Origin of the sequence: Chitinophaga oryziterrae (genome assembly GCF_009758125.1) — a bacterium.
Taxonomy (GTDB): domain Bacteria; phylum Bacteroidota; class Bacteroidia; order Chitinophagales; family Chitinophagaceae; genus Chitinophaga; species Chitinophaga oryziterrae.
The window spans coordinates 230,687-288,357 of sequence record NZ_WRXO01000011.1 but is presented as its reverse complement, the minus strand read 5'-3'; the positions used below and the strand labels follow the sequence as shown (position 1 = coordinate 288,357).

General features: G+C 43.6%; 42 protein-coding genes (2 of these 42 running past the window's edge). 32 read left to right on the top strand and 10 right to left on the bottom strand.

From position 1 onward, the window contains the following. The 5 genes from GO495_RS28410 to GO495_RS28390 all read left to right on the top strand — a co-directional run. Window positions 1-589: the end of a glycoside hydrolase family 3 C-terminal domain-containing protein gene (locus GO495_RS28410; RefSeq protein ID WP_157303336.1), read on the top strand. 1,595 nt of this gene lie to the left of the window's left edge; only the last 589 of its 2,184 coding nucleotides appear in the window; its start codon lies beyond the left edge, outside the window; the stop codon is at window positions 587-589. 40 nt (window positions 590-629) lie between these two features. Then, a complete protein-coding gene (locus GO495_RS28405; protein ID WP_157303335.1) occupies window positions 630-2,717 on the top strand; it encodes a beta-galactosidase in 2,088 nt (695 codons plus the stop codon). A 27-nt stretch (window positions 2,718-2,744) separates the two neighbouring features. After that, window positions 2,745-4,337 (top strand): GH39 family glycosyl hydrolase, encoded by a 1,593-nt coding sequence (locus tag GO495_RS28400; protein ID WP_157303334.1) that lies wholly within the window; start codon window positions 2,745-2,747, stop codon window positions 4,335-4,337. A 96-nt stretch (window positions 4,338-4,433) separates the two neighbouring features. Then, a complete protein-coding gene (locus GO495_RS28395) occupies window positions 4,434-6,737 on the top strand; it encodes an RICIN domain-containing protein (RefSeq protein WP_157303333.1) in 2,304 nt (767 codons plus the stop codon). Between the two features lie 20 nt (window positions 6,738-6,757). Continuing rightward, window positions 6,758-8,848: a discoidin domain-containing protein gene (locus tag GO495_RS28390; protein WP_205691338.1), complete on the top strand. Its 2,091-nt coding sequence runs from the start codon at window positions 6,758-6,760 to the stop codon at window positions 8,846-8,848. 20 nt (window positions 8,849-8,868) lie between these two features. Here GO495_RS28390 and GO495_RS28385 read toward each other — a convergent pair whose 3' ends face one another. Then, window positions 8,869-9,756 carry a helix-turn-helix domain-containing protein gene (locus GO495_RS28385; RefSeq protein WP_157303332.1) on the bottom strand — a complete coding sequence of 296 codons (888 nt, stop codon included), beginning with the start codon at window positions 9,754-9,756 and terminating at the stop codon, window positions 8,869-8,871. 249 nt (window positions 9,757-10,005) lie between these two features. Here GO495_RS28385 and GO495_RS28380 point away from each other — a divergent pair, with 249 nt between their 5' ends. Further along, window positions 10,006-11,172 carry a glycoside hydrolase family 130 protein gene (locus GO495_RS28380; RefSeq protein WP_157303331.1) on the top strand — a complete coding sequence of 389 codons (1,167 nt, stop codon included), beginning with the start codon at window positions 10,006-10,008 and terminating at the stop codon, window positions 11,170-11,172. A 66-nt stretch (window positions 11,173-11,238) separates the two neighbouring features. Here the strand turns inward: GO495_RS28380 and GO495_RS28375 are convergent, their stop codons facing one another. Together GO495_RS28375 and GO495_RS28370 are read right to left on the bottom strand one after the other, a co-directional pair. After that, on the bottom strand, window positions 11,239-12,027 hold the full coding sequence (locus tag GO495_RS28375; protein WP_157303330.1) for a polysaccharide deacetylase family protein: 789 nt from the start codon (window positions 12,025-12,027) through the stop codon (window positions 11,239-11,241). A 73-nt stretch (window positions 12,028-12,100) separates the two neighbouring features. Next, entirely contained in the window at window positions 12,101-13,465 is a 1,365-nt protein-coding gene (locus GO495_RS28370; protein WP_157303329.1) for a hypothetical protein, read from the bottom strand. A gap of 308 nt (window positions 13,466-13,773) precedes the next feature. On the opposite strand from GO495_RS28370, the gene GO495_RS28365 reads away from it, so the two are divergent. Both GO495_RS28365 and gap read left to right on the top strand, forming a co-directional pair. After that, window positions 13,774-14,778 carry a GlxA family transcriptional regulator gene (locus tag GO495_RS28365; RefSeq protein WP_157303328.1) on the top strand — a complete coding sequence of 335 codons (1,005 nt, stop codon included), beginning with the start codon at window positions 13,774-13,776 and terminating at the stop codon, window positions 14,776-14,778. Between the two features lie 10 nt (window positions 14,779-14,788). Beyond that, window positions 14,789-15,793 carry a type I glyceraldehyde-3-phosphate dehydrogenase gene (gene gap, locus GO495_RS28360; RefSeq protein ID WP_157303327.1) on the top strand — a complete coding sequence of 335 codons (1,005 nt, stop codon included), beginning with the start codon at window positions 14,789-14,791 and terminating at the stop codon, window positions 15,791-15,793. Window positions 15,794-15,831: 38 nt separating this feature from the next. Here gap and GO495_RS28355 read toward each other — a convergent pair whose 3' ends face one another. Next, complete coding sequence (locus GO495_RS28355) at window positions 15,832-16,422, bottom strand: TetR/AcrR family transcriptional regulator (RefSeq protein ID WP_157303326.1); 591 nt, start codon at window positions 16,420-16,422, stop codon at window positions 15,832-15,834. 24 nt (window positions 16,423-16,446) lie between these two features. After that, window positions 16,447-17,064 (bottom strand): TetR/AcrR family transcriptional regulator, encoded by a 618-nt coding sequence (locus GO495_RS28350; protein ID WP_157303325.1) that lies wholly within the window; start codon window positions 17,062-17,064, stop codon window positions 16,447-16,449. A 299-nt stretch (window positions 17,065-17,363) separates the two neighbouring features. Here GO495_RS28350 and GO495_RS28345 point away from each other — a divergent pair, with 299 nt between their 5' ends. The 5 genes from GO495_RS28345 (at window position 17,364) to GO495_RS28325 (ending at window position 25,072) form a co-directional block, all read left to right on the top strand. Further along, entirely contained in the window at window positions 17,364-18,491 is a 1,128-nt protein-coding gene (locus GO495_RS28345; protein WP_157303324.1) for an efflux RND transporter periplasmic adaptor subunit, read from the top strand. Between the two features lie 2 nt (window positions 18,492-18,493). Further along, window positions 18,494-21,637, top strand: a complete 3,144-nt coding sequence (locus GO495_RS28340; protein ID WP_157303323.1) for an efflux RND transporter permease subunit — start codon at window positions 18,494-18,496, stop codon at window positions 21,635-21,637. After that, window positions 21,634-23,031, top strand: a complete 1,398-nt coding sequence (locus tag GO495_RS28335) for an efflux transporter outer membrane subunit (protein WP_157303322.1) — start codon at window positions 21,634-21,636, stop codon at window positions 23,029-23,031. The genes GO495_RS28340 and GO495_RS28335 overlap by 4 nt, the downstream gene beginning before the upstream one ends. A gap of 27 nt (window positions 23,032-23,058) precedes the next feature. Further along, window positions 23,059-23,805: an SDR family oxidoreductase gene (locus tag GO495_RS28330; protein WP_157303321.1), complete on the top strand. Its 747-nt coding sequence runs from the start codon at window positions 23,059-23,061 to the stop codon at window positions 23,803-23,805. Between the two features lie 526 nt (window positions 23,806-24,331). Then, window positions 24,332-25,072 carry a peptidase associated/transthyretin-like domain-containing protein gene (locus GO495_RS28325; protein ID WP_157303320.1) on the top strand — a complete coding sequence of 247 codons (741 nt, stop codon included), beginning with the start codon at window positions 24,332-24,334 and terminating at the stop codon, window positions 25,070-25,072. A 254-nt stretch (window positions 25,073-25,326) separates the two neighbouring features. On the opposite strand, the gene GO495_RS28320 is transcribed toward GO495_RS28325, so the two are convergent. After that, window positions 25,327-27,372 carry a glycoside hydrolase family 18 protein gene (locus GO495_RS28320; protein WP_157303319.1) on the bottom strand — a complete coding sequence of 682 codons (2,046 nt, stop codon included), beginning with the start codon at window positions 27,370-27,372 and terminating at the stop codon, window positions 25,327-25,329. Between the two features lie 329 nt (window positions 27,373-27,701). On the opposite strand from GO495_RS28320, the gene GO495_RS28315 reads away from it, so the two are divergent. The 17 genes from GO495_RS28315 (at window position 27,702) to GO495_RS28235 (ending at window position 48,937) form a co-directional block, all read left to right on the top strand. Next, window positions 27,702-28,262 carry a Pvc16 family protein gene (locus GO495_RS28315; RefSeq protein ID WP_157303318.1) on the top strand — a complete coding sequence of 187 codons (561 nt, stop codon included), beginning with the start codon at window positions 27,702-27,704 and terminating at the stop codon, window positions 28,260-28,262. A gap of 12 nt (window positions 28,263-28,274) precedes the next feature. Further along, window positions 28,275-29,054: a hypothetical protein gene (locus GO495_RS28310; protein WP_157303317.1), complete on the top strand. Its 780-nt coding sequence runs from the start codon at window positions 28,275-28,277 to the stop codon at window positions 29,052-29,054. Between the two features lie 18 nt (window positions 29,055-29,072). Further along, on the top strand, window positions 29,073-30,575 hold the full coding sequence (locus GO495_RS28305; protein ID WP_157303316.1) for a phage tail sheath family protein: 1,503 nt from the start codon (window positions 29,073-29,075) through the stop codon (window positions 30,573-30,575). A 35-nt stretch (window positions 30,576-30,610) separates the two neighbouring features. Then, window positions 30,611-31,063: a phage tail protein gene (locus GO495_RS28300; RefSeq protein ID WP_157303315.1), complete on the top strand. Its 453-nt coding sequence runs from the start codon at window positions 30,611-30,613 to the stop codon at window positions 31,061-31,063. A gap of 5 nt (window positions 31,064-31,068) precedes the next feature. After that, entirely contained in the window at window positions 31,069-31,521 is a 453-nt protein-coding gene (locus tag GO495_RS28295) for a phage tail protein (protein ID WP_157303314.1), read from the top strand. A 5-nt stretch (window positions 31,522-31,526) separates the two neighbouring features. Beyond that, window positions 31,527-31,694: a DUF5908 family protein gene (locus GO495_RS28290; protein ID WP_157303313.1), complete on the top strand. Its 168-nt coding sequence runs from the start codon at window positions 31,527-31,529 to the stop codon at window positions 31,692-31,694. 3 nt (window positions 31,695-31,697) lie between these two features. Beyond that, a complete protein-coding gene (locus tag GO495_RS28285) occupies window positions 31,698-32,366 on the top strand; it encodes a CIS tube protein (RefSeq protein WP_157303312.1) in 669 nt (222 codons plus the stop codon). Then, complete coding sequence (gene vgrG / locus GO495_RS28280; protein ID WP_157303311.1) at window positions 32,366-34,180, top strand: type VI secretion system tip protein VgrG; 1,815 nt, start codon at window positions 32,366-32,368, stop codon at window positions 34,178-34,180. Before GO495_RS28285 ends, vgrG begins: the two co-directional genes overlap by 1 nt. Before the next feature lie 12 nt (window positions 34,181-34,192). Further along, on the top strand, window positions 34,193-34,495 hold the full coding sequence (locus tag GO495_RS28275; protein WP_157303310.1) for a PAAR domain-containing protein: 303 nt from the start codon (window positions 34,193-34,195) through the stop codon (window positions 34,493-34,495). Window positions 34,496-34,503: 8 nt separating this feature from the next. Continuing rightward, complete coding sequence (locus GO495_RS28270; protein WP_157303309.1) at window positions 34,504-34,947, top strand: GPW/gp25 family protein; 444 nt, start codon at window positions 34,504-34,506, stop codon at window positions 34,945-34,947. Continuing rightward, entirely contained in the window at window positions 34,944-38,678 is a 3,735-nt protein-coding gene (locus GO495_RS28265; RefSeq protein WP_157303308.1) for a hypothetical protein, read from the top strand. The genes GO495_RS28270 and GO495_RS28265 overlap by 4 nt, the downstream gene beginning before the upstream one ends. 6 nt (window positions 38,679-38,684) lie before the next feature. Continuing rightward, entirely contained in the window at window positions 38,685-39,461 is a 777-nt protein-coding gene (locus GO495_RS28260; RefSeq protein ID WP_157303307.1) for an adhesin, read from the top strand. Between the two features lie 2 nt (window positions 39,462-39,463). Beyond that, window positions 39,464-42,148: a hypothetical protein gene (locus tag GO495_RS28255; protein ID WP_157303306.1), complete on the top strand. Its 2,685-nt coding sequence runs from the start codon at window positions 39,464-39,466 to the stop codon at window positions 42,146-42,148. Continuing rightward, window positions 42,145-44,697, top strand: coding sequence for a contractile injection system tape measure protein (locus GO495_RS28250; RefSeq protein ID WP_157303305.1), 2,553 nt, complete (start codon window positions 42,145-42,147; stop codon window positions 44,695-44,697). Before GO495_RS28255 ends, GO495_RS28250 begins: the two co-directional genes overlap by 4 nt. Then, window positions 44,682-46,028, top strand: a complete 1,347-nt coding sequence (locus tag GO495_RS28245) for an ATP-binding protein (protein WP_157303304.1) — start codon at window positions 44,682-44,684, stop codon at window positions 46,026-46,028. Before GO495_RS28250 ends, GO495_RS28245 begins: the two co-directional genes overlap by 16 nt. Window positions 46,029-46,366: 338 nt before the next feature. Then, on the top strand, window positions 46,367-47,020 hold the full coding sequence (locus GO495_RS28240) for a DUF6266 family protein (RefSeq protein ID WP_157303303.1): 654 nt from the start codon (window positions 46,367-46,369) through the stop codon (window positions 47,018-47,020). A gap of 288 nt (window positions 47,021-47,308) precedes the next feature. Next, complete coding sequence (locus GO495_RS28235; protein ID WP_240915357.1) at window positions 47,309-48,937, top strand: L,D-transpeptidase family protein; 1,629 nt, start codon at window positions 47,309-47,311, stop codon at window positions 48,935-48,937. Window positions 48,938-49,000: 63 nt separating this feature from the next. Here GO495_RS28235 and GO495_RS28230 read toward each other — a convergent pair whose 3' ends face one another. The 4 genes from GO495_RS28230 to GO495_RS28215 form a co-directional block, all read right to left on the bottom strand. Continuing rightward, window positions 49,001-49,678, bottom strand: a complete 678-nt coding sequence (locus tag GO495_RS28230; RefSeq protein WP_240915356.1) for a murein L,D-transpeptidase catalytic domain family protein — start codon at window positions 49,676-49,678, stop codon at window positions 49,001-49,003. A gap of 323 nt (window positions 49,679-50,001) precedes the next feature. Next, window positions 50,002-51,048: an agmatine deiminase family protein gene (locus GO495_RS28225; RefSeq protein WP_157303301.1), complete on the bottom strand. Its 1,047-nt coding sequence runs from the start codon at window positions 51,046-51,048 to the stop codon at window positions 50,002-50,004. Next, window positions 51,048-51,923, bottom strand: a complete 876-nt coding sequence (locus GO495_RS28220) for a carbon-nitrogen hydrolase (RefSeq protein WP_157303300.1) — start codon at window positions 51,921-51,923, stop codon at window positions 51,048-51,050. Before GO495_RS28220 ends, GO495_RS28225 begins: the two co-directional genes overlap by 1 nt. Before the next feature lie 52 nt (window positions 51,924-51,975). Continuing rightward, window positions 51,976-53,820, bottom strand: coding sequence for an LA_2272 family surface repeat-containing protein (locus GO495_RS28215; protein ID WP_157303299.1), 1,845 nt, complete (start codon window positions 53,818-53,820; stop codon window positions 51,976-51,978). A 106-nt stretch (window positions 53,821-53,926) separates the two neighbouring features. Between GO495_RS28215 and GO495_RS28210 the strand changes: the two genes are divergently transcribed. Both GO495_RS28210 and GO495_RS28205 read left to right on the top strand, forming a co-directional pair. Further along, a complete protein-coding gene (locus GO495_RS28210) occupies window positions 53,927-54,988 on the top strand; it encodes a DUF5074 domain-containing protein (protein WP_157303298.1) in 1,062 nt (353 codons plus the stop codon). 281 nt (window positions 54,989-55,269) lie between these two features. Next, window positions 55,270-57,671: the 5' portion of a SusC/RagA family TonB-linked outer membrane protein gene (locus GO495_RS28205; protein ID WP_157303297.1), read on the top strand. The gene runs 730 nt beyond the window's last position; 2,402 of the gene's 3,132 nt are visible here — the first part of the coding sequence; its start codon is at window positions 55,270-55,272; its stop codon lies off the right edge, out of view.

The window sequence follows — 57,671 nt, the reverse complement described above, 5'->3', positions numbered from 1 at the left end:
GGAAGGAGGAAATGCTGTAGCAGATCTGTTGAGTGGTAAAATAAATCCCTCCGGCAAACTACCCTTCACATTACCAGTATCGCTTGACCAATCACCTGCACATGCATTAGGCAATTTTCCAGGGAGAAATCTTAGTGTAAATTATGAAGAAGATATTTTGGTAGGATATCGTTGGTTTGATACAAAGAAAATTGTTCCTCAGTTTCCATTTGGTTTTGGTCTTTCCTATACTGATTTTTCGATAAGCAATTTTTATACGGACAAAATTAACTACGGAAAAGGAGAAACTATCCATGCAAAATGCACTGTAAAAAATACGGGGTCTCACTATGGAGCTGAAGTTGTGCAGCTGTATGTCAGCGATCCTGCCTGTTCTGTTTTGCGCCCCGAAAAAGAACTGAAGGGTTTTGAGAAAATTTTTCTGCACCCTGGTGAAGTAAAAACGGTTGACCTGATGGTAAAAATTGCTGATCTGGCATTTTATGACGAAACAAAAAAAGCCTGGAATGTGGAAGCAGGTGACTTTGTATTACACATCGGGAATTCATCACGCAATATTTCAAAATCGGTAAAGATTTCGGTTAAGTGAGATTGTCGCCGGCGCTAAATAAAACACAAATAACCTTCGGATGAAAAGATGTTCAATACTTGTTTTAATTACAATTCTGATCTCAGGATTGAATGCAACCTCGCAGGTGGCCAATCGCTTCTTTCCTGAGAAAAATCTCACTACGACCGGCATCTATTATTATCCCGAGCATTGGAACGAAGACCAATGGGAGCGGGATATAAAAAGAATTGCCGGTATGGGCTATGAGTTCGTACATCTGGCTGAATTTGCCTGGTTTAAAATGGAGCCCCAAGAAGGCAAATTTGAATTTGCCTGGCTCGATAAGGTAGTAGCCCTCTGCACTAAATACAATTTGAAAGTATTGATGTGTACTCCTTCTGCAACCACGCCGGCCTGGATGAGGACGAATTATCCTGAAACTTTTGTAATGGATGGTCATTACATCCGTGGTGAGCACGGCACACGCGGACTCGGGTCTATCGTTAATCCGGCTTATCGCGGATTTGTAGAAAAAGTGGTCACAGAAATGGCCGTACGTTATGGACAGAATAAAAATGTGATTGGCTGGCAACTTGATAATGAACCTGATGCCAAACCTGATTATAGCCCGTCTTCGCAGGAAGCATTCAGACAGTGGTTAAAGAACAAATACGAAAAAATTGAAGCATTGAATGCTGCCTGGGGAACTGCCTTCTGGAGCCAGTGGTACAATGATTTTAGTCAGGTCATTATTCCCAATACCACCCTGGTAGGCTGGTGGGGCAATAACCCTCATGCCTTGCTTGATTTTAAAAGGTACTCGGCGGACACCCAGGCGGAATTCCTCGATTTTCAAGCAGCAATATTACGGCGCCACATTTCGAAGGACCAGTTTGTGACAACCAATTATACAGCAGTGTCCACAGGTGCTGATCCGCGGCGGACAAAACAGCTTGATTTTGCGACTTATACAGCTTACCCGAATGGAGGCAGCAATAATATCGGAGACCTTGGGTTCAGGCTGGGAAATAGCAGCGTTATCCTGTTTGCCGCCGAATATTATAAATCAGTGGGGGGCGTATCCGGCGTAATGGAAATTCAGCCCGGCCCGGTAAACTGGGGTAGTTACAACCCGTTGCTTTTACCAGGTACGGTACGAATGTGGCTATACCACACTTTTGCAGCAGGTGGAAAACTAGCCAGTTCCTACCGGTTCCGTCAGATCAACTATAGTGCTGAGCAATACCATGCCGGGGTTATACAAACAGATGGTATAAGCCCCTCAGCAGGTGGTGAGGAATATATACAATTCATGAAAGAAATAAAGGAACTACGGAAGCTATACAAACCTGGTGCTTCTATGCCTGAAAAATTGGCTGCACGGTCAACGGCAATTCTTTGGAACCTGGAAAATTACTGGACTATTGACCGGCAAAAACAAACCTCGCAGTGGGATACCTGGAATTACCCTATTAAATTCCTGGAAATAGCAAAATCATTTGACGCTCCCGTGGATTTGATCCCGGAAACTGCTGATTTGTCGAAATACAAATTTGTGATTATTCCTGCATACGAAATGGTTGATAGTGCTTTGGTAAAAAAGTGGAGGGAATATGCCGCAAACGGAGGACACCTGATCATTACCTGCCGCACAGCCACCAAAGATCGGATGGGACACTTCTGGGAAGCTGAATGCGCTGCTCCTATATCCGGACTGATAGGTGCGCAGGTGAAAGCAACTGATATGCTTTCAAGTAATGGCAAAGGAGATATCCTTATGGAATCGACCCATTACAGCTGGAACAACTGGGCCGATTTACTGGCGCCTGATAAAAACACGGAAACACTCGCCGTATTTGATAACCAGTTTTACAGTGGAAAAGCAGCGGTAGTGAAACATAAGGTTGGCAAAGGCACTGTTACCTACATCGGCGTGGATACAGATGATGCTAAACTGGAAGCAGATATATTGAAAGAAATTTATACCGGAGCAGGTGCTACCACTGAAAATTATCCCCCTGGCGTATTTGTTTACTGGCGGGATGGTTTTTATGTGGCCGTAAATTATTCTTCGGAGAATTATACCATGAACATGACGGAAACAGCCAACATTATTGTGGGTGAAAAAATATTAAAACCCGGTGCCGTGTTGGTCTGGAGTGAATAATCATAAGAAAAGTAAATATACTTAAAGATGAAAAGAACTTTAATGCTATTGATGCCGCTGCTTTCATCCATCTCAGGAACACTGGTTGCTCAAACGGCAAAACAGAAGATGCCAGCCATCCAGGAACGGGTTATCAATATTGACTTCAACAAAACAGCAGGAAAGCTGAACACGATGTTCAATGAGTGTGTCGGTGCTGGCCGCGCCAACGAAGGACTTCGGGCAGACTGGCAACAGCAGCTTGCATATGTGAAAAAAGAATGCGGTTTCAAATATATCCGTATGCACGGCCTTTTAACAGACGACATGGCTGTATATACGGAGGACAGTAAAGGTAACCCGGTGTATAGCTATATGTACATTGATGTTTTATTCGATTTTTTACATAGTATTGGAGTGAAACCCTTTGTTGAGCTGGGCTTTATGCCTTCCGCACTGGCCAGCGGTCCAAAAACGATCTTCTGGTGGCGCGGCAATGTAACTCCACCAAAGGATTACGAAAAATGGGCTGCATTGATGCGGGACCTTACCCGGCATTTTACAGAACGTTACGGGGCAGATGAAGTAAAAACCTGGTATTTCGAAGTTTGGAACGAACCTAACCTGGACGGTTTCTGGGCAGGCTCGCAGGAAGAATACTTCAAATTGTACAACTATAGTGCTAAGGCTATTAAAAGCGTTAATTCATCTTATCGCGTTGGAGGGCCGGGAACAGCCGGAGCTGCCTGGGAACCTGAAATGATTGCATACTGCGCTAAAAATAATGTGCCTATAGATTTTATAAGCACACATGCCTATGGCGTAAAGCAAGGATATCTCGATGAATTTGGCAACTCAGGTACCGTACTCGATAAAAATCCCATGAGCGTCAGCGGTGATGTGCTTCAATCGCGGAAGGAGATTGCCAGTTCCTCTATGCCAGACCTGGAACTTCATTACACCGAATGGAGCGCCTCCTATACACCGGCAGACCCTATCCACGACAGCTATCACGAAGCTGCATACGTTTTGCAAAAATTAAAGCAGGTGGGCAAGGCTGCCAACTCTATGTCGTATTGGGTTTTTACCGATATTTTCGAAGAGCCAGGACCCCGTTTCACGCCCTTCCACGGAGGCTTTGGCATGCTGAATACGCAGGGCATTAACAAACCGGTATTCTATGCATACCAGTTTATGAACAGGCTGGGAAATATTGAATTGGCAAATAATGATTCCACTTCATGGATCTGCAGGGATTCAACAGGGAATATACAAGCGCTGGCCTGGGATTTTACCAATACCCATCCGGGAGATTCCGTACATAATCAACAATACTATATCCGTGATCTTCCTTCAAAATCGAAAGGAAAATTGAAGGTCAATATTGCAAACGTACCCGATGGTATCTATGCAGTTGAAATCTATAAAGTAGGGTACCATTGTAACGATGCTTATTCCACTTATCTATCCATGGGAAAACCGGCACAACTTACCAGACAGGGCGTCGAACAAATAAAGAAGCAAAACGATGGTTCGCCCGTTACCAGGGAAATTGTTACTGTAAAAGCCGGAGTCCCTTTTACAAAAGAGCTGGAGATTCGTGAGAACGATGTTTTCTTTCTGAATATTATCAAACTGTAATGATATCGGTTATTAAACTGTGCCGTTCCACTTTGATGGCACAGAAAAACCTTTCGGTAAATATTCTATTGCAAACCATTAGTAAAAACAAACCCAATGAGAAGAAAACCCATTTTGCTTTTATTGTGCCAAATTATACTTTTTACGGCCGTTGCACAGAACGTTACTATTTCAATTAATCCAACTCAAAACAAACGGTTGATTTCCCCATACATATATGGCCGGAATGAATCCCTGGACAAGTCTGTACAATTTTACAAGGATGCAGGTTTACATTTCTCCCGTATGAACGGAGGTAATAACGCAACAGGTTATAACTGGCGTAAAAAAATTACAGTCCATCCCGACTGGTATAATAATGTTTATAGTACTGATTGGGATGCATCCGCACAAAACATTGCGGCCAACTATCCTGGCATGCAGGGTATGTTTGCCTTTCAATTATTAGGTAGAGTGGCATCCAATACCAATAACAACTTTGATGACTGGTCTTTCAATCAATCCCAGTATTGGGCTGGGGTGGGTCAAAATTTAGCAGGTGGCGGCGTACCCAATACGCAAGACCCTTCCGGTAAGGCATTGGTTGAAGGCAATATTAATTTGTTTACGCAGTCATGGCCTTCCGACTCTTCTGTGGGAATTCTTAATCATTGGTTTGGAGCTAATGGTTTAGGGTTAAACCAAAATCAATTCTTGTACTGGAATATGGACAATGAAGTAGATATATGGAGTGGCACACATGATTATGCCATGCCAACGCAAATATCTGCCTTTGCCTTTATGGATAATTACATAGCATTAGCGAAGAAAGCGAAAGCTATATATCCTGGCATCAAGCTCTGTGGACCTGTTGCAACCTCAGAATGGCAATGGTACAAGTGGTCAAATGAAAGTATATACGTAAATGGCAGGTATTATTCCTGGATGGAGTATTTTATAAAACGACTTGGAGATGAATATAAGGCAACCGGTATTAAGCTGGTAGACATAGTGGATATTCACAACTATCCCTCGTATAATAGTGATGATGCTGCGGCACTGCAGGGACACCGGATTTATTTTGATACAACATATAATTACCCGGGTTCAAACGGTATTAGAACAATTACCGGCGGATGGGATGCCTCACTTACAAAACAATATATTTTCAAGCGTATCGACGGCTGGTTAAATGAACATTTTGGTACCAATCATGGCATAACATGTGGTGTAAGCGAATGGGGTACCATGTCAAGCAGCAATCCCAGCCTTGAATCTGTTATATATGCTTCGCATCTTGGTACATTTGCAAACAATGGCGTAGAATTCTTTTCTCCGTGGAACTGGTCTATCGGCATGTGGGAAACATTGCACCTCTTTAGCAGGAATGCAAAAAAATATAGTGTTTCAAGTACTTCTTCACTTGATAGTACGGTATCTGCTTACTCCTCAGTAAATGAAAATGCAGACTCTTTAACGGTGATGTTGGTAAACCGTGACATGACTACTTCCCGCACTGTTACCATCAATTTAAGCAATTTCACAGTTGCAAATGGAAATTACCAAACATTGCAGTTGTCATCCTTGCCGGCACAGGAAACTTTCGTATCGCACACACAAAACGCGCTGCAACAAAATACTGTGGCGGTAAATTCAAATTCACTCACCATAACAGTACCGGCTCTTTCCACAACAGCCATTCTGCTGGCTAAAGCCGTAACTAATGTGACTTACGTTACTGTGACTAACCGTGCTACCGGATTGCTGGTAGATGGCATGTACAGGTACTCCGATGGATCTAATGCAGGGCAATGGAGTAACAGTGGCAGTGATGCACAGCAATGGTCTATTGAAACAACTGGTAGTTATGTAAAATTGAAAAACCGCGCTTCTGGTCTATATCTTGATGGCATGGGCAATACGACCAACAGTGCTGTGGCTGGCCAATGGAGTAATAGCAGCAGTTATAACCAGCAATGGCAAGAGGAAACATCCGGAAGCTATGTGAAACTAAAGAACCGCGCTACGGGATTATACTTAGATGGTTTGGGCAATACGACAAACGGTGCTGATGCTGGTCAATGGAGCAGTAGTAGCAGTTATAACCAACAATGGACAATAACGTCTGTTACACAGGCCAGGAAATCTACGGGCACTGATACTACAGAAGGGGCAAGCAACAATCAGGTGGTAGTATATCCGAATCCCTTTTCGTCAACATTCAATGTAACGATTGATAAACCTGCCGAGGTAAGACGTATCATTATATTTGACATCATGGGTAAACAGGTTGAAACTGCTAACCGCACCTCAATTTCAAGCTTAATGTCAATGGGGGCCTCCCTAAAAGCAGGAACGTATATAGTTCGGATAGAAGCCGCAAACTGGTTAAAAACGTTTAAAGTTGTTAAGACAAATTAGATCAAAATAATATCAACAATATGATCATTCGTACAATAAGGTATTTGCTGTGTGGAATCGCTTTCTTCCTGTGTTCAGTTAACATTAACTATGCTCAGACAAAGGCTCCCGGACCATTTGGTCCGGGACCAACGGAAAATCAAATGAGATGGCAGGAAATGAAATACTACGCTTTTCTCCATTACTCTTTAAATACTTATACAGATCAGTCGTGGGGATTTGGCAATGAAGATGTCAGATCATTTAATCCGTCAAAACTGGATTGCCGTCAGTGGGCCCGTATATGCAAAGAAGCGGGGATGAAAGGAATAATACTTACAGTAAAACATCACTGCGGTTTTTGCCTCTGGCCTTCTAAATACACGGAGTATTCTGTAAAAAATGCTCCGTGGAAAAATGGTAATGGAGATGTGGTTCGGGAAATGGCTGATGCCTGTAAAGAATACGGCTTAAAATTAGGCATATACTTGTCGCCCTGGGATAGAAATCACCCGGATTACGGAAAGCCTGAGTATATCACTTATTTCAGGAATCAGCTTACCGAACTGCTCACCAACTACGGACCGATTTTCGAAGTGTGGTTTGATGGAGCTAATGGTGGTTCAGGATATTATGGCGGCGCTAATGAAACCCGCACCATTGACCGCACTACTTACTACGACTGGAAGAATACATATAAGCTGATCCGCAGGCTACAACCTGATTGTGTAATATGGAACGATGGTGGTGATAGGGGAGACCTGCGCTGGGTGGGTACCGAAGGTGGTTTAGTAGGAGAAACGAACTGGAGTTTACTAAACGCCAAAGGAGAGGTTGAATGGAATATGTTGCATTATGGCCTGGAAAACGGGGACTCCTGGGTGCCTGCCGAAGTAAATACATCCATCAGACCAGAATGGTTCTATCATCCACATGAAGATAGTCAGGTAAAAACAGTGCCTCAATTAATGGAAACCTACTATAATTCCATAGGACGCAATGGTACATTACTGCTTAATTTTCCGATTATGCCAAACGGGTTGATCCATCCAAATGATGAAAAAGCAGCCCTTGAATTTGCCAAAGCCGTAAAGGAAGCATTTGCCGTAAATCTTGTCACAAATATGAAGGTGAAAGCCTCCAATGTTCGTGGGAATGACAAACAGTTTGGCCCGGATATGTCCATTGATAATGATAAGGATACCTATTGGGCAACTGATGATAATGTGACTAACGCGTCGCTAACGATAGATCTTGGTAAACCAACCATGTTCAACCGGTTCCTGGTCCAGGAATATATCCGGTTAGGGCAACGCGTGAAAGCCTTCACGGTGGAGGCCCTTGTTGATGGGAACTGGAAACAGCTGGCAAAAGCAACAACAATTGGATATGAGCGAATCCTTCGTTTTCCAGGTGTAAAAGCGACACAGGTCCGTCTTAATATTACCGGTTCGAAAAGTTGCCCTGTAATTTCCAATATCGGAATTTATAATGCACCACAGATCCTCGCTGCTCCTTCCATCGTCAGAAATCAGTCAGGTGAAATAACTATAACTCCGGCAGATATGGAGTCGGTTGTCTATTACACATTAGGCAGCGGGCAGCCTACTTCAAAATCAAAAAAATACACCGGCCCCTTTCAATCGGAAGGAAAATTGGAGATAGGCGCTATTGCCTGGGAACCAGCTACAGGTAAAAGCAGTCCGGTGACACGGGAAAAATTTGATATTTCCCGAAAGGACTGGAAAATTACCGGAATCAATGATGAAAAGGCAAACCTTATCCTGGATGGAAACCCATCTACTGCGTGGCATCAAAACAATGACAAAAAAATGCCTGTTGATCTGGTACTCGATTTGGGAAGTGAGCAAAAACTATGCGGTTTCAAATATCTGCCAGACCAGGGCAAGACCACTGGAGCAATAGCAAAGTATCAATTTTTTGTTTCGCAGGACAATACGGAGTGGAAACAGGTAGATGAAGGAGAATTCCCAAATATAAAAAACAATCCATTATGGCAAACGAGAAGCTTTACACCGGTAAAGGCCCGTTATGTAAGACTTCGCGCTGTACATGAGGTAAATGGTAACCATGATGCCGGATATGCCGAAGTAGATGTGATCACCAAATAAGTTATCTGATGGCACATTAATTATACAAACGTCCTCACACCTGAAGATGATGTATATGCCCGTCTGAATTCTTTCGGCGTACAGTCCTTTTTCTTTTTGAAAATGCGGTTGAAATTAGAGATATTATTGAACCCACATTTATAAGCTATTTCATTAATGCTATGGGTAGTCTCTATCAGCATGCGGGACGCATGCCCCAGCCGTATTTCAATAAGCGTATCCACAAATGTTTTTCCGATCTTCAGTTTGAAGAAGCGGCTGAAAGATACATCTGTCATTGCGGCAATTTTTGCGGCCTCGCTCAGGTTGACACTTTTATCGAAATTATCATTCAGATATTTCATGATCTTCTCGATCCGCCGGCTGTTATAAGATAATGTTTCCGTATTGCGGAAACTGGCATCTGACAATGTGCGCATATTACGGGAAATGGAAAGATCATGTAATATAGACATCAGTTCCAGCACGGAATCAAATCCCTGTTTTTGTGGTAACAGTATCAGCCTGGGCATAACGGCCATAATTGTTTCCTGTGAGAAGAGAATTCCCCGTAAAGAGCGCTCAAGCATACTCCGGATAAAGCTCATCTGATTACGTTGCAGGAATTTATCATCAAACAGGTCGCGGTGAAACTGTATCGTAATTTCTTTCATGATACCACCCTGATGTTTATTGTTGAACCAGCCGTGTTGCAGATTAGGACCAACCAATGCCAGTTCCAGATCTCCAATCTCTTCCATATGGTCCCCTACGATGCGTTTTGCTCCTGTGGCATGCTGAATAAAATTCAGCTCAAACTCTTCGTGGTAATGTAATGGAAAATCAAACACCGTTTTTTCTCTTGCAAAAAGTGTAAAGCAATCATTTGGTGTAAGCGGTGTTATTTCCCTTAACAGCTTTTCTCTCATGAATAAAAGATTTAGGCTTATTACAAGTGCAATATATTCTGTTTTATACAATTAAAGCATAGTAAAAGTGTAATAAAGTATTAACTATAAACATTCCCGCATTTCAAACAAAACCTTGCTATATAATGGCCATAGCGGATATTCAAGGGGTACATTTTAAATTTTACAGAATTAATATATTTAAATGATAATAAAGTATTATTAACAGGTTCCAAATAAGAGCATCTTTGTTATAAATAAATACACGTTATGAATTTTGAAAAGCGACTGCATGCATTACAACAGGCATCAGAAGAGCTGTTAACCAGACCTAACAGAAAAGAGCCACTGGGCAACGGTATTTACGACAGGTATATATACCCTGTACTAACAGCAGCGCATACACCTGTATGCTGGCGGTATGATCTCCGCGAATCCTCCAATCCTCTCCTGATGGAACGGTTTGGCATTAACGGTGTATTCAATGCCGGCGCTATCAAATACAGGGATAAATATATAATGGTAGCCAGGGTAGAAGGGATCGACCGTAAATCATTCTTTGCTGTAGCTGAAAGTGATAATGGTATTGATAATTTCCGTTTCTGGGATTATCCGGTGCAATTACCTGAAACCGCGGAACCCGATACGAATGTCTATGATATGCGCCTGGTACAGCATGAAGATGGCTGGATATACGGTCTTTTCTGTACGGAAAGACGGGACCCCGCCGCCTCCCCGGGAGATCAGTCCGCAGCTGTGGCACAATGTGGCATTGTGCGCACCAGGGATCTGCTCCGCTGGGAACGGTTGCCCGATCTGAAAACACCCTCTCCGCAACAACGGAATGTGGTGTTGCATCCTGAATTTGTACAAGGGAAATATGCTTTCTACACCCGTCCGCAGGATGGCTTTATCAGTACCGGCAATGGTAGTGGTATCGGTTTCGGCCTGGCAGACAACATAGAGAATGCAGTAATTCACGAAGAAATGGTGATCAATCCCAAAGTATATCACACCGTATATGAAGGAAAGAACGGTTTAGGCCCTGCACCGATCAAGACACCCATAGGCTGGTTACATCTGGCTCATGGCGTACGTAATACTGCTGCGGGCCTTCGTTATGTATTGTACATGTTTGTGACCGACCTGAAAGACATTACCAAAGTGATTCACAAACCCACAGGCTATTTCATGGCGCCGCAAGGAGAAGAAAGGGTAGGAGATGTATCCAATGTGCTTTTCAGTAATGGCTGGATTGCTGATGATAACGGTAATGTATTTATCTATTATGCATCATCAGATACCCGTATGCATGTGGCTACTTCTACTATCGCCAGGCTGGTAGATTATGCTGTGAATACCCCGGAAGATGGTTTGCGTTCTGCTGCTTCTGTAAAGACTATCAATAGTATCATTGAAAATAATGTACAGCTTTAAAATAGTCGGTATAGACATTTAATGTACTAAAGGTGCAAATACTTTTTGACGCCCTTTTATTCATTATCAATTCGCCCTGCTGGTGCGGATATATTCTGCCACTTCTACCATCGGGGCAATCCAGATCTCCCGTTCATGGTCTTTCAGGAAATGGAGTAAAAGGCTATGTTCTTTCAGTCCGACATTGAGGACATGCCCTCCGCCCACACCATGGAAAAGAAAGACGAGCAGCGTATGGGTGCTCATGGCTTTTTGTACAAGGGCGATCATTTGCTCCGCGTTCTGGCCATTCATGCCAAAACAGTCAATATTGTCGAGGTTGACCTTTTCAATAGGGTCCAGAGCAGACCGAACGCCTCTGGCGGCAACAAAATCATTGCGCAACCCTGCATAGAAAAAAGAGTCTTTGATAGTGAGATCACCACAGGGATAAGCAAATGTCCGCTTTGTTTTGCCGTCGATTGCCTGCAGCAGTGTGTTGTTCATCCTGATTTCGGCTACAGCTCTGTTAACGGTATACTTGCTAAGATCATAATCAGGCTGTACAAAACTCCGCCCGGGAAGATTACCATCGCATGGGTGATATAAGGTATGATTTCCCAGCTCATGACCGTTAAGGGCAGCTTTCCGCCACAACGCCATCCGGTTTGCGACAACAGGAGAGGAGCCGATCAGGTAGAAGGTAGCTTTTAAACCCAATGAGTCCAATACGGGCAACGCATTATCCAGATCTGCATCAATTGCATCGTCATAGGTTAATACCACAGCGCATTGTTTCTGATTCCATACATTGGCATTCTGTGCCTGGCCCGACAAAGTTGCCAGCAATGCCATCAGGATACATATTATTCTCATAATTATAAATATAGCTCTTAAAATAGAAGGACAAATGCTTAAAAGTATGCGAACTATTACATTTGGCCCGTTCTCAATTCATTTTATTCTCAATAGAAGTGAGATCCTGTATTCCCTGAAATTCACTTTGTAGCTTCATGCGGGTTTTATCCCTGAAACCATTCTCTACAGCCTTCAGCAAATCTTTCTCTGTGGAGTCGATCTTACCTTCTCTGGCATCCAGGATAGCAGAAAAATACCAGGCTTCGCTATTGGTAGCATCAGCTAACTTATATAACTCCACGAAATAGCGGGCTTCGGGGTTTGCATTAGCCGTGATGAAATGATTGCTGTATGAATAAAATGCCAGTGACAGATAAGCCAGTAACCTCTGATACATCGGGCTTTCTGTGGCTTGGGTAGTAGCACGTGTTTTCAGATAGCCAATAGTTTTCACCCAGTATGGCATATCAGCCTGTTCAAAATGCCGGGCATAGTCGTTTTTTGTATTTTGTTCTATGCTGAGTAACTGCTCCTGTATCCTGTCCTGAGTTTTATAAAGCGGATCATTAGTAAGAGAAGTCATATTTTCATGAAACCATGTTGCTTTATCTGTTAACCCATCGAGGAAACTGATGGAGAGTGTACATTCCTCTACGGCTTTTATCAATTTTTTCGCATTGTAGAAGGTATCCAGTCTTTCTTTGCTATTTTCAATATAATCGTTGATGAATTTGTCATTTTCAGGAATGATTTTTTTTTGCATAGCATCCAGTTGCAAACCGGCAAAAGCTATGTTCATAGTACTGTCCGGCGCCCATTCATGTTTTCCGTCAAATAAAATAAGATGCTGTCTGGTTTGGGTGCTAACCAGCGCTTTGGAGAAGGCTACGATATCGGTAAGATTAAGATCTCCTTCACCTGCGATAGCGGTGTAGCTGAAATTAAAATTAGCAGGAGAGGTGCCATCCGGCAGACCTGCACCATTAGCAATCACCCCTTTTATAACAGGGTATTTTAAGGCGATATAACCTGCTACTTTAGCGCCACCGGAAAATCCACCTGTATAAATCCGGTTGCTATCGATTTTTAACCTGCTTTGCACATCGGCAGATAAATTATTCCAGATATTTTCTGTGGCAGACCAGTCATTACCGTTTTTGGAATTATTACTCCCAACCAGAATATAGCCATAGGTATCAGCCAATACTTTGTACTTATTTAAAGGAAGTCTGCCATCGGCATGTGGGTCAAAAAGATATATGACAGGTAAAGCTTCCTTATTGCCTTTGGCAGGGATGTATAAAGCATAAGACTGAGTAGTATCATTTTTACAGATAACAGTATCAATGACCTTTCCGGTTTCAAAGGAAGCTGGAATATTTGCTGTGGATGGTCTGTTCACGCAAGCACTGATACTCAATACCAGGATCAGCCTGATAAGCTGGTTTATTTTCATAGACTAATGAATGAGGATTGAAATATATAAAGAAATGTCCAGAATCTTCGCTCCGGATGTTGTTGCTCTAAATACACCTTATCTGACGTGAATATTAGGTGAAGTTAAATTGAAATACAAATCCTGAACCTATATTCTAAAGCCAGATCAGAGAACTAAAGAGTCAGATACAGTGTATTTAGAGCAACAACATCTGCCATAACTTTCAAACTAATATGCAGAAAGACAGATTTGGCCGAAATTGTATAAAATATGTCATTTGTGCCATCCTTTTAACTACTTACATTTGTAGGGTCAAACGATAATACATGCCAGAGGATAAGAAGAAACTGATCGTAGTTATACCTATGCCTAACACTTACCTGTTGGATATCGCTGGTCCATCTGACGTATTCACCGCAGCTGACTGGGCCCTGAAAGAGGTTCCAGGCAGTAAAAAGGGAGGATATGAGGTATTACTCGCTTCTCCCCTGGACACAAAAAGTATCATTACAAAGAACGGGTTTGAGATTACCTGCCAGACGAAGATCTCGGAGATCGACAGACCTGTTGATACACTAATAGTGGCTGGCTACTCCAGGCTGGAGATGCATAAAGATCACCCGCTCTTTAAATGGCTGAGAGACATATATCCAAAGTTACGCCGCGTGGGTTCTGTTTGTATAGGCGCTTACGCACTCGCGGAAGCAGGCATACTGGACGGTAAACAGGCTTCTACACACTGGGAATTCACCCAGGAGTTCCAGACCAGATACCCGACAGTACATGTGGACACCAATCCATTTTATACCCGCGATGGCAATGTCTATACTTCCGGTGGCGTATCCTCCGGTATAGATCTCGCCCTGGCATTGGTAGAGGAAGACTATGGCCGTGATATAGCTTTGCATGTTGCCCGCAAACTGGTACTGCACCTGAAGAGGAACGGGCATCAGTCCCAGTTCAGCACACTGCTGCAGATGCACAGTATGGAGAATTCAATTGCAGGGAAACTGCATCCCTGGATGATGAGACATCTGGCAGATGAACTCAGCATCGAACAACTGGCAGAACACAGCAATATGAGCGTACGGAACTTCGCCCGCGTATTCCTGAAGGAAACAGGACTTACACCCGCTAAGTTTGTAGAGAAGCTGCGCATAGAAGTAGCCCGCAAATACCTGGAAGACAGCGATCTTACCATGGACCAGATAGCAGAAAAATGTGGTCTCAGCGGATTGATCTCCATGCGCCGGACTTTCATGCGGCATATGATGGTATCGCCCAGTGATTACCGTCGCTCTTTTAGAACATCTCTTCAAGCAACAACATAAAAATATAATTATGAAAGTAGCAATCAATGGATTCGGCCGCATTGGCCGTATGACTTTACGCGCCCTGCAGAATAAGCCAGAAGTAGAAGTGGTGGCGATTAACGACCTCACAGACGCAGGACTGCTCACGCACCTCTTTAAATACGATACCTCCCATGGAAAATTCCCGGGCACTGTCATACAGAAGGATAACAGCATCGTTGTTAATGGAAAAGCAATCCTCCTGTTAAGTGAAAAAGATCCTGAGAAATTACCCTGGGAAAAACTGGGGATAGATGTTGTGATAGAATCTACCGGCCGGTTTACCGACAGAAGCAAAGCACAACTGCACCTGAATGCCGGCGCTAAGAAAGTACTGATCACAGCTCCCGCAACTGGTAATGTAAAGACCATCGTAGCAGGAGTGAATGATGAACTGATCACGGAAGAAGATGAGATCCTGTCCACCGCTTCCTGTACCACCAACTGTATAGCACCGCTGTTATACCTGCTGGAAAAGGAATATGGCATCGCATCCGGTTTCATGAGTACCATACATGCATTTACCATGGACCAGATGTTACAGGATGGCCCGCATAAAGATTACAGGAGAGCCCGTGCCGCTACGCAGTCTATTATACCTACCACTACAGGTGCTGCAAAAGCAATCGGGGATGTGCTGCCTGGGTTAAAAGGCAAACTGGACGGATTTTCTTACCGTGTACCTGTGATTGATGGTTCTATAGCAGATATGTCTATAAACCTTATTAAACAGCCTTCTGCGGGTGAAATTAATGAACTGTTCAGACACCATGCTGCTAATTCACTGCAAGGGGTACTGGAATACACGGAAGAACCATTCGTATCCGCAGATATATTAGGCAATACACATTCGTCTATTATTGATGGGACCTTAACCCGTAATATCGGGAACCTGGTGAAAGTAGTAGCCTGGTACGATAATGAAGTAGGGATCTCTAACAGGCTGGCTGAACTGGCAGTAGAACTGGCGGGGAAAATAACCGTAAACGCTTAAACGAAAAGGCTGGTCTGATGAGACCAGCCTTTTCAATATTATGCATGTATACTATTCATCATTCCTTCAACGGTACTCATAATCTGGTCCATACGGGAACGATCATTCGCCACCCGGGATAACATCAGTCCACCTTCTATCAATGATAATATAGAAAAGGTAATCTGATCAATATCAATATCTCTTTTGAATTCTCCGGATTCAATACCCGCCACGATAAACTCCATCATACAGTTCTGCCATGCCTTACTGGCACTTGCGGCTCTCTCTTTGAGTAAACTATTCGTATCATCTGCTTCTGTGGCCGTATTTAAAATAGGACTTCCACCCAGTATAAAATCATCTTCGTACAAAGCTTTATAAACTTTTGCATATACCAGGATCTTATCGTGATAACTATTCGCTACAAGCATTTGATCCCTGATAGCCTTACATAACTTTGATAAGTTATAATCAAACACTGCCAGCGCCATCACTTCCTTATTCTCAAAATTACCGTATATACCTCCCCTGGATAAACCTGTAATTATTTCTACATCGGCCATGGTTGTACCTGCATATCCTCTTTTGTTAAAAATTTCAGCCATACGTTCTATGATGAAATTTTTCGTGCGCTCAGATTTGGTCATTTAATGTAGTATTAAAATGAAAAATTATTCGGGGCTCACCTCTTTTGTATGTGCATTCGCACAATAGCATTCCAGCTCCCTTTTAAAACCCCTGATAATTACCTGCATGGGTCGTACAGAGTTCTTAACACGACAAATAATATTGGCGCCTTCTATTGCCGTAAACATCTTCATCGCATATTCTTCCGGTATAAGGGACGCTGAAAATTCGCCTGAACGGATACCTTCTTCCAGCAGGCCCGTTAACAGGTCTACCTGGTTATCGATATGCTTTTTTACTTTTTTATTCACTGCGGGAAGGGTGTCATCTACTTCTGTAGAAAGATTCGCAATGGGACATCCACCATCAAATAAAGTCTTTAACGGGTTTTTCGCCATGTCCATAAAAGCGAAAATTTTATCTTTCGCCGTATGCTGTTTGTCGAGTACCTGATCCCGGTTTTCAGTCGACATCTGCAAAAGGTAATCCACACAGGAAGCAGCCAGATCTTCCTTCGTCTCAAAATGACTGTACAGGCATCCTCTTGTAACCTTGGCTGAATGCAATACCTCCTCTACAGAAGTAGCAGCAATTCCTTTAACATTAAATATCGGAGCCGCTTTTTCAATAATACACTGCCGGGTCTTTTCTCCTTTACTCATATCCTAAGTTTTAGACAATACAAATATATACCAATTTGTCGGTTTTTTGACATAGACGATAAAACTATAAAACAGTCAACATTGTCTGTTTTTACAATACATCGAAAAATGTCGATAAATTAATAATAGCATAATTATCAATTGATTAAGCAGATTTTAGACCAATATGTCGGTTCTTTTTCTTTGTAGAATATACAAGTATGTATAGTTTTGTTGTCTCGTTTAATAATTGGTTTATGAACAGGAAACAAACAACACTGACTAATTATTACACCTCCCTAAACAAAATTAAATTTATCATGAAAAGTATCTTTCTGGCAGTTATCGCTGTTGCATTATACAGTTGTTCATCCAACCCTCAAACAGTATCTGCACCACCGCCAACGTTACCAGTCCTCAGTATTACTTCAGGAACAGTGACCACCTACAAGGAATACCCGGCTTCTATAGAAGGCGTGGATAACGTGGAAATCCGTCCGCAGGTAAGCGGAACATTAGCAGAAGTATTAGTGGATGAAGGCGCCTTTGTACAGGCAGGACAATCCTTATTCAGAATCAATGAGCAGCCCTTCAGAGCTGCGTTAAACAATGCCCTGGCCAGTTTACATGCTGCAGAAGGGGCTATGGCCAATGCTAATCTTGAAGTAGAAAAGCTGACGCCGCTGGTACAAAACAAAATCGTATCAGAGTTCCAGTTGAAATCAGCTAAAGCAGCCGTGGAAGTAGCTAAAGCAAATATAGAACAGGCCAAAGCCTCTATTTCAACCGCACAGATCAACCTGGGATACACTTTGATCAAAGCGCCTGTGAGTGGCTATATCAGCAGGCTCGAAAAAAAGAAAGGCAGCCTGGTAGGCCCTGCAGATGCAGAAGCGCTCACCAGACTCTCTGATGTACATAATGTACATGTGTATTTCTCCCTGGCAGAAAACGACTTTGTCAGCTTTAAAGAACAATATCCCGGTGAAACCATCAACGATAAATTAAAACAACTGCCTGCAGTGTCCCTGTTACTGGGTGATAACACCGTTTATCCGCTGCAAGGTAAAATAGATATTATCGACGGACAGTTTGACAAAAATACCGGCGCTATTACTGTAAGAGCCAATTTCCCTAATCCGAAGGGATTACTTCGTTCCGGCAACACCGGTAAAATACAGTTAAGCCTTTTTCACAAAGATGCATTACTGGTACCTCAGTCAGCTACTACGGAAATGCAGGACAAGATATTCGTATTTACGCTGGCAGACAGCAATAAGGTGACAAAACAGCCCATTACCATCAGTGGCAGATCAGGAACTGATTATGTAGTTAAAGATGGATTAAAAGTGGGGGATCAGATCATTACAGATGGCCTTGGAAGTTTACAGGAAGGTATGGTCATCCATCCTGAAAGTGCAAAGAAATTGTCGGCCTTAAAAAAATAATCATGCTTAAGACATTTATAAATAAACCAGTACTGGCAACAGTTATCTCTATCATACTGGTGATACTTGGCGTTCTTGGATTACTCAAATTACCGCTACAACAATTCCCTGATATTGCGCCGCCATGTGTTGTAGTGAATGCAGTTTATCCGGGCGCGAACGCGGAAACTATTATCCGCTCCGTGGCCCCGTCTCTGGAAGAAGCGATCAATGGCGTGGAAAACATCACGTACATGAGTTCTATCGCCAGTAATGACGGTACGCTTGCCATCAGTGTGTTTTTCAAACTGGGTACTAACCCCGATCAGGCAGCCGTGAATGTACAGAACCGTGTGAGCCAGGCTACCAGCCAGCTTCCGCCCGAAGTAGTACAACAGGGTATCATCACGTCCAAACAACAGAACGGCATTGTGATGGGTACCGGTATCTATACCGACGATGAGACAAAATATGATGAGAAATTCCTGAGCAATTATACTTCCATCAACCTGATCCCTGATATTAAACGTATCCCGGGTGTAGGCTCTGCCGTTATATTCGGCGGCGCAAAAGATTACTCGATGAGGGTATGGTTAAAACCTGCCCAGATGGAGACTTACCATGTTACACCCGCAGAAGTTAGTGCGGCCATACAGGATAAGAGTCTGGAAGCAGCTCCGGGCCGGTTGGGCGACAGAAGTAACGAGGCATTTGAATATGTGATCAAATACAAAGGGAAGCTGAATAAACCGGAAGACTATGAGAACATCGCTATCCGGTCTAATGCAGACGGTTCCGTGCTACGGTTAAAGGATGTAGCGAGAATAGAATTCGGATCCTATAATTATGCCACCAAACAAAGGATCAACGGACATGTGGGTATTGCAATGCCTATCGTACAACTGGCAGGGTCCAATTCCAATGAAGTTCAGATCGCGGTAAATGCATTCATGGAAAAGGCATCGAAGAAATTCCCTGCAGGTATCCATTATCTCACTTTCTACAGTACAAAGAAATCTCTGGATGCTTCTATTGAACAGGTAGTGCATACACTGATAGAAGCATTTATCCTGGTATTCCTCGTGGTGTTTATATTCCTGCAGGATTTACGGTCAACCCTGATCCCTGCAATTGCCGTTCCCGTTGCCATTATCGGTACTTTCTTCTTCATGTATGTCTTTGGGTTTACGATCAACCTGCTGACCTTATTCGCACTGGTACTCTCTATTGGTATTGTGGTAGATGATGCGATAGTGGTGGTGGAGGCCGTCCATGCCAAAATGGAACATAAAAAGCTGCCACCACACGAAGCGACGTTGCAGGCGATGCATGAAATAACAGGTGCGATCATATCCATTACACTTGTCATGGCGGCTGTATTTTTACCGGTAGGGTTTATGGATGGTTCCACTGGTTTATTCTACAGACAGTTTGCCTTTACCATGTCTATTGCGATCGTGATCTCTGCGTTGAATGCATTAACGTTAAGTCCTGCGCTGGCGGCTTTATTCCTGAAGAATCATCATACGGCAGAAGGGGCAGAAAAGACGTTTAAAGCAAGGTTCTTTGCCGGTTTTAATGCAGGGTTTAGTGGTCTTACAAACAGGTATGTTGGGTTGATCAAATTCTTACTGGCCAGAAAGTGGATAGCTATTGCCGGATTAACGATAGTAGTGATAGCCACGGTATGGATGGTAAAAAAGACACCTACAGGATTTATCCCTAATGAGGACCAGGGTTTCATTGCGATAGCCGTGAATACGCCTTCTGCTACTTCTTTAAAACATACGGCAGAAGTGATGTTACAGGCAGAGAAAAAGCTACAGAGCATGGAAGTTACCGGTTATGTGATGAACTTTCCGGGTTTCAGTTTGCTGACAGCTTCTGCCAGTCCATCTGCAGGTGTAATGTTCATGACATTAAAAGATGCTAAAGACAGAGGGAAGGTAAAGGAGATCACACAGCTGATAGCACAGACACAAAACGCCTTAAATGAAATAAAGGGAGCTACTTTCTTTGCTTTCAGTTTTCCAACCGTACCCGGTTTCAGTAATGTGGAAGCGCTGAGTCTTGTATTACAGGACAGGTCAAGTGGCAAACTGGATAAATTCTCCGCTGATGCCAATACCTTCATTGGGAAATTAAACAAGCTGCCATCTGTTGGTATGGCGTTTACCACTTTCAAAGCGGATTATCCGCAATACCAGATAGATGTAGATGATGATAAGGCAGACCAATTGGGCGTAAGTGTAAAAGACATCTTACAAACGATGCAGTCTTATTTTGGTACGGCACAGGTGTCTGACTTCAACCGGTTCGGTAAATATTATAAGGTTGTACTGGCAGCAGATTCCGCTGATAAAACAACACCGGAAGCCCTGAACAGTGTGTATGTGAAAAATAAAACAGGGCAGATGGTGCCACTGAATTCAGTAGTAAAACTCAACCGCGTATTTGGATCAGAAACAGCATCCCGTTATAATCTCTTTAACTCCATCGACCTGAATATCATCCCAAAACCAGGACATAGTTCAGGAGAAACCATAGAAGCTATCAGGCAGTTGGCAGCTAAAGAATTGCCCGCTGATTATAACTATGAGTTCTCTGGTCAGACGAGGGAAGAAATTTCATCCAGCGGACAATCTACGGTCATATTTATTCTCTGTCTTGTATTTGTCTACTTCCTGCTTGCAGCCCAGTATGAAAGTTATATCCTGCCACTGGCGGTTATATTAACGATACCAACAGGCATATTCGGCGTATTTGCGCTGATAGGATTAAAGGGGATTGAAAACAACATCTATGTACAGGTAGCGCTGGTAATGCTGATAGGCTTACTTGCCAAGAATGCTATCCTGATAGTAGAATTTGCAGTACAGCGCAGAAGAGCAGGTAAAACACTGATAGAATCCGCACTGGAAGCCTCCAGGTTAAGATTAAGACCCATCATCATGACTTCCCTCGCATTCGTCTTCGGTTTATTCCCGCTGAGTATTGCTACAGGACCCGCTGCACAGGGTAATCATTCCATCAGTTTTGCTGCTGCGGGTGGTATGATCTCAGGCGTATTCCTGGGGTTAGTTATCATACCGGTACTGTTTGTCATTTTCCAGGCATTACAGGAAAAAATAAGCAGGAAACCACAATTAACACTAGCTCATTCATGAAAAATATAAGTACATACCTGATCATCCTGTTATTAGCAGCCTGTAAGGTCTCAAAAGATGTAAAAACACCGGAAGGGGCAGTACCTGCTACCTACCGCGATACCCCGGCAGATACGGCCGGTATCGGAAAGATGCCCTGGGCCTCTTTCTTTAATGACCCGGAATTAAATACGCTGATAGCCACTGCGATTGAACATAATAACGATTTGCAGATAGCGGTGAAAGATATAGAAGCAGCGGAATTAACACTGCGCCAGGCTAAACTGGGTAATGTACCTGCTGTTGGTTTACAGGCAACCTCCGGTATCAGCCGTTACTCGGATAACAGTTTAAACGGAGCGACTATCAGTCAGTTCCTGTCTTCCTCTCATGTAGAGGATTATACCCTGGCAGTGTCTTTATCCTGGGAAGCCGATTTATGGGGCAAAATCAGAAGCAGGAAGGCGTCTGCTCTTGCTGCCTATTTACAGACGAACGAGGCCCGTAAGGCCATTCAAACGCGCATTGTAAGCGATGTAGCAAAAGGGTATTACAACCTGCTGATGCTGGACGCACAATTGTCTACAGCCAGGCAGAATGTGTTACTCAACGATAGTACGCTGAATATCATTCAATTGCAGTATCAATCCGGGCAGGTGACTTTACTCGCGGTGCAGCAGGCGCAGGCCCAGAAGCTGACCGCGGCGGCGCTTGTCCCTCAGTTCGAACAACTGATCTCTATACAGGAAAATGCGATCAGCATTTTAAGTGGTATCAATCCTTCTGCGGTCCACCGCCAGAAAGACCTGGCTTCTGTGCCCGTTTCAGAGAAGCTCAATGCAGGGATACCTGCTGATCTGTTAGCCCTCAGACCAGATGTGAGACTGGCAGAACTTGCCCTGCAGAAAGCGAATGCAGAAGTGGGGTATGCAAAGGCAAACATGTACCCTTCACTGGCCATTACGGCACAGGGCGGGTTGGATGCAGTGAAATTGAGTAACTGGTTTACGATACCTGCATCCCTGTTTGGTATTGCAGCAGGTAGTTTAACGCAGCCGCTTTTTCAGCAGAAGAAGTTAAGCACGCTTTACGAGGTAGCTAAAGTGAGAAGAGAACAAACGGTGATCAGTTTCCGTCAGTCGGTTTTAGTAGCCGCAGGCGAAGTAGCAGATAACCTGGTGAAGATAGACAAGCTTCAGCAACAGCAGGCTTTTACAGCCGAAAGGGTGAGTACATTAAAACAGGCGATACAGAATGCACAGCAGTTGTTTGGGAACGGAATGGCCACTTACCTGGAAGTGATTACCGCACAGGCGAATGTGCTGCAAAGCGAACTCGAATTAGCCGGTATTAAAAAAGCACAACTGGATGCGGGAGTTGATCTCTACCGCGCCGTAGGCGGTGGATGGCAATAACATTTATTAATATTTAAATAAACAAAAATGTCAACATTAAATGGAAAAGTAGCCCTGGTAACAGGCGGTAGTCGGGGAATAGGTGCAGCAATCGTAAAGAAGCTGGCACAGGAAGGAGCCAATGTAGCATTTACCTATATCAGCTCTGCAGACAAAGCCAACGCTCTTGTGGCCCAGGTAGAAAAAAACGGTACTAAAGCATTAGCTATACAGGCAGATAACGCCGATCCGAAAGCGATTAATGATGCCGTGAACAAAACAGTATCCACCTTTGGAAAACTGGATATCCTGGTAAACAATGCAGCCGTTTTCATTGCAGGCTCCCTTGATCAGGCAGATGAGATGGCTGATCAGTACAACAGGCAATCAGATATCAACATCAGGGCTATCCCTGCGGCCGTGCGTGCTGCTTCTAAAGTGATCTCTGATGGTGGCAGGATTATAATCATTGGCTCCGTGGTAGCGTCTGCCGTGGGTTTACCCACATTGACAGAATATGCTGCTACAAAGGCTGCTGCCGGTGCCTATGGCAGAGGGTATGCATGGGACCTGGGCCACAGGAATATTACCGTGAATACGGTACATCCCGGCCCTATAAACACAGACATGAACCCTGATGAAGGTGAATTTGCTGACATCCTGAAAGCCAAAACAGCGCTTAAACGCTATGGTACGGCGGAAGAAGTAGCAGGAGTGGTAAGCTTCCTGGCAGGACCAGATGCTGGTTATATTACCGGTGCTTCCATTAATGTAGATGGGGGAATACTAGCATAAAAGCTATATCCCAGGAATTGAACGGCTCTTGAACAGGATTATCCTCCGTTTATCCTCCGTTAAAAGACGGAGGATAAACGGAGGATAATCCTGTTCAATGCCTGTTTTATTCCTTTTCCGGACAGGATAGATTAGGTTGGAAGATGTATTTGCTCCTAAATACACTACATCTGACTGTTTAGTTCTCTGATGTAGCTTTGGAACATAGGTTCAGGATTTGTTTTTCAATTTAACTTCACCTGATATTCACGTCAGATAAGGTGTATTTATTGAGCAAAAACATCTGGCGCGAAGATTATGCAATCAGACTGATTCACTACCCAAATTCAGCCAAAGAGCATCTGCACAAAAGATAGGTATCCCCCTTTTAAATAAAAAAGTTTTGTCCTCATTATTCTCTCAACCTCTTGATCTCTTCTATGAACAAAGGGAAAACATCTACCAAAATGCATTATAAAAAAACATGAAATGTTAATATTTTTAGCATTCTTGCTTATGTTTTCATCCTGTCTTAGATTGAGACGAAATGAGGATCACCAAATTGCTACAAAAGACTGTTATATTGATGGTATTGGTCTTGCTACGCCTCGTAGCTGCCGGACAGGTACAAATTAGCGGTACTGTATATGAACGCTCCGCCAAATACGGAATGGCCGGCGTAAGCGTAAGAGGCTCTTCCGGCGCTGGCGCCGTTACCGATTCCGCCGGGCATTACAGCATCAGGTTACCTTATACCGATTCCCTCAGCTTTTCCTACCAGGGAAAGGCGACCATGAAGTTCCCGGTAAAGGAAATTCCTGCTAACAGGCCGTTTGATATGAGTCTTCACGTAGATATCAAGGTATTACCTACCGTTGTAGTACTGCAAAACGACTATAAAGAGGATTCCATCGCTAACCGGGAAGAATACAAAAAAGTGTTCAACTATGCCCCGGATTTCCTGGCAAATGCCAGCAATGGGGCGGGAGCAGGTGTCAACCTCGATCTGCTGCTCAGTATAAGAAAGATGAAGAGAATGGAAGCTTTCAGACAAAAACTGGAGCAAGATGAGCGGGATAAATATGTGACTCACCGGTTTAATAAGGCACTGGTAAAGAAGATAACAGGATTACAGCCACCTGCCCTCGATACATTTATGCAGCAATACAGACCTACCTACGAGATGTTGCAAAGCTTTGAAACCGACTACGAATACTATTTATACATCAAAGACTGGTCGACCTACTTTTCTTCAAGATGGAAAAGGGACCATCCTGTACAGGATTAAATTAATTCAACGGAATACCAAACCAGGTATACTTCGTAAACATTCCTCTGCGACCTGCTTTAATCTTCGCGCCAGATGTTGTTGATCATAAATACACCTTATCTGACGTGAATATTAGGTGAAGTTAAATTGAAAAACAGATCCTGAACCCATATTCCAAAGCTAAATCAGAGAACTAAACAGTCAGATGCAGTGTATTTATGATCAACAACATCTGGTATAATATTCAAACTGAGGTACTACCAAAAATGATACTATGGCTTTTCCTCTTTTGATAACCCCGGAAACACAAAAAGGCGCATAATCAGCATACCCAATCCAACCCCGCTAAAGAAAACGATCACCACTACGGATAAGCTAATAGGTTTGCAACCGTCAGGGTCGTCTGTAACGCCTAACCAGGGAACATGCTTACTCAGGAACACAGTCGCTACCGCACAGAAGAAAGTGAATAATAACAACCCGATAAACAACCACAGTAATCTTTTCCGCAGCATTGGGGTAAGCCTTTGCATACGTACCTGGTAAGCATAAAAAAGTCCTGCGGCAATGGTTATCAGTGTAAAGAAGATGGTGATCCATGTCACGTAATCATCACTCTTGTACTCATCGGATTTTACACTGCATGGATTTCTGGACAAACGTATAATAGCGTCCCTCTCTATGTGAAACCGTCTTACGATTCTTTCCCAAAAAGTAAGGGGAGGAGCGGGTTGATCTACTAACGGAACCGTATCTATGAAAGTAGTATCTATACTGATAAATTTGTCTGCCAGTCCTTCCCATAGTTCCGAATACCCATCATCTGCTCCCAGTGGCCAGATGGCCACACCGCCTAATCCCTGTCCCTTGATATAATCATATTTGATATCCAGGGTAGTGGCATCATCGAACCAGATCTGTGAGGAGACCTCTCCATTGTCTTTCTTTTCTTCCAGGATAGCTGCAGCAGCTACTTCATCATAAAATACAGCGGTATCGGAAGGAAAACGTTTTTTAATATCATTATAGGAGATAGTACCACCATAAGAATTCGCAACGCCGTTACGGCCCACCTTCCAGATAGTACCCTGGTAAGATAAAAGTGCGATAAATTTCCTGGGGGCAATATTCAGGTTCAGATACCGGGCGATGACCGGTTGCAATGCCCTTGCAGCATTTCCTTTTAATGGGGCAGTAGCTCCTGCGGTCTTTTTATCCGGCTGGGTAAAGTCGATAATGAAATGGTCTACCAGGGTATCCATAGCACGCAGATCATACGCCAGTTCATTATCATTGGAAGGTATAGTCACCGATATCTGGTAGCGCCGGTTATTATCTCTGCGGAGATAATGTACCATCAGGGAAACAAAGCGGGTGAAGGCTTCTCTGTCGTGATGAGGGAGCTCCCCGAACCAGATATTGATGCCGCCCACATTATGCTGTTGCATGACAGGCAACAGGGAATCAATATATAATAACTGAGCCGGTTCGTGGTCCAGCAGGTTACCTGGATTATACAGGGTAAAGGTGGTGTTACAGTTAGCCTGCTGGGCAGCTGCCAATACTTTTAACGCAGCAGGGTCGTACATCTTTTTAATCTGACCGGTAGTACCATCTGCTGTTAATCCGTAAAAGGACAGGGTACTTAACGCTGCAAAGTTGTAGTTGAGATATTTATCGCCCATCCAGAAGGGATGGATGCCGGTCACCGAAGCACTATCCCCCAGGTGAAGGATATACCTACGTCCAACGTTTTCGCTTATACGTAAGGTATCGATCTGCCCGGGTGGTCTGTTAAAAAAGGCCTGTATCCTTTTTAGTTTCTCCTGTCTTGCCGTATCATTGGTTTCGTCCTTCTCTTTATCTTTTTGCTGGAGGATGGGAATGATCTTACTGACCAGCGCATTGAACTCACTTTCCGAAATACTTTTATTTTCAGAAGGGGCAGGAGGAACTACATCTACACTATCATCTGCATGTATGGAAATCGCGTGTATAAGTGACCGTAATGAATCGAAATGCTGGTTTTCCTGCCGGGATAATTCTTCATTCAGGTGAGCAATGTCTTTTGCGGTCACGATCATAGAGTCTGCAAAGACCCCGTTAATGATGGTAACGATACGTTCTTTTTGTTTGGCACGTACATTAGCCCTGAATTGCAGGGCTGTTATTATCTTCTTTAGCAATTTTGTTTTAACAGCAGTATCCTTAGGCATTTTGAGCTTAGGCGCCTGGAAAGAAACCGGCGTTGCTGTACAAATACTTGTACATATAAATAAAGCAATAAGCAATAAATAACCTCTAAGGTAGGGATGCATAAGAGTAATAAGTTGTGCTGTTCGAATAGCAATAGTAGTAATTAGTTACAAAAAATATAGAATTAAATTTTCTAATAAAAAATTTGAATAATTTCATTTAACCACTATATTGTGGGCAGATTTAGAGACACAAGGACAATATCCCGTAATTAAAAAAACACTATTTACCAATAGCTTCATACCTTATGTAAAGATTTAACATAGAGCCCTAGAGATAACTAACTACAAGAAGATTTATACACACCATGGTATTAAAACAACGCCGGTAAAGCAACTGGTAAGGCATTTTATGCTTTATTGCTGCCACACTGCTCATGCTTTTATCTTAAATGATCTACGAAACCCTTGCCTGCATCACTGAAGAGATTAACAAACATTTCAGCAGGCAGCTGCACATTAATGAAGAGAAGGTCGTACTGTCTGGTATCATTAACCAGGACGGTACTGTTGCCATTCAGGGAGAGAACAAAGTGCTGGTTACGCTTATCAACATTGAAAAAGAAGCATTAGGAAAAGTAGGAGCAGGTCGCTTTTCAGGTAATACAATGCCGCCGGTGTGCATCAATCTCTATATCTTGTTCTCTGCTTACTTCAGCAGTAATAACTATCCTGAAGCCCTGCGCTTCATTTCTTTTATTATTGCTTATTTCCAGTCTGGCAGTGTACTCACACAAGCCAATACGCCATCACTTGATTCCCGGATCGATAAACTGACGTTTGAAATGGAAAGCATGGGCACTGAAAAGATGAATAATATCTGGGCTACGCTTGGCGCCAAATACATGCCATCGGTGGTGTATAAAATGCGCATGCTTACGTTTGACGAAAGTATTATCAAAGAATACAGACCTATTGTGAGGGCTTCTTCTGCTGATAATACCCCTTTATAAAGTATACAAAAAATGGGACATGATACTTTGACGGCCGTTTACTTCCGTCATGTATTTTTTGCTGAAAGAACATTTGATCGCATTGCCGTAAAAGTGCCGTCACAGACTGCTATGGACATGCGCCGCCATTCATTGTTACTGCGTCAGCAAGCCAATGGTTTCCTGCTGCTGTTTGATACGGATGTATGCGACAGGCAGGAACTGCTGCGTGAAAAACTGACGCTGACATTCGATCTGAACATGGAAGATCCCTTATTTTATAACTATACTGATTTCAGCCAGGTGGACATCAGGAAAAGTTTTTTGTTGTTTGGCAACAGTCAGCCACACACTGCCGGTACATTACATCATGAAGCGTTAGTTTCGGGTGCAGATGTATATCATCTGAAACCGACGGACAGGTTTTTCATTAAACCTTTTGGCCGTATTGTACTGGAGTTAACACCCGATCTGGAAACAGGCTATGAAATAAGGTTTGCATCAAGGGCCATACGGTGGCGCTATTTCCTGATGAGTGAGAACCTGACATCCCTCTCAGAACCTGCCATCATAGATGCCACAGGCAAAGTACAGTTCGGACCACCTGTACCCGTCGACCTGCCAGGAAAGACAGGCTTGTATATGTTTACATCCGATATCCCTCTTGAACTAACACTTAAAAATAAATATACGTTTCAACTTGTAGATAATTCCAAAGTCGTTATTTCCGCGTTACCAACGCCGGATATCAGCAGGATATCTACGGCTGTCACAGGCAATTCAGAACTATTCTCAGAAATCTTTTTATACTAATTACTAAACTGTATAGCTATGGCTTCAACACTTATGACTCCCGGCGTTTATATAGAGGAAAAAAACGCCTTCCCCAGTTCAGTGGTCGCCGTGGAAACAGCGGTCCCCGTTTTTATCGGCTATACTGAAAAAGCTGAAAGATTCGGAAAACCCTTGTCACACAAGCCCACCCGCATCACTTCCTTTGCCGAATTCCTGGAGAATTTCGGTGGTGCATTTCACCCCAAATTCACTGTTACAGATGCTGCTGCTACTGATGCAAAAGCAGAAATGTTCAAGGTGGATGGTAAAGACAAAATACTGAAGATCAAGGACGGTCATAAGCTGTTCCTGTTCAACAGTGTACGTTTGTTTTATGCCAATGGTGGTAGCAACTGCTACATCCTGTCTGTAGATACCTATGAAGGTAAACCGGATGGTATCGTTGCCAGTGCAGAAGACTTTGTTGGTTCTGCGGATGGGGTTAAACCCAATGTGTTCACTATCCTGGAAAAGGAATTTGAACCTACCCTGATCGTCATCCCTGATGTGATCGCACTCGGTAAAGACGCCTATGCGGTATATACCCAGGTGTTGAACCATTGTGCTAAAACACAGAGCCGTTTCGGGATCTTCGACCTGGAGCAGCAGTCTTCCACACAAACTACAGACACTGTAGTGGCCGACTTCCGTACGGCTATAGGTACTACTTCCCTGAACTATGGCGCTGCTTATTATCCGTGGTTAAAAACGGCGATAGTACAGCCAAGTGAAGTGAGCTTTGAAAACCTGGATGCAGACCTGGCTACCTTGTTAACAGATGACACAGCAACGAAGATCATTACAGCGTACAAGGCAATTGCCACTCCCGATGCCAATGATAAAAAGAACTTCCACCAATCACTGAAGGCGGCTAGTCCTATTTATTCTACTATCATCGAAGAAGTACGTTCTAAAATAAATGACTTACCCCCAAGTGGCGCCATCGCAGGATTGTACACACTGGTGGATAGCAGTCGCGGTGTATGGAAATCTCCCGCCAACGTATCTATCAACATGGTAAATGCGCCCGCTGTCAACATTTCTCACGATGAGCAGAAACAGCTGAACGTGGATGTAATGGCAGGTAAATCTATCAATGTGATCAGACCTTTCCCCGGTATCGGTACCCTGGTATGGGGTGGCAGAACACTGGACGGTAATAGCCTCGACTGGTGTTATGTAAACGTACGCCGTACGCTGATCATGCTGGAGCAATCCATCAAGCTGGCTACACGTGCTTATGTATTTGAGCCAAACGACAGCACTACCTGGGTAACGGTAAAAAGCATGATCGATAACTTCCTCAATAACCTGTGGAAACAAGGTGCGCTGGCAGGTGCCGCCCCTGAGCAGGCGTATGATGTGCAGATCGGTTTAGGCGCTACCATGACCCCACAGGACATCCTGGAAGGAAAAATGCTGATCTCTGTGAAGGTAGCGGTAGTACGCCCTGCAGAGTTCATCGTCATCACGTTCCAGCAGATGATGCAACAATCTTAATTTAACACTATTATAGACCCTTAAAATTTAAAATTATGCCAGATGACGGAGCAAGCCAGTCACAAACGGTATGGCCACTAGTTAAGTTCTCATTCAAAGTAATGTGGGATGGTGCTGAGCTGATATTCCAGGAAGTAACCGGTTTATCATCAGAAACACAGGTGATCGAATACCGTGGCGGCAGCAGCCCGGTATATTCAACGGTTAAAATGCCCGGCATTCAGAAGTTCTCCAATATTACACTCAAGAAGGGCATCTTTAAAGGAGATAAAGCCCTGTGGGAGAAATACGGCGGCATCAAAATGAATACCTACAAACGTTCTACCATCGTAATCAGTTTACTGGACGAATCTCAGGGCATTGCCATGAGCTGGACCCTGAAGAATGCGTTCCCTTCCAAAATCACGGTAACAGATATGAAGTCTGATGCAAATGAAGTGGCTGTGGAAACCATGGAACTGGCTCACGAAGGTCTGACTCAAAGTTAATATCTATGGACGCACTGGGTAATTATTTTCCACCACTTGGATTTTATTTCAAAGTAATTATTTCAGGCGTTTCAGGTGAACAGGAAGGCAGCTTCATGGAAGTGAGCGGCATTTCCGTTAGTATCACACCAGATGATAAGCAGGAAGGAGGGGAGAACCGGTTTCCACACCGGTTCCCCAACCCTCCTAAATATAAGAACCTGTCACTGAAACGCGGTATGGTGGTGGGCTCCGGCCTCATCTCATGGGCACAGACCAGCCTTACTTCGTTTACATTTACCCCTAAAACAGTGGAAGTGCTTCTGCTGAATGATCAGGGGCAGCCTATTTCCGTATGGGTATTCAGCAATGCATATCCGGTAAAACTGGAAATGTCTGGTTTGAAATCAATGAAAGAAGGAGAGATTATGGTGGAAACACTGGAACTGGCATACAGTTTCTTTGAGCAAAAAATGTAGTACTTATGCCACTTGAGATCCGTGAACTGGTGATCAAAGTCACTATTGAAAGCAATACAACGCAGCGCACACAAATGCCTGATGAAAATTATTTGCAGGCATTAAAAGCCAGCATAGTAAAAGAATGTATGGAAAACATCCTGCAAAGGATAGATAATACTGATGAGCGATAATATATGGGAGAGCTTGTTAAATTACTGATCGAGGCCTACAAGGACAGCGCCTGTACCAAACAACTGCTGGGATCTATCAAAGCAATGATGAATCCCTCTACGTATTCGAAAACATACGCTGTAAAATATAATACTTCCAAAGAGAAGGACAGGAGTGGTGTGACCCAGATCTTTAGCGGTATGGAGCCAACAAACTTCACACTGGACCTGCTGGTGGATGGTACCGGTATCATACCCATCCCCGACAGCCTGACAGTAGATGCCTACATCGCCAAACTGAGAGGTCTTGTCTATAACTTTCAGGGTACTATGCACCGCCCCAATTACCTGAAGGTGACCTGGGGATCGGTGGTATTTACCGGTGTATGTGAGAAGATCTCGGTAACGTATAAACTCTTTAATCCGGACGGCTCCGCACTTAGGGCAGAAGTGAAGATCGAATTTATAGAAACGAAGTCTTTTGTGACCAAAGTACTGGAAGCCCAGAAGAGTTCTCCCGATCTCACGCATGTTCGTACCGTGAAAGCCGGTGATACCCTGCCGTTGATGACTTACCGCATTTACGGCGACTCCTCTTATTACATGGAAGTGGCCAGGATCAATAGCCTAAGCAGCATCCATGCAATCAAACCAGGAGATCAGCTCTATTTTCCACCTTTAAAGAAAGCATAATGCCAGCACCGTCGCCGTTGAATATTGCAGATGCTACTTTAAGGCTTACAATTTTAGTAGAAGGCAATGCTATACAGGATAAATATCCCATTATATCAGTGGATATCACCCTTGAAGTAAACAAGATCTCCTATGCGGAAATCGTGTTTACAGATGGCACGGATGATCCTGCTGATGAGGGAGATACGGGAAAGTTACCAGGAAGTGACAGCACCGATTTCCTCCCCGGTAATGCCATCACCATCACAGCAGGTTATGGAGAGGATACAGAAGTCTCCATATTTAAAGGCGTAATCGTAAAACAGGCAGTCCGCATCAGCGGGGGTACCACTTTTCAACTGGTAGTGACCTGTAAACATTCCGCTGTAAAAATGACCTATAACAAACTTGAAAGCGAATTCACAGATGCTACGGATAGTGATATCATCACAAAAATAATTGGTACCTATGGCCTTACGGCTACGGTAGACAGTACCACCGGACAACAGGAACTGATGTTCCAGAAGTCGGCGACTGACTGGGACTTTATTCTGGCCCGTGCGGCGTTTAACGGTTATATCACCACCCTGGAGGATGATAAAGTAATTGTAGGCAAACCGGTATTGGACGCAGAGGCTGTATTGCGGGTTGCCTTAGGGGAATCCATTATCACGTTCAATGCAGAACTGAGTGCGGAAAAACAACCGCCGTCTTTAGAAGCGGCTGCCTGGGACCCGCAAACGCTGGCCCTTATCACTTCAAGCGCGGCAGAACCTACGGTGAATGAACAAGGTAATCTCAGTGCTAAAACCTTGTCGGGCAAACTGGACCAGAAAGCATTAAAGCTGATCTCCACAGCGCCGCTGCCGAAAGACCAGTTGAAGGCATGGGCAGATAGCAGCCTGCTTCGCCTGCGTATGGGCGCTATGAAAGGCCGTGTGTCTTTCATCGGTAATGCCTTACCCAAACCAGGGAAAATCATAGAACTGGCAGGGGTAGGTGCCCGCTTTAATGGTAGTGCCTTTGTAAGTGCTGTAAACCATAAAATGGATGATGGAGAGTGGACGACCACCGTCCGTTTTGGACTGAACGACAAACCCATTTTCGAAAAGGAACAGTTTTCCTATCCACCTGCCAACGGGCAGATGCCTGCTATACAGGGTTTGCAGATCGCGAAAGTGGTGAAGATATCTGAAGACCCGGGTTCTGAATACCGCATACAGGTGAAACCGGCGTCTAATGCAACCGATCAGAAAGGTATCTGGGCCAGGCTGGCCAGCTACTATGCTACGTCCACTGCCGGTGCAGTGTTTTGTCCGGAAGTAGGAGATGAGGTGATACTCGGTTTCCTGGAGAATGATCCCCGCTTCCCGGTAGTATTGGGCTCTTTATATAGTAAAAGCAATGTTCCTCCGGTTACACAGGCGGATGAGAAGAATAATATAAAAGCGATTTATACCCGCAGTAAATTGCAGATCAATTTTGATGATGATAAGAAGATCATCAAGATTACTACACCCGGAAATAATACGATTACATTAAGTGATGACGGTAAATCTATCGAGATAAAAGATCAGAATAGTAACAGCTTTAAAATGAGCGATAGCGGGATTACGATGGATAGTCCTAAAGATATCACCATTAAAGCTACCGGTAATATTAATATGGAAGCGACAGGTAAAGTGAGTGTGAAAGCTACACAAGACCTGGAACTGACCGGCATGAATATAAAACAGACTGCCCAGATGGCTTTAACAGCAAAAGGCACCGCCTCTGCTGAATTATCTGCATCGGGGCAGACAGTGATCAAAGGAGGAATAGTAATGATCAATTAAAACGATAAAACTATGGGAGCACCAGCAGCAAGATTAACGGATATGCATGTATGTCCGATGCTAGATCCGGGAATACCCCCTATACCACATGTAGGCGGACCGGTTATTGGTCCGGGTGCACCTACTGTTTTAATAGGCAAATTACCAGCCGCTGTAATGGGAGATATGTGTGTATGTGTAGGTCCGCCGGATAGTATCGTCAAAGGATCGGCCACTGTGATGATAGGAGGTAAACCGGCAGCACGAATGGGAGATACCACCGCACATGGTGGCAATATTGCATTAGGTTGCCCCACCGTATTAATAGGAGGATAAATTAACAGATGGAAATAAATTCATTCCTGGGAACCGGCTGGAGTTTTCCTCCGGCATTTACCAAAGTAGGTAACACCGCCCTGCTATCTGAAAGTATAGCAGACATAGAGGAAAGCATCCGCATCATCCTGGGGACCATCCCTGGAGAACGTATTATGCAACCTGATTTCGGCTGCGATCTGAAAAAGCTGGTATTTGAAAAAGTAGATTCTATTCTCATCAGTGAACTGAATCACATCATTTACCATGCACTGCTGAATTATGAACCAAGGATCAACCTCATTGATGTGGCTTTACTCATGCAGGACGATTTACGCGGCATGATACACTTACAACTGAATTATACGATCATCATTACCAATACCCGTCATAATATGGTCTATCCTTTCTATTTCCTGGAAGGGACCAATATTTCGACACCAAACATACTGCCATACAGTGAGGCGACATGAAGACTTTCTTTGATCATACGCGGGATGGGGTAAGCCAGTCGGAACGACGACTGGATACATTAATGCCTGCTAATCTGAGAATAGATGAGCGGACACAGGATGATCTTTTGCTTTTTTTATCAGAGATAGCAGGACAGTTTAATTTCTATAATCTATATAACGACAAAGAAGGCGACTGGAGAGAGTTTTTCTCGGCAGATCTGCAGATAGTTCTATTGACTATCTCCCGGCTCGATTTCACGCATTACCAGGATAAATACCTGCACATACAGGAGCAGTTGCAGATAGCAGAAAATGATGCGGACCTGCGTCCTGTACTCAGTATCTTCTTCAACATGATCTATGAGATAGCTTTGTTGCTGCAGGAGAAACTGAACCAGGTAAGAATAGCAGATCATAACCGGGAAACCGGTGAATATGATGAGCATATTTCGGAAAACCTTTCCGGATATGTATATCGCTTATTAATTTACGAAAAACAGGCTAGTCAGCTTTTCCATCATAAATTCGATTTACGCACATCACATACCGATAAATTACTAAAAGAATTATTCGAAGAGGCATACGAAAAATCAAAACAGGAAGATACAGAGAACATCTTCCTGGGGTATCAGTCGCTCAATGATATATATACTGCACTAAGGTCCCAGTTTTACCAGGTATCCAGCGCTGCCAAACAATATCTCGACAGGAAAACTACCCCTTTCCTTCATCAGCCACATATAGGGCTGATAAAAGCATTTACGGGGCTGTATGGTCATATGCAGCAGCATCTGAACCATTTTACCGAAAGACACCTGAATTACTATTACAGGAATGTACTGGGTATACAGTTAAGACCAGCCATACCAGACCAGGTACACCTGTGTATAGATGCCTTACCGCAAACACTGCCGGTTGTTATTCCGGAGGGTACCCTGTTCCCTGCAGGAAATACCAGCTTCCGTTTAACAAATGAACTGAGGCTCAGCCAGGCAAAGATCAAGGCTTTAAAGACCGTTTTCATCAGCGATTATAAGCAGATCTCCGCCCATAATCTGAGACAATCGGATATCATGGAAGCGCAGGTATATGCCGCTTCCCATGACGTACTGCCCGCAGCTGCTTATCTGCCGGAAAGCCAGCCCGTAAAAGCATGGGCGCTGGCAGGGGAAGACCAGCACGAACTACCGGATAACGAGCGCACGATGGAAGAGGCCAATTTGGGTTTCATCATTGCATCCCCGGTATTATATCTTACAGAAGGCAACAGAACGATCGTACTCTCTATCTACTTTGAAAGCATTTCCTTTGAACATATGCAGGCGTATATCCGGAATTATGCCAGCGTAAAAGAACGAAGGGAAGAAACGATACTAAATGAGTTGCTGGCCGCTGCCTTTATTATTTCCTATACAGGCGTAGCCGGATGGGAAGACATCCCCCGTCATACCGTGAAGATCGGGCTGGAAGCCACTAACAGATGCATTAATATCAACATTACACTTGAATCTGCAGCACCAGCTTTTAACATATATAGCCCACTGTTACATGGTGATAACTATGAAACCAAACAACCGCTGATAAGACTGTTATTAAACAATTTCAGTTTTCACAATGCTTTTTCTTTTATGCAATCGCTGATCGTAGAAAGGATTGCCATTAATGCCAATGTAAAAGAATTCAGGTCAGTAAGATTATATAACAACGTAGGCCCGTTAAGTGCAGAAAACCCTTTCCAGATATTCGGGCCGCAGCCTGTAGTAGGTACTTATCTGGATATAAGGAACAGCAATATCTTCAACCGCTATACGAAAGATTTTAATATAGATATAGAATGGCTGGACCTGCCCAATACAGAAAACGGATTTGATGCATATTACGCCGCTTATGGTGCAGGCATTACCAACAGCTCTTTCAAAATAAGTATCACGAATGGTTATATCAGACCGGATAAAGTGCTGTCGCTCTTTGAAACCTATCGGGACGCTGACGGAAGGATCTTTTTAAATAGCAGTACCAGCATAAAACAGGCAGACTTTCAGCAGTTATTATTCAACAACTTTCCATTACTGGCAAAGGAAGATTATAATGCGCAGACAGAAGGCATGGTAAGACTGGAACTGGCAGCCCCGAATGAAGCATTCGGGCAACGCCTGTATACACAGTTATTCCCTGAAGTAGTGACACATAATGCAGGCAGATGGGTAAAAAAACGTCCGCTGCCTAATATACCTTATACACCCATGGTAAAATCCATTACCCTGGATTATACACTGGAACAGGCAGAGATATTAAAGGCAGATAAAGAGAACAATGATGGAAATGGTATCCAGTTATTCCATCTTTATCCCTTTGGATTCAGACAGGCATATCCTGCTGCCGGATATGGCACGTTCTCCTTACTGCCACAGTTCGAAGGCCGTTCTAACCTTTATATAGGGTTTGATAACCTGCAACCGAATGATCAGATCTCTTTATTATTCCAACTGGAAGATAAACACTATACCCATACTACCGGCAACGTACTGGAGCTGCAATGGAATTACCTGCATAATGACAAATGGGTCCCCTTTGATAAAACACAGGTGATCGCTGATTCTACCCATCATTTCATCAGCAGTGGCATTATTAATTTAAAGATGCCTGTGATAAACAGTTATGGCAACACACGCCTGGACCCCACTTTACAGTGGATCAATTTATCGTCGGTATATTCCCTGGATACCCGCCCGATGGTAAAGGGTATCTTTATGAATGCAGGTATTGCCGGCAGGCAGATAGAAAATATAACTACCGTTACAAACATAGCTCCCTTAACAATAAAATCTGCACAGACAGAGATACGGGGAGTACAGAAAATCTGGCAGTTGTTCCCTTCTTTCGGGGGAAGATCTGCCGAAACAATGGAAGAATATTATGTACGTGTAAGTGAACGCTTACGCCATAAAAAACGACCGGTATTAGGCATAGATATCATACAACTGGTGCTGGAACAATTCCCCGAAATCTACATTGCCAAATGCATGGGCAATGATCCCGGGGTAAACTCGGACATGCTGGCCGAAACCGACCTTCAACTGGTAGTGGTACCTAAGATACAGAATAGTTTAATAGAGGAACCCCGCGCAGACCTTGCCGCATTATACCGCATTAAGGAATACCTGGAAGAGCTGCTGCCCGACTTCATGAAGATTGCGGTACATAATCCTGTGTATGAAAGAGTGAAGGTGATTTGTGATGTACATTTTGGTAACAGCCGCAGTAGCACAGATAACAATTATTACCTCAGCCTCCTGCAGGAAGATATCAGGAAATACCTGAACCCCTGGTTATTTGATGCTACCTCACAAGTGAAAATAGGGAGTGTATTATATAAATCAGAGATGATGAATTTTATCAAGAAGCTACCCTATGTTACCTATGTCACCGCATTTTCTATTGTCCATTTTTTCCGGGAGAAAGATCCGCTTACAGGAAATTATATCAACTGTATAAAGGATACGGCAGTAGAAGATATTGAGTTTATAGAAGGCTCTATGCCCGAATCGGTGCTGATCCCTGCTACCCATCACCTGATTACAGTGATAGATGAAAAGAAGTACCGCGATCCGCAGCCAATGGGTATAGACAGCGTCATAACAGGAGAGGAGATGATTATCGTTCATGACAGATCTGCTTCACATAAACAGGCAGATGCTAAAGCGGATGCGACCGGAGAAATGATCACCTTAACAATACATTCAAAATAAATAGTTATGGGAACTAAAAATAACCAGAAAATATTTGGTCGTGAAGAGTTGAAAGAACATTTTAAGAATGGCAGATTACCCACAGAACAACATTTTGCACATCTCATAGATTCTACTATCAATAAACAGGAAGACGGTTTTTCGAAAGATGAGGAGAATGGTATGTTGGTAGCTGCATTGGGTAATTCAAAAAGACTGGTATCTTTTTACAAAACCAATGACGACCTGAAACCTTTTTTCCTGATAGAAAAAGATGAAAGGGAAAAGGCAGCCTTGCGATTCCAGTCGTCTGCCTCTCCGGATGAAAATGACGATAAGAGTTTTTTCTTCCACACGGACGGTAGTATGGGAATCGGGAAGACATGCGATCCTGATCATGCACTGGATGTAAATGGTTTTGTAGGAATGGAGGGAAGAGTGGGTACGTACCTCTCCGGTACAGTAGAAGCAAACGGACACTGGCATTCTATTGTAAAAGGACTGAATAATTGCAGTGCCTTTGAAGTGATGGCAAGGACAGGGCTTAAAGGCTCGGGGAAGTTTGCGATCACACATGCAATAGCATTGACCGCGTTTGGCAAATCCAGGGGTAAGATACGCCATACTTCTGCTTACTACGGTTTCTGCTGGAACAGGATCCGTTTACGCTGGGTAGGCAGTACCCGTAATTATGATTTACAGATTCGCACAGGCAGTAATTATGGAACGGGTGTAGAGATCTATTATAAGATTACAAAGTTGTGGGATGATGACGCATTTATGCCACTGTCTTATCGTTATTAATTATGGCAAAGGAGCCGATACAGATTTCAAGGGATAAAGAAAGGAATATTACGCTGGATGCCGAAAGGCTTCGGGCCAGAGGATTGGCTATTATACAGGAATTATCCGGTCACGTATGGACGGATTATAACCTGCATGACCCTGGTGTAACAATGCTGGAACAGCTCTGTTATGCCATTACGGATCTGGCTTATAAAACTGATTTTCCTATAGAAGAAATACTGGCGGATGAAAGAGGTCAGATCAATCCGGTAGCACATTCTTTCTTTAATAAAGCGGAGATACTCAGTACAAGGCCCGTAACCGTCAAAGATTATTGTAAGCTGGTATTAGACCAGGTATCAGAGGTGGAGAATATCTGGATTGAAGCAGTATCCCCTGTGTATACGGCCGGTGCCAGTAAAGGTATTTACCGTGTAATGGTACAGCCCTGTGATACGCTTTCCGAAGGTCCGGACAAACTGATCGCAGACGTACGTAACTGCCTGTTACGCAACAGGAACCTGGGAGAGAATTTTGAAGAGATCATCGTATTAACGCCACAGCATATTTCCGTAAAAACGGAGATACTGGTAGATGGCCATCAGAATGTAAAAGAGACCGTTGCCTATATCTGTAACGCTATTGAACATGTTATCCATCCCCCCGTAAGATTTTTATCAGAAGCCGAATTATTAGTACTCGGTTATTCTACAGAAGATATTTATACCGGCCCTTTACCTGCCCGCGGTTTTATACCGGACAGTGATTTACAGAAGAGAGCCAGCCAGATAGACCCCGCAGATCTTGTAAAAGCTATTTCAATGATCTCCGGTGTGTTACAGGTGAAGTTCCTCTACATTAGTTCAGACGGGAGTGATTACTCCGGCAAGCCATTGCAGGTGCTGCCCGGGTATTATCCTTATATCAATATTGAGGATAACAAAAATGATATCGGTATTTACAGCGACCAGTTTGAACACTATGCCAAGGATGGTGTATTCTGGAATACCTATGAACGCATCAGGGAAGTAAAGAAAAGACATTATACAGGGCAGCAGCGCGGACTGGCAGATAACAGTCTGAAAGCGCCCTATCGCAATATATCCCAGTACTATTCATTACAGAATTATTTTCCGGGTATTTACGGAACAGGAGAAGAAGGTATTGCCGAAAGTGAGCCGGCAGTACGCAAAGCACAGGTGAAACAGTTGAAAGCATACCTGTTATTCTTTGAACAGTTACTGGCCAATTACCTGGCCCAGTTGGGGAATATGGAATCTTTCTTTGCCGCTGACGGCACGGCCACCTACTTCGCACAGGGATTGTTCGATGTACCAAGAGTAGCGCCGTTATTGCGCGACACGTATATGGAAGCGTTGACGAATGCGGTTGAAAGTCAGGTGACCTTTGAAGAGAGGAAGAATAAAATACTGGACCATTTATTGGCCAGGTTCAATATTACACTGATAAAATATCCGGTAACCTTATACGATAAGTTATATGGCGGAACGAATGTCATCAGATGGAAAGCGGATATCCTGCAACATTTGCCAACAGTGGCTTCCGGCAGGGTGCAATCGTTTAATTATTTAGATGATTTTGCCCAGAGCGGTATCGTATCCGGGTATCAGCAATGGCTGGGAAAACTGCTGCATATCAATAATAATAACGGTCAGCCATTAACGAATGTGTTTAAACAGGAGCATGTGGCGATGAAAGTAAACCCTTATGCACATACACCTGTAACAAAGGAGTTGCATATAGGTGGAGAGAAATTCCGGATGACAGATAATGTGCCCGATGATCAGCAGTATTTCTTTGGGCATCAGCCCATCTCTATTTTAAAGTACGGGGTAGATGCTGCCAACTACAGGGTGGTAGCAGATACCGGAGAAGACCATTACCTGGTATTATATAAAGAGCCTGCGCAACATACATGGCAGGCAGTAGCAAAGCATCAGCAGAAATCTGCGGCAGTGAATGCACAGCATGATATGATCAGGCACCTGCAGCAACTGAGTATTTCTTCTGAAGGTTTTTATGTTGTAGAACATACTTTATTAAAACCTTTGTTTAAAACGTCTGCTTTTGGTTTTAATATCAAAGGCGCGGGAGATCAGTTACTGCTGGAACAACGTTATTACATGACGTTTGAAGAACGGGAGAAGATCATGGCTTCCTTAATGGAGAATAACTGGCAGGAATTATCTTATGAAGAGATGTTTAACCAGCTATCCACCTGGTGCCGGATATACGCCTATAACGATGGCGTAGCCACACCGGTGACTACCGTTGATTTCTCCCAGCCGGCACACCGCGAGGCCGCAGAGCAGGCGATGTTTAACCTGGCATTGAACATCGGGCAGTTACAGAAAAAGACAACACTGTATTATCCGCGTATAGAGTATACTATTAAAATGGCGAACGGGAAACTGTTGCCTGAATCCTTCTTCAAATTTGGCCTGACGATCGTATTTCCTTCCTGGCCTGCCAGGTTCCAGTATACGGAATTCAGGAATTTTGCAGAGGAACTGATAAAGGAGAATACGCCTGCGCATTATAACATCCGTTTCAAATGGCTGGGTGTGGCCGCCATGCATACTTTTGAAGATAGTTATTATCCCTGGCTGGAAGGATTGAAAGATTACTTCAGCAGCGGTTCTCCCGTAATTGCTACCGACAGGCTTATTGATCTTATTGCGTGAACCTGATCCGTAAATATACTTTTGATCTCCATTTTACGGAGAGAGAACTGGCGACTGCCTTGCAGGATACGATCAGCCGGGTCTTTAATGCCGGTATAGCCGGTGACACGGAAACTCTCCTGGACCGCCTGTTATCCTCTTCTGAAAGCCTGTGGCTGGACACACTGGAACTGGACCTGGGTGTTATTGCTTATGATAACATTGAACGGGACCTCAGCCGATGTATCATGGAAGCCCTGGAAGAAGCATTGAAGGATAAGCTGGTGAGAAAAGAAGAGGAACAATCCGGCAGCCTTTATTTCCAGACAGAAACCGACAGGGAGTTTGCATTGATAGCCCATTATCTGCAAACAGGTACTTTACCCTGGTGGGCAGCTGATGTAATCCTCGAAGATGTTATTTTAAGGCTCATTAAAGACTTCCGCTTTGCCCGTTTCATACTGGACATCGCAAAGCCGGATTATGTGATAAAAAGGATCGTGTATCATTTTTCCGCTTATGTGGTAGAGCAGATCATTACCGCATTGGAAGAGGAGCAGGCTGCTTTCATTTTTGGATATACAAAAGAAGTAATCGCACTGCAAGGCAGGCAATCTGTTATAAAAACGGAACAGAGTGAATTTGAGAAGGCCGTGTGGATGTTTGTCCTTACCTACCTTGTTACAGAGAACAGCGGTCAGTTTAACAGGAAACAGTTCATACGCAGGAACCTGGAAAGGCTGGCATTGCATTTCAATATAGATTACCAGTTGTTGCTAAATACTTTCCGGCAGGCAATGGACTTTTATAAAAAGGATATTCCCGTAGGGTCTTTTACTTCCTTTATTAAGATTTTATATGAGGAGAATGGCACGCAATTATTACAGGAAGTATATCAGGAATTAATAAGTAACGAACAAGCTCTACCCGGCAGAATAAGCTACCAGGAAGTACCGGGAGAACCCGTAAACGTATTCGTGCCGGGAATTACCCGTGTATCTCCTGATATCCCTTTGCCATTGTCCTGGATAGGTTACGACAGTATTACCATACAAGCAGAAAGGCAGGAAGTATGGCAACAGGCCATTAACCTGTTTACGATATTTATTACCGGGCAGCAGTTACCTTACTGGTTTGCCGGATTACCCGAAGCAAGACAGGCTATATTGCTGCGGCAGGCGGTGATATTACTTTTCAGGAAACGTCCTATGTTACTCGCGGATTTATGGGAACATAGCGGTTATACAATAACTGCCAGGTTGTATGTACATCAACTGTTTGAGAAACCCGTCTCTCCGCTGGAAGAAAATATCCGGAAGCAGTTACAGGCGTATGCAGAAAAGGATACGATTACATTTTTTCAACAGAACCTGGGAGATACGTTTATACAACACCGTGAAAACTTCCTGGAGATATGGCAGCAGTATCACGACAGACCACCGTCTGAAAGACTGGCTTTCTACCGGAAGATATTATCCGCAACAGTGGTAGTACAACAGGTAGCTTTAAATTTACCGGAAGATGATTTCTGGGTGCTGATGGAAGATGTACCTTCTTTATGGGATAATCATACCATTGCTGCGTTACAGCAATGGCAGCAACTGATGGAAGGGATGCTGGCAGATAACCTGGAGCGGGAGCGGGTGCGGTTATTATTCCGGCAGTTTAACCTGCAATGGTTAGCGGGCAAAGTACAGGTAACGGATACTGTGTCTTATGTACGCGAATGGCTGGTGTTCCTAAATAGTTTTAATGAATCTGCCACAAGGAGATTATTAAGCGTTATGGCTAATAGCGGCACAATGGATACCCGGCCGTTTATGCATATACAGGCAGTAATACCGGTTATGGTGGAGCAGGCTGTGATATTGATAAAAACCGGTAGCGCAGTGGCAATACCTGCACTCAGGCCAGCCGGGAATCCCCGCTTATCTTCACAACAGCCTTCACGCAAAGCAGATCATCAGTTGATATTACCTGCTGATGTATTGCGTCTGAGACAGGAGGAATTCATAAAAAAGAACTACCCCCGCAAAACACCCCGGCCAATTGCCACTTCCGAACAGGAAGGTATATACGTGAATAATGCCGGGCTGGTATTATTACATCCTTTCTTTCATACCTATTTTACCCGGCTGCAATTAATTACTAACGGAAAGTTTAATGATACCACAGCACAGCAGCGTGCTATCCATTTATTACAATTACTGGTATATGGCCATTCGGAACAACCGGAACATGCGCTCGTCTTAAATAAGGTCCTTTGTAATTTCCCGATGGAAATGCCTTTGGAACCCATACAGTTTACAGAAGATGAAAAGCAGTTATCATTACAACTGATAGGTGCTGCTACCCAACAATGGGAAAAAATGAAGAATACAAGTGTGGAAGGTTTCCGTGCATCATTTCTGCAAAGGGATGGTGTTTTATGGCAAACGGATGGCGACTGGTATCTGAAGGTGAAGTCGCGCAGTTATGATATTATACTACAGACACTCCCATGGAGTATGGGCATGATCAAGCCTTCCTGGGCAGATAAAATACTTTATACAGAATGGATATTCAGTTAGCAGAGGCGAATGCTGCGGCGCTGGGCCGCGAAACGGAATGGTTCCGGCAGATACTGGACCTGCGGATGAAAAGTTACTTTGAGCAGCAGGGAATCGCCGCTCCTGATCCCGTTGCACCTGACTTAACCGGCGATCCTTCCGTATATGCGCAGATCATCAGGCATTATAATATGAATACTGCTGAGCGGCTGGTATTACAATTAGCCATATTGCCTCATATACGTCCGCAATTGCTCGATCTCTTTTATATCAAGAACAGTACTTACGACCGGGGATTTACCGAATTTGGGGGTATTAAGGGGCAACAACATGGTGGTTTCCTGCCTACGGGAGAAACGGCAGCCTTTTTAACCGCCTGTAATAACCTGACATTACGTTTTCAGCTGATGCAGATGTTTGGTCCGGACCATTTTTTTGCCAAACACCAGATCCTGAAACTGGTGACCGCCCATGCTGATGAACCCTTGTTAAGCGGGGCCTTGCAGATGACCCCGGAATACCTCAGTTACTTTACACTGGGGACCGCCCATAAACCGGACCATAATCCGAACTTCCCTGCCAAACGTATAGAAACAGGACTGGGTTGGGAAGACCTTGTACTGGATACACATACCATGTCAGAAGTAGAAGAGATCCGCACCTGGGTGGAACATGGTAATACACTCATGAAAGAGTGGGGGATGGAGCGTAAAATCAAGGCCGGCTACCGGGGATTGTTCTATGGCCCTCCGGGAACAGGTAAATCACTTACGGCCTGTTTGCTGGGCAAAACCTTCCAGATGGATGTATACAGGATAGACCTCTCCATGGTCGTTTCCAAATACATCGGTGAAACTGAAAAGAACCTGGCCGGTGTTTTTGACCAGGCAGCCAATAAAAACTGGATACTGTTCTTTGATGAGGCAGATGCGCTCTTCGGTAAACGAACCAACACCAGCTCTTCGAATGACCGCTATGCCAACCAGGAAGTCGCCTACCTGTTACAAAGAATAGAGGACTTCCCCGGATTAGTGATCCTGGCTACCAATCTGAAGGCAAATATTGATGAAGCGTTTGGACGGCGTTTCCAATCGATGATCTATTTTCCGGTACCAGGTCCGGAACAACGGTTACGCCTCTGGCAACAGGCCTTTCCCGCGAATGTGGATTACGAAGAGAAGCTGTCACTGGAAGATATTGCAAAGAAATATGAAATGTCCGGCGGATCTATTATCAATGTGACCAGGTATAGCTGTCTTGCTGCCTTAAAAAGAAACAGTGAAACGATTCTGCTGAAAGATGTAATGACAGGCATCCGCAAAGAATTCGGTAAAGAAGGAAAAACTGTCTGAGAGTGGAACATACTTTGAACATAGCCTGGATATAGGTTGAACATACTTTGATGCTTCGGAGCGGAGATGACCAAAGTATGTTCAACCTATGTACAACGTATGGCCGATTCCATAAGACTCCCCGATGTCTCTATACTACACACTAAAAATTCTGTTAAATGTTGGATCTGTGTAGATAAGTTACACAGATTGGTCTTAATTTCGCCATACGAATTGAAGGAAGGAAAGGACGCTTACCATTTGTTGAAAAACACATCCAATTTGTCGCAATCAGCTACAGTTAACCCTGATTTAACCCGCGTAGCACACTTATTTTCAAAATTTAAAAACAACATTTAATGGCACGTTTAAATAATGGCATTTTAGGAGGCTTTGTGGGCATAGTAGGCAACCTGGAAGGTTATATGCTCAATGGGAGACAGATTATCCGCAGCCGCCGTAAAAAGACCACAAAACCACCTACAGAAAAGCAGTTGGCATGGAGGCAAAAAATGGTACAGACACACCAGTTTCTGGGTGCTTTTACAGATTTTGTAAAAGCAGGCTTTACTTATGCTACTACTGGTAAAGATCTTACTCCATACGCAGCAGCAGTAGGTTACCAATTGAAACATGTTTTTAGAGGTGAGTACCCCAATTATACGATAGATTATACACAGGCGCGACTAACCGAAGGCCCAATAAGCACGGAGGGTATTGACGCTGCAGTAACCATACAGGGTAACAAATTAATATTTACCTGGACCCCTGACCTGAGTTATACACACGGCAGTGATCGTGTAATGCTGCTCGGCTATTCACCTGTACTGAATGAAGCAGTGTATAAGTTATGTGGCGAAAGAAGAAGCACAGGTACGGATGTATTGATACTGTCAGATGCAACCTGGAAAGGCAAAACAATTGAAACTTATCTATCCTTTATCAGTGAAAATGGAATTAAGTGTACCAACAGTATTTATATGGGTACTTTAATATCAATGTCGTTTAGTTAAGCTCCGTTAGAGCTCCGTGTTTGTAGTAAAAATTAATCTTCTTTTTAATAGAATCTAAGGGGTCTGTGTTTTGTTGTTTAATGCGTTGGCTACAAACACGGTGCTAACGGAGCCTATTATGTTTGTTACAAAAAATACGGGGTTCAACTAAACAGTATTGTATAACATTTTATCATTATCTGGCAAAATAATACCCATTCTGCGGAATAAGAATGGCCGGGAATGTTCACATTTCATAATAGATAAGCCCGTACCGGCATAGGCATGTCTTTTGTTAAGTCTTTTATTATGAAGCATTTAATGATCTTATTGTTCGCTGTGGTTACAGTAGCCATTGGCTGTAAACAGCATAAAAAAGGAGCAGATAATAATAATGAAAACGAGCAAAGCACAGAAGTTGCCGTTACCCCAAGAAATACCAGCATCACTACAGGCAACGCTTATAATGATCTCTTCCTGGATACTATTGCGGTAGAGAAATTCATCACTCAGCAGAAATTAAATGATACGATTGCCAACAGGCTGCGTAGCTTTTATAATGCACGTAATTTTGAATTCGCCTGGTTTGATACAAACGGGTTGAACGAACAGGCTTATGGCTTCCGTAGCTTATATGATTATAGTGTAGATACCAGTGAAAGTAATAAGTCGCTGGAATACCGCCTGAATGCTTTTATGACCGGCGATATTGATTCCAGCATTTCTGCAAAAGACTTCAATATCATTAAAACAGAACTGCAATTAACACAACGTTTCATTGCTTATTTCAAAGATGCTCACAAAGATAGTGACACCTGGGTTGCAGATATGGAGCAATTCGTCCCTTCACAGAAACAGGAAGTATTAAAACTGGCAGATGCAGTGTTATCCGGCAAAAACAAGGAACATAAGTCAACACGCGGTATATACGGTCCCCTCTTAACACAGTTAAAAACATATACAGACTTTGCTAAAAAGGGTGGGTGGGACAGTATTCCAATTGAAAAGAAAAAATACAAAACAGGAGATAATTCTCCGGTGATAGCTGCTGTTAAAAGACGTTTACAGATAACAGGGGAATTAGCCGGTAAAGATACTACAGGTGTATTTACAGATACATTGGTGGAGGCGCTGAAAACATTCGAAGCTACGCATGGACATACTCCAAGAGGTGTTCTGAACGACTCCTTATTAAGAGAAATGAATGTACCGGCTATACGTTTAGTGCAGACATTACTGATCAATATGGAAAGGATGCGCTGGATGCCGGCAGAACCGGAAGGAAGACTGATTATGGTCAATATACCAGAGTTCATGCTGCATGTATATAACGGCAATAAAAAGGAGTTCGATATGGCTGTAGTGGTAGGAAAAGAAGGTAAAAGTACGACCATGTTCTCCGGTAATCTCAACCAGGTTGTATTCAGCCCATACTGGAATCTGCCTAATAGTATTGTGAAAGAAGAAGTGTTGAAATCGATGAGCCGCAATAAGAATTACCTGGCGCAGAAACATATGGAAATAACAGGACAAAGAAATGGTTTACCTGTTATCAGACAATTACCCGGAAAGGATAATCCATTAGGCCGTGTGAAGTTTTTATTCCCCAATAGTTTTAATATCTATTTCCATGATACCAATCAAAAGGATTTATTTAACCGCGACCAAAGGGCTTACAGTCATGGTTGTATCCGTATCAGCGATCCGGTAAAAATGGCTGATTATGTTCTTTCGGATAACGCCAGATGGACGCCCGAAAAGATTGACAGTGCAATGAATAGTGGTAAGGAAAAGTATGTGAGAGTGAAAGAACCGGTGCCTGTGCTGATCATGTATTACACCGCTTTTATAGATGAGGGAGGGCACTTACATTTCTTACATGATATCTATGATCATGACATAACAATGGCCCCGAAGATGTTCTCTGACCCTAAATAGTTTTTTTGTGATGGAGCAAAGCTCCATCACAAAAAAATGCTCTTTGATCAGCTGACGTTGATGTTAAGCAACCGTACTATCAGCTTCTAACATTTTTGAATGAGCCTGATAATATTTATCAGGACTGTACAGGAAAAGACAGGTACCATTCCTGATCCGCTCAATGATCATCTTATGTACCTTTTCCGGAATAGCCGGGCAACCAAGGCTGCGGCCGATATATCCCTGCAGGCTGACTAACTTATCATTTACATAAGCAGCGCTGTGCATAACGATACCGCGACTTAACGCATTATCATTAATACCTTCTTCCTCTCCCTGTAAACGAAGGGAATACCCATGTTCACCTCTGTAGGTTTCTCCTGTTACATAAAATCCCAGGCTGCTCTTAAAACTCTCAGGAGCATTGGAAAATTCTGTAGCGACTGCGGTACCGGAATTACGACCATGCGATACCAGTGTATTAAATAACACTTTACCATTTTTAAGGTCTATCACAAAAAGTCGTTTCCTGCTGGACGGCAGGCTGAAATCTACAATAGAGATCAGATCTGTGGTGGTCAGTTTACCGGCTGCCTGCAATCTTTCCATGCCTTTAATGGCATAGCGGAATGCTTCTTTAGACAATCCCAGCGAATCCAGGTGGAGGTTTGCATACATCATCATAGCGCTACCTGCAGCTTTTGCAGTAGGTATTAATGTTGTTTTGTTTCCAACAGAGGAATCAAATGAACTGAACATGACAACGGAAAAAAGCCCTGCGGCTAGAGTTAGCTTAGTAATTTTCTTAAACACTGGTCTCTTCATCAATGGCACAAGTTAGGTATATCAATAAATATCAGCCTCTCTACCTGGCTGTTTTGCTATCTCTAAGATAACACCTAATATCCTAACAAAATATATAAGCCCTGTTTTTAAGCTCTGCCGTTAAGCTTTTTTTAACAATACTATAACAGATCAGGTCAAAATATAATAAAAAAACATCAGGTAATTAAAAAATCCCGGTAATCAGGGACTACCGGGATAATGAATTATGTATAACTGAATTCAGTGATATTTGCTATTCAGACAGCAGGTTCCTGCTGACTAAGGCAATGGAAACTGCCCAGGCCCCAGATGATTTCTGTAGAATCTATGCCTACAACTTCCCTGTCTTTAAAACATCCTGCAAGGACCTGTAAAGCCTTATCATCATTAGCACAACGATAAGTAGGTACAATTACATGCTTATTGCTGATGTAGAAATTGGCATAAGAAGCAGGCAAACGTTGATCTTCAAAGATCACGGCATCCGGCATGGGTAATTCAATTACGTTCAACTGCCTGCCGTTTAACAGGCGCATCTGCCGTAATTGTTTCAGGTTCTGCTGCAGCAGTTCGTAGTTCTCATCGTTCTTATCAGTTTCTACGACTGTTACTACGGTATCCTCATTCACGAAACGGACCGTATCATCAATATGACCATCTGTATCATCTCCTGCAATACCTTCATCTACCCAAAGGACCTGATCTACTCCATAGAAGTCCTGCAAATAAGTTTCCAGCTGTTCCTTATTCAGATGAGGGTTGCGGTTCTCATTTAACAGGCAGCAGGCAGATGTTAACAGAGTGCCTTTGCCATTGAATTCTACAGATCCGCCTTCCATGATAATACCCGGGTGATATACCGGTAATTTAAAATGGTCCGCGATTAATGTAGGGATGATATCGTCTTTGTCGAAAGGCGGATACTTGCCACCCCAGGCATTATAGTTCCAGTCTACGATGACCTTTTTCTTTTCTGACGGATTGATCAGAAAAGCAGGGCCATGGTCGCGGCACCAGGCATCGTTGGTAGGATGAAGAAAGAATTCTACTTTATCGGGGTTTACACCTGCATTACGTAAATGGGCGATGGCAAATGCTTTCATCGCCTCGTCATTCACATTGATACGTACGATCTCACTTTCTGTCAGGTATTTGATGAACTGGCAGTATTGCGGATAAATGCTGTCTATTTTGCCGGGCCAGCTGGCCTCTTTATGTGGCCAGCTCAACCAGGTAGCCACATGCGGATGGAATTCGGCCGGGAAATAATATCCAAGCTGTTTAAGCGTAGGTTGTCCGTTCATTATGATTCGTCGATATATCTTTTAGTGATAGGAGCGTAGGAGTCTATTCTTCTGTCGCGCATGAACGGCCAGTGTGTACGGTATCTGTCTGTTAAGGCAATATCCAGCTCCTGTACATACACTTCTTCCTTCTCATGAGAAGCCTGGTACATGATGGTACCGAATGGATTGGCGATGAAAGAGCCACCCCAGAATTTCATACGGCCTTCCTGTTCGAATCCTACACGGTTGACGCTTACTACGTGCAGACCGTTGGCAACAGCATGACTGCGTTGTATCGTCTGCCAGGCGTTATACTGCTCTACGTTGGTCGCTTCGTCCTGTGAAGTAGCCCAGCCGATAGCAGTAGGATAAAAGAGGATTTCCGCACCCATGAGGGCGGTGATCCTGGATGCTTCAGGATACCACTGGTCCCAGCAGATCAGTACACCGATGGTAGCGAATTTGGTTTTGAAGACTTTATAGCCCAGATCTCCCGGGGTGAAGTAGAATTTCTCGTAATAAGCCGGATCGTCCGGGATATGCATTTTGCGGTACTTACCAAGGTAAGCGCCATCTGCATCCAGTACTGCTGTAGTATTGTGGTATAATCCCTGTGCTCTTTTTTCAAAAAGGGAAGCGATGATCACTACCCCCAGTTCTGCCGCTACTTTCTGTAAGGAGTCTGTAGAGGGGCCGGGGATGGGTTCTGCCAGGGAGAAATTATCATAATTTTCCTCGTCACAGAAATACAGGGACGTAAATAATTCCTGCAGGCAAACGATCTGCGCACCTTTGGCGGCGGCTTCCCGTATCTGCTGACCGGCTTTGGAGAGATTCTCCGCTTTATCACCGGTACAGCTCATTTGCACAAAACCTACTTTTACTTTAGACATAGTATTCAATTTTAGCAATCCTCCAAAGAGGGGTGCAAAGGTATCAAATAATCTAGAAAAACCCGATGCCTGCATGCCAGCCAAACCACCCTGATGCATTATCTCCCATCTTAAAAGCGTTGTACCGGCCCGGTAAGGCAGCTTTATATCCCGCCACAGGCATGGCGCCCGCTTCATGGGAACTGATCGTAAAGGATGGGCCGGCAAACAGGGTGATGTTTTTAGCCAGCTTTATATTTAACACAGGCTGAAAGCGGTTCAGCGATTCCTGGTATTTCCAGCTGCCCAGGTATACTGACTGAGAAATAAATTCTGCCTCAATACTCATTTTCTGATTAAGCCGGAAACTGTGTCCCAATCCAAACCCAAAGGAATAGGCTTTTTCTTCGTTATTCAGGCTGGCGCCTGCCAGGAAAATAGTATATAGCTTACGGTTACCCGATTTCCAGGCAAGGTTGATATCCAGCATTTCATCACTGTATATATCCAGCCGGTGATAACCGTCCTTCATCACCAGATTGAATAATCCTATACTATATCCATCAGAAGAATCAGCAATGTTAACCAGTCCTACCTGTACACCTTTCAGCTTTTTAGCATAGTTGAAAATACCGGCAGCCTGTATACCTTCTACCGGCCCTCTGGCTATATTCCCTATACCAGCGGCGTGGAACCCATTGAACCCTTTCGTATAATTGAATATGCCGGCCAGCTGTACACCCTCCATATTTCCCCTCACCAGATTCCCTACGCCGGAGGCCTGAAATCCGCTGATGTATTTAGTATCGTTAAGAATGCCTGCCAGCTCTGCTCCCCGGATGCTGTCCTCGCTGATATTCGCTATACCGGAGGCTTGCATTCCTTCAATATTTCCTTTTACATGGTTTACAATACCACTTAGTTGTACGCCTTCAAAGCCTCCCCGGACCACATTGCTGATGCCTGATGCCTGCAGCCCTTTCATTGAATCCAGCACATGATTATGCAAGCCGGCGAATTGTACGCCTTCGAGCTTACCTCCCACGATATTGAAAACCCCGGCAGCCTGTACATACTTCACGTCCTTCTGATCAATATTGAAGATCCCCGCCATTTCCACGCCGTTCAGTCCTGCGGTATAGCCCCCGATCATATTCAGGGAAAATTTATTGACCACCTGTGAGCCTAACTTTCCATGTGTACCTAAACTGGGTACGATAGAGTACTGATAAGGCTGTTTTGTGAAAAACTCACGGAGGTTCAAACTCTGTACCCGCTGACGGGAAGAAAGGAAGAAATGCCCCAGCCAGGTTTGTTCCACATGAGAATACTGGTTTACATCTACTATGGATAACATGATGGGATTAGACGGTTTGATACTGGCCTTCATCTCCTGATCATGCTTGCTGATGATGATCATGGCAGTATCCTTATAAAGGTCTTTACTGACCGTGATAGCCGTTATCTGATCTTTTTCCCGCAGCCTGATACGGAAGAACCCCTGCTCGTTGGTCATGGTGGATATCAGCTGCATGCGCTCGTAGATAGTAGCGTTGCTGACTGGTTTTCCGGTGATTGCATCGGTGATATACCCGCTTACAGAGTACCATTTGTCTTTACCTATGCGCTGAAGGATCAGCTGGTTACCGATTTCCTTGTACTGGCAGGAGCCCTGGAATATTATGTCCAGTACCTGTTTCACCGTTTTATGAGAAACATTGACAGACACCAGGCTATCATCCCTGATAAAATCCTTTATATAAGAAAAATGGAAATTACCCTCACTGCTAATGTTATCCAGTACGGTCGCCAGTGGCTGTTGGGTTACATTTACAGAAACCGTTTTATTCAGTATGCTTTGGGCATAGCTACCGTGAATGATAAAGAGTAGCGGTACAAACAGAAATAATTGCTTCAACTGAACTGTTTTGAATTTTCGGCAAGATACTATAGTATTTTTCTTTTTGGATATTTAATAGTCATACTGTAGGTTTGTGCCCCATCTTCATTAAAATTTCATATATATGTATAGAAAATTGCCCCGGTTGTTATTGGTATTTTTTGTGATGATCGCAGTATCCTGTGGTAAGGATGAAACCGAAACGGTATCTAAAGGCAAATATGATAATGGTTTTTTCCTGGTAAATGAAGGGAGCTATAACAATACTTCAGGGAATGTACACTTTTACAGTTACACCAATGATTCTCTTTACCTGAATGCATACACTACTGAAAATCCCGGTAAAACATTAGGTACAACTACACAGGTGCTGGAATTCGCGACCATCTTCAATGATAAATTATTTCTTGTTGTAAACCTGGGCGGACCAATAGTCGTTACAGATGCCTATACACTCAAAGAAGCCGGTCGTATTAACAGTCTACCCAATGGAGATATGGCACATGCTTTTGTAGGCGTGGACGCATCAAGAGGTTTGCTGAGCACCACCGCAGGTATTTATCCTGTTAACATTTCTGCGCTGACAGTGGGCAGTAAAATAACCGGAATAAATGAAGGCGTAGGGGATATGATCAAAGCAGGTAATTATATTTTTGTTCTCTCCGAAACGCAAGGTATCATTGCTTTAAACAGCAGTGATTATAGCATTGCCAAAACTATAGGCGCAGCAAAAACAGGTTTTGCCATTGGAAAAGACGGAGATGTGTGGGCTGCTACTGCTAACGCCCTGTTGAAGATTAATCCGGGAACACTGAAAGTAGATACGATCAATACCACCTTTGATATTTATTACAACCCATATACTTATAACAGTGGTTCTATCGTAGCTTCTACCACAGAAAATGCGGTATATGTAACTTCTGACTATAATACGGTATATAAATATGTAGCAGGTAATAGTGCATCTATTACAGCGCCATATATTACAATACCCGCCAATCATTTCTTTTTTGGTAAGGGGATTGCCTATAATCCGCAGAAGAATACACTGATGCTGAGTACTACGGATAATATCTATGGAGGCGCTATCAATACCATGTATTCTTATAATGCATCTACAGGTGTACAGGCGGGTTCATTTATTTATAATGGCAATTATTATCCTGCTATGACTGTTTTGCATTAATATTTTTCTACCATGTTTGAGGTGCCGGTCTTTGTACCGGCACTTTTTTTATACCCAATAAGATAGTGTAGGATAGTTGCCCTGAGTATTTGTACTAATTTAATTTTTGTTCGCACGTTTATTTGAGTCATTCCATAATAGTTCCACGTATGTCATTATCATAAACGGCATTCATAGCCAATTCTTTTAGTAATTATTATTTGCAGTGGATTTTGTTCCGGGTCTTGTACCGGGCAGAGATACTCATGCCAATTTTTTAATGTTTATAATCTATTCCCGTTATGTACAAACATTTAATCTGTAGTCCGCTATGGCGGCGATTTTCCATTCAATGCAGCCTCTTGCTGTTATTATGCTGTTTCCAGGCAATTGCACAACAAAAAATGACAATTACAGGCGCTGTCAGCGATTCTGCTGAAGGCCCGCTGGCTGGCGTAGTAGTACAGGTAGTAGGTAAGTCTGTAGGCACACAAACCAATGCCGGCGGGCAATATACTTTACAGGCTGCTCCCGGTGATGTGCTAAGCTTTCGGTTCCTGGGTTATGATGAAAAAAGAGTAACAGTGGGAACTGCTTCCGCTATTAATATACGGTTGCAATCTTCCACTTCAGGATTGAATGAAGTAGTGGTGATAGGATATGGTTCCCAGCAGAAAAAAGACATGACAGGCGCCATCACCAGCATCAACGCCAGGCAACTGCAGGATTTACCCACAGCGGGCCTGGACCAGAAACTGGCAGGGCAGGTACCTGGTGTACAGGTAGGCGCCGTTTCCGGAACACCTGGTGGTGGCGCTTCTATTAAGATCCGCGGATCGGGTTCTATAGGAGCAGGCAGTGATCCGTTGTATGTAGTAGATGGTTTTCCGCTGTCCGGTAGTTTTGATCAGCAGGCAAGTCCGCTGAACGTCATTAACCCGGATGATATTGAAACGATGACCGTGCTGAAAGATGCCTCCTCTACAGCTATTTATGGTTCAAGGGGAGCGAATGGGGTAGTAGTGATTACAACCAAACATGGCCAGAAAGGCGCACCCAGGATAACGTTGAATACCTATACAGGTTTTCAGCAGGTACCGGATAAGGGCAAACCAAAGATGCTGAATGCACGTGAGTTTGCTCAGTTCAGGAAAGACATTATCGCAGATGATTTTGCATCACGCGGATTAACGGCTACCGATGCTGATATTCCCGCAGATTACAGACATCCTGAACAATATGGAGAAGGCACCAACTGGTATAATACCGTGTTGCATACTGCCCCTCAGCATAATACTTCTCTTGGTGTAAGCGGAGGGTCTGATAATACAAAGTATAACTTCTCCTTTGGTTATTTTGACCAGGATGGGGTATTACGTTATACTGATTACAAAAGGTATACGGTAAGAGCAAATATTGAAAGTAAAATAGGCCGCAAAGTAAAGATAGGTATAGACCTGGCGCCTACTTACAGTCAGCAGCATGTAAATGATTTCGAGAACGGATTTACGGACGTACTGACCCGTAGTCTGTGGTTAAGTCCGCTGATACCCGTTACAGACAGTACCGGAAAACGTACCCCTTACATTGCTTCTAACGGAATGTTCAGCGCCGCTAATCCCTTGAATTCACTACAGTATGGTGCTACCAAAGTGACCGGCTTCTCCGGTTTAGGTGGTGTATACGGAGAGTATGAAATCATAGACGGATTAAAGTTCCGGGGTAGTTTTAATGTGAATTATGGCAACGGATCTTCTTTTGTTTTTAACCCCTCAATCTTAGGTGGTGTGAACAATCCTCCTCCCAGCGTTCCTAACTCTTCCCAAACCAAAACAAATAGGCTAAACTGGTTATCCGAGATGTTACTGACCTATGATAAAAAGCTGGGAAAAGATCATGCGCTTAATGTAGTATTAGGATATACCGCACAGAAAGAAAGAATGGATTTTTTACAGATCGACGCTACTAATTACCCGGATGACCTGATTCAGCCAATCAATGCAGCGGCTACTATTCCAACTTATAACCAGGATGTACAGGAGTGGGCGATACTTTCTTACCTGGGTAGGATCAACTATTCTTATAAAGGTAAATACCTGCTGACGGGTACAGTACGTTCTGATGGATCTTCCCGTTTTGGTACCAACAACCGCTTTGGTACATTCCCTTCCGGTGCGTTTGCATGGCGGGCATCTGAAGAAGAATTCCTGAAGCACGTTTCCTGGCTGAGTGATCTGAAACTGAGAGTGAGTTATGGTCTTTCCGGTAATTATAATATCGGTAACTATACGTACGTGTCTAACATCAATTCCACCAACTATGTATTTGGTGGTGGTGTAGCCAGCGGCCGTAGCAGCTCTAACCTGAGGAATCCTGATCTTACCTGGGAAGAATCTTCTCAACTGGATGCAGGTATCGATGCCGGCTTCTTTGGTGGAAGGCTAAATGTAACGGCAGATTATTACAGGCGTATCACCAGAGGGATGTTGTATAACTCAGAAATTCCCTTATCCTCTGGTTATAGCAATGTAATTATCAACTCCGGTAAAATAGAAAATCATGGGTTTGAGTTTGGTATCAATACAGATAATTTATCCGGAGATTTAAAATGGACAACCAACGCCAACATCGCCTTTAACCGGAATAAAGTACTGGCCCTGAATGACAAAAATGACCCTATTTACAGTGGCAGAAGCGGAGAAGG

Bases quoted from the DNA above. Each gene is read 5' to 3' on its own strand.
- GO495_RS28405 (WP_157303335.1), top strand. From the start codon at position 630: ATGAAAAGATGTTCAATACTTGTTTTAATTACAATTCTGATCTCAGGA.
- GO495_RS28400 (WP_157303334.1), top strand. From the start codon at position 2,745: ATGAAAAGAACTTTAATGCTATTGATGCCGCTGCTTTCATCCATCTCA.
- GO495_RS28395 (WP_157303333.1), top strand. From the start codon at position 4,434: ATGAGAAGAAAACCCATTTTGCTTTTATTGTGCCAAATTATACTTTTT.
- GO495_RS28390 (WP_205691338.1), top strand. From the start codon at position 6,758: ATGATCATTCGTACAATAAGGTATTTGCTGTGTGGAATCGCTTTCTTC.
- GO495_RS28385 (WP_157303332.1), bottom strand. From the start codon at position 9,756: ATGAGAGAAAAGCTGTTAAGGGAAATAACACCGCTTACACCAAATGAT.
- GO495_RS28380 (WP_157303331.1), top strand. From the start codon at position 10,006: ATGAATTTTGAAAAGCGACTGCATGCATTACAACAGGCATCAGAAGAG.
- GO495_RS28375 (WP_157303330.1), bottom strand. From the start codon at position 12,027: ATGAGAATAATATGTATCCTGATGGCATTGCTGGCAACTTTGTCGGGC.
- GO495_RS28370 (WP_157303329.1), bottom strand. From the start codon at position 13,465: ATGAAAATAAACCAGCTTATCAGGCTGATCCTGGTATTGAGTATCAGT.
- GO495_RS28365 (WP_157303328.1), top strand. From the start codon at position 13,774: ATGCCAGAGGATAAGAAGAAACTGATCGTAGTTATACCTATGCCTAAC.
- gap (WP_157303327.1), top strand. From the start codon at position 14,789: ATGAAAGTAGCAATCAATGGATTCGGCCGCATTGGCCGTATGACTTTA.
- GO495_RS28355 (WP_157303326.1), bottom strand. From the start codon at position 16,422: ATGACCAAATCTGAGCGCACGAAAAATTTCATCATAGAACGTATGGCT.
- GO495_RS28350 (WP_157303325.1), bottom strand. From the start codon at position 17,064: ATGAGTAAAGGAGAAAAGACCCGGCAGTGTATTATTGAAAAAGCGGCT.
- GO495_RS28345 (WP_157303324.1), top strand. From the start codon at position 17,364: ATGAAAAGTATCTTTCTGGCAGTTATCGCTGTTGCATTATACAGTTGT.
- GO495_RS28340 (WP_157303323.1), top strand. From the start codon at position 18,494: ATGCTTAAGACATTTATAAATAAACCAGTACTGGCAACAGTTATCTCT.
- GO495_RS28335 (WP_157303322.1), top strand. From the start codon at position 21,634: ATGAAAAATATAAGTACATACCTGATCATCCTGTTATTAGCAGCCTGT.
- GO495_RS28330 (WP_157303321.1), top strand. From the start codon at position 23,059: ATGTCAACATTAAATGGAAAAGTAGCCCTGGTAACAGGCGGTAGTCGG.
- GO495_RS28325 (WP_157303320.1), top strand. From the start codon at position 24,332: ATGAGGATCACCAAATTGCTACAAAAGACTGTTATATTGATGGTATTG.
- GO495_RS28320 (WP_157303319.1), bottom strand. From the start codon at position 27,372: ATGCATCCCTACCTTAGAGGTTATTTATTGCTTATTGCTTTATTTATA.
- GO495_RS28315 (WP_157303318.1), top strand. From the start codon at position 27,702: ATGATCTACGAAACCCTTGCCTGCATCACTGAAGAGATTAACAAACAT.
- GO495_RS28310 (WP_157303317.1), top strand. From the start codon at position 28,275: ATGGGACATGATACTTTGACGGCCGTTTACTTCCGTCATGTATTTTTT.
- GO495_RS28305 (WP_157303316.1), top strand. From the start codon at position 29,073: ATGGCTTCAACACTTATGACTCCCGGCGTTTATATAGAGGAAAAAAAC.
- GO495_RS28300 (WP_157303315.1), top strand. From the start codon at position 30,611: ATGCCAGATGACGGAGCAAGCCAGTCACAAACGGTATGGCCACTAGTT.
- GO495_RS28295 (WP_157303314.1), top strand. From the start codon at position 31,069: ATGGACGCACTGGGTAATTATTTTCCACCACTTGGATTTTATTTCAAA.
- GO495_RS28290 (WP_157303313.1), top strand. From the start codon at position 31,527: ATGCCACTTGAGATCCGTGAACTGGTGATCAAAGTCACTATTGAAAGC.
- GO495_RS28285 (WP_157303312.1), top strand. From the start codon at position 31,698: ATGGGAGAGCTTGTTAAATTACTGATCGAGGCCTACAAGGACAGCGCC.
- vgrG (WP_157303311.1), top strand. From the start codon at position 32,366: ATGCCAGCACCGTCGCCGTTGAATATTGCAGATGCTACTTTAAGGCTT.
- GO495_RS28275 (WP_157303310.1), top strand. From the start codon at position 34,193: ATGGGAGCACCAGCAGCAAGATTAACGGATATGCATGTATGTCCGATG.
- GO495_RS28270 (WP_157303309.1), top strand. From the start codon at position 34,504: ATGGAAATAAATTCATTCCTGGGAACCGGCTGGAGTTTTCCTCCGGCA.
- GO495_RS28265 (WP_157303308.1), top strand. From the start codon at position 34,944: ATGAAGACTTTCTTTGATCATACGCGGGATGGGGTAAGCCAGTCGGAA.
- GO495_RS28260 (WP_157303307.1), top strand. From the start codon at position 38,685: ATGGGAACTAAAAATAACCAGAAAATATTTGGTCGTGAAGAGTTGAAA.
- GO495_RS28255 (WP_157303306.1), top strand. From the start codon at position 39,464: ATGGCAAAGGAGCCGATACAGATTTCAAGGGATAAAGAAAGGAATATT.
- GO495_RS28245 (WP_157303304.1), top strand. From the start codon at position 44,682: ATGGATATTCAGTTAGCAGAGGCGAATGCTGCGGCGCTGGGCCGCGAA.
- GO495_RS28240 (WP_157303303.1), top strand. From the start codon at position 46,367: ATGGCACGTTTAAATAATGGCATTTTAGGAGGCTTTGTGGGCATAGTA.
- GO495_RS28235 (WP_240915357.1), top strand. From the start codon at position 47,309: ATGAAGCATTTAATGATCTTATTGTTCGCTGTGGTTACAGTAGCCATT.
- GO495_RS28230 (WP_240915356.1), bottom strand. From the start codon at position 49,678: ATGTTCAGTTCATTTGATTCCTCTGTTGGAAACAAAACAACATTAATA.
- GO495_RS28225 (WP_157303301.1), bottom strand. From the start codon at position 51,048: ATGAACGGACAACCTACGCTTAAACAGCTTGGATATTATTTCCCGGCC.
- GO495_RS28220 (WP_157303300.1), bottom strand. From the start codon at position 51,923: ATGTCTAAAGTAAAAGTAGGTTTTGTGCAAATGAGCTGTACCGGTGAT.
- GO495_RS28210 (WP_157303298.1), top strand. From the start codon at position 53,927: ATGTATAGAAAATTGCCCCGGTTGTTATTGGTATTTTTTGTGATGATC.